Below are 55,934 nucleotides of genomic sequence, written 5' to 3'. Positions count from 1 at the left end.
CGAAGGTATGAATTGAAGCCCCAGTAAACGGCGGCCGTAACTATAACGGTCCTAAGGTAGCGAAATTCCTTGTCGGGTAAGTTCCGACCCGCACGAAAGGCGTAACGATTTGGGCACTGTCTCAACGATGGACTCGGTGAAATCATAGTACCTGTGAAGATGCAGGTTACCCGCGACAGGACGGAAAGACCCCATGGAGCTTTACTGTAGCTTGATATTGAATTTTGATGCAGTATGTACAGGATAGGTAGGAGCCAGAGAATCATGCACGCCAGTGTATGAGGAGGCGTTGTTGGGATACTACCCTTGCTGTATTGAAATTCTAACCCTCGGCTTAGAAGACCGGGAGACAGTGTCAGGTGGGCAGTTTGACTGGGGCGGTCGCCTCCCAAAGAGTAACGGAGGCGTTCAAAGGTTCCCTCAGAATGGTTGGAAATCATTTGCAGAGTGTAAAGGCACAAGGGAGCTTGACTGTGAGACTTACAAGTCGAGCAGGTGCGAAAGCAGGACTTAGTGATCCGGTGGTTCCGCATGGAAGGGCCATCGCTCAACGGATAAAAGCTACCCTGGGGATAACAGGCTTATCTCCCCCAAGAGTCCACATCGACGGGGAGGTTTGGCACCTCGATGTCGGCTCATCGCATCCTGGGGCTGTAGTCGGTCCCAAGGGTTGGGCTGTTCGCCCATTAAAGCGGTACGCGAGCTGGGTTCAGAACGTCGTGAGACAGTTCGGTCCCTATCCGTCGTGGGCGTAGGAAATTTGAGAGGAGCTGTCCTTAGTACGAGAGGACCGGGATGGACGTATCAATGGTGTACCAGTTGTCACGCCAGTGGCATAGCTGGGTAGCTAAATACGGAAGGGATAAGAGCTGAAAGCATCTAAGCATGAAGCCCCCCTCGAGATGAGATTTCCCACGGATATTAAGACCCCTTGAAGACGACAAGGAGAATAGGTTAGGAGTGTAAGCACGGTAACGTGTTCAGCTGACTAATACTAATAGGTCGAGGACTTAATCAAGTGAAAGTTCTTAGAAAGAAACTGTTGACAAAAAGAAAAAAGATGATATAATATGTATATGAAGTTTTCGTCTGGTGGCGATAGCGAAGAGGACACACCTGTACCCATACCGAACACAGAAGTTAAGCTCTTTAGCGTCGAATGTAGTTGGGCTTACGCCCTGTGAGACTAGAACGTTGCCAGACTTTTGATATGGAGGTTTAGCTCAGCTGGGAGAGCACTTGCCTTACAAGCAAGGGGTCAGCGGTTCGATCCCGTTAACCTCCACCATTTATGCCGGCCTAGCTCAGTTGGTAGAGCAACTGACTTGTAATCAGTAGGTCGGGGGTTCAAGTCCTCTGGCCGGCACCATTTAAATTTAGAGCCATTAGCTCAGTTGGTAGAGCATTTGACTTTTAATCAAAGGGTCGAAGGTTCGAGTCCTTCATGGCTCACCATTCTTTTGCGGGTGTGGCGGAATTGGCAGACGCACTAGACTTAGGATCTAGCGCCTCACGGCGTGGGGGTTCGACTCCCTTCACCCGCACCATTTCTAAGTATTCGCGAAAGTAGTTCAGGGGTAGAACATCACCTTGCCAAGGTGAGGGTCGCGGGTTCAAATCCCGTCTTTCGCTCCAATAGTTAATATAGTGCCGGGGTGGCGGAACTGGCAGACGCACAGGACTTAAAATCCTGCGGTAGCAATACCGTACCGGTTCGATTCCGGTCCTCGGCACCATTATATTAGCGCCCATAGCTCAATTGGATAGAGCGTTTGACTACGGATCAAAAGGTTAGGGGTTCGACTCCTCTTGGGCGCGCCATTTAAATACACGGGAAGTAGCTCAGCTTGGTAGAGCACTTGGTTTGGGACCAAGGGGTCGCAGGTTCGAATCCTGTCTTCCCGACCATTGAAAATATATATAAACATTATTAATTTGGGGCCTTAGCTCAGCTGGGAGAGCGCCTGCTTTGCACGCAGGAGGTCAGCGGTTCGATCCCGCTAGGCTCCACCATTTTAAATAATGAATTTAGCCTTTATTGGCGGCGTAGCTCAGCTGGCTAGAGCGTACGGTTCATACCCGTAAGGTCGGGGGTTCGATCCCCTCTGCCGCCACCAATAATAGTTAGTGAATTCTCTAGGAACACGGACTCTTAGCTCAGTTGGTTAGAGCTATCGGCTCATAACCGATCGGTCGCAGGTTCGAGTCCTGCAGAGTCCACCATTTATCAAGGAGGAATACCCAAGTCCGGCTGAAGGGATCGGTCTTGAAAACCGACAGGAGTGTAAAAGCTCGCAGGGGTTCGAATCCCCTTTCCTCCTCCATTTTTATTATCGCGGGATGGAGCAGTCTGGCAGCTCGTTGGGCTCATAACCCAAAGGTCGATGGTTCAAATCCATCTCCCGCAATTTTTAATACTAGGTCCCGTGGTGTAGCGGTTATCACGCCTGCCTGTCACGCAGGAGATCGCGGGTTCGATTCCCGTCGGGACCGCCATTTTTTTATGTTAAAATTTAAATATTGCCTCGATAGCTCAGTTGGTAGAGCAATGGATTGAAGCTCCATGTGTCGGCAGTTCGACTCTGTCTCGAGGCACCATGTTGCCGGCCTAGCTCAGTTGGTAGAGCAACTGACTTGTAATCAGTAGGTCGGGGGTTCAAGTCCTCTGGCCGGCATTTTTTTTATATTTTGGGAAGATAGCGAAGAGGCTAAACGCGGCGGACTGTAAATCCGCTCCTTCGGGTTCAGTGGTTCGAATCCACTTCTTCCCACCATTCTTAGGGACGTAGTTTAACGGTAGAACAAAGGTCTCCAAAACCTTTGGTGTGGGTTCGATTCCTGCCGTCCCTGTATAAAGTGTAATCATTTATGATTACACTTTTTTTTTCTTTAAAAAATATCTGTTTTATTTCGGAAATATTCTTTAAAAGTACTGTTTCATAAGCTTTATTAGCTAATATATATTGGGAAATATTTTTGACAATTATTTTAAAGTATGATATTGTATTATTGTATATAAAGTTATAGGAGGTAAAATATGACAGAGAGTGTAAAACCATTTAGTAAGCTATATGATTTAACCCAGAGAGCAGAAAAAGTAGGAATTTCTGATGATGATGTACTCAGAGAAATTTTAGTTGAGAAGATTGTACCTAATAAATATCAACCACGTCGTGAATTCACTGAAGAGAAAATTAAAGAGCTTGCCGAATCAATTAAGCAAAATGGTTTACTTCAATCTATTACAGTTCGTGATATAGGAAATGGTTTCTATGAACTTATTGCTGGGGAAAGACGTTTAAGAGCAATTAAATACTTACAATATGCTACTACCAAGGCTATTGTTAAGGAATTAACTGATGAACAAATGGCAACTCTTGCCTTAATTGAAAATATTCAGAGAGAAGAATTGACTCCTATTGAAGAGGCACATGCATATCAGGAATTACTTAGAATTAACAAACTTACTCAAGATGAGTTGGCAAAATCCTTAGGGAAAACACAAGCAACTGTGGCAAATAAACTTCGTTTATTAAAGCTTAGTAAGAAAGTTATAGATGCGATAAATACTAAAAAAATAACTGAACGTCATGGACGTGCTATGGTTAAATTAGAACCGTCAGCTCAGGAAAAGTTATTGGTTCAGATTTTATCTCAGAATCTGAACGTTTCTCAAACTGAAGAAAAAATAGATACATATTTAAAAATAAAAAAAGATACAAAAGTATTTAACTCTACAGTTAATTATGATGGTCAAAAGGTTATAGCTAAACTTGTAAAAGAAATAGCTAAATTGGAAGAAAAATATAATATAAATCTTAATAAAGAAGAAGAAGAAAATATGGATAGCGTGGTTATCAAAGTTACTGTCCCACGTTATGTAAACAAAGAGGTAAATGATGAAAATATTAGCGATATGTAATCAAAAAGGTGGAGTAGGAAAAACTACTACTTCAATTAATTTAGCGGCTTCTTTAGCTTATCTTAAAAAGAAAGTATTATTAATTGATACTGATCCACAAGCAAATGCAACAAGCGGAGTTGGGATAGATAAAGCAGCTATAAGTCAATCAATTTATAATATCCTTGTAGATGAAGTTAACATTAATGATGTAATAATTAAAACAGCTTATGAAAATCTGGATATTGTGCCTTCTAGTATTGCATTAGCTGGTGCAGAAGTTGAGCTTGTCTCAGCAATTAGCCGTGAACAACGTATGAAAAATGCAATTTCAGAAATCAATGAGAACTATGATTATGTAGTAATCGATTGTCCGCCATCTTTAGGACTTATTACTTTAAATTCATTAACTGCAGCTAATGGGGTAATTATCCCTGTACAGACAGAATATTATGCCTTAGAAGGGCTTAGTCAGCTTATGAATACATTCAATATAGTAAGAAAACATCTTAATTCTAAATTAGATATTTTTGGTGTATTACTTACTATGACTGATAGTAGAACAAATATATCTAATCAAGTGGCAGAGCAGGTAAGAGAGCATTTCAAAGATAAAGCATTCGAAACAGTTATAGCAAGAACTGTACGTCTAAGCGAAGCTCCGAGTTTTGGTGAACCAATTATTGAGTATGCGAAAAATTCTAATGGAGCCAAACAATACTTAGCATTAGCTAAAGAGGTGATTGAACGTGGCTAAGAAATTAGGTAAAGGTTTAGGGCGTGGACTGGATGCTATTTTTGCTACTGAAAATGTAGAGTTAGTTACAGATAATGATAAAATAGTGGAAATTGCACTTGATGAGATAAAAAAGAATCCATATCAACCGCGTATTTATTTTAATGAAGAAAAATTAAACGAATTAAAAGAATCTATCGAAAAAAATGGTTTATTACAACCTATTATTGTAAAAAAAGCTGTAAAAGGTTATTACATTATAGCAGGGGAGCGTCGTTATAGAGCATTTGAATTGCTAGGTAAGAAAGCAATCCCCACTATTATTAAAGAGATGACAGATGAAGAAATGATGGTTTTTGCGGTTCTAGAAAACTTACAACGTGAAGATTTATCAGCTTTAGAAGAATCAGAAAGTTATAAAAATCTGATGGATAAGATGTCATTAACTCAAGAGGAATTAGCTAAAAAACTTGGAAAAAGTAGACCTTATATCGCGAATAGCTTACGTTTATTAAAATTACCTTCAGAAATTAAAAATAAGCTTGAGCAAGGGATTATTAGTACTGCGCATGCTAGAACGTTACTTTCATTAAAAACAAAAAAAGCTATGGAAGATGTCTGTACTTTAGTAATTGAAAGAAAAATGTCTGTTCGTGAATTAGAAGAATATGTAGCGAAGTTATTGAAACCGAAAGAGGTTAAGAAACCTAAGGCTAAGGATATTTTTATAGAAGAGCAAGAAAACATTCTTAAAAAGCGTCTTGGAACTTCTGTAACGATTAAACAAGGTCGCAATAAAAAAGGTAAGATTGAAATTGAGTTCAAAGATAATGATGAATTTGAACGTATTATTTCATTATTCAAGGATGAATAGTTATGAACATTATTGAAAAATTTAAAACTTCATTAAGTAACACTAATTTACTTATTACAGTTTTAGAAAAGCTATTACTTATAATTGGAATTTTTATTATTGCATCAATACTAGTTCGTATCTTTAATAAAATTATTGATTATGTGATGACAACGAGTGATAATGCCAATAAGAAATTTAATATAAAGTTTAATGAGAAAAGATCAGAAACGTTACACAAACTCGTTAAAAGTGCAGTTCGTTATACAATCTACTTTATTGCATTTTTTCAAGTTTTATCAATCTTAGGAGTTAATACTACGAGTATTGTGGCCAGTGCAGGTATAGCATCGGTAGCTATTGGTTTTGGTGCACAGAGTTTAGTTAAAGATATTATATCTGGATTTTTTATCATTCTTGAAGGACAATTTGATGTAGGTGATAATGTCAAGATTTATAATCAAGCAGCCTTTATTGCTGGAGGTTATGTAATGTCACTTGGATTACGTTCTACAAAAATTCGTTCTAAAGATGGTGAAGTATATTTTATTCCTAATGGGACTATTAATCAAGTAGTAAACTATTCTTTAATGTATAACTTAGCATTAGTAGAACTACCAATTAAGATTGATGAATCTATTGAAAAAATTGAAGAGAGAGTTAATAAAGTAATAGGTAATGCTAATAACTCTAAAGAATATCATGATTTATTATATAAAAATGATAAATTACACATCGATTATATAGAAAAAATTGAAGATAATGTTGTTACGATACATGTTATCGGAAAAGCTAAAGTCGGTAAGAAAAATGAAATTGAAACAATGTTAAGACGTGATTTCTATAAAGAGTTTAAATCTTTATTAACATCAAATGAAGAAAAATAGGAGGTTGGATTATGGAATATGAATTAAATGACATAGTAGAAATGAAAAAACAACACCCTTGTGGCACAAATAGATGGCAAATAACACGTATGGGGGCAGACATTAAGATAAAATGCCTAAAGTGTGATAATAACATTATGATGCCAAGACGTGAGTTTAACAAAAAAATTAAAAAAATAGTAGAAAAACATTCATAATATGAAAAAGCTAGTGAATCTAAATTTAGAATCACTAGCTTTTTATTTATTAAATCTTTTTGAGAGTTTTGAGCTGATAAAGATAAAAGCTAAAACTATAATTATTCCATATAAAAATTCCATACTTCCAATATTGTTTAGAGTAGTACCAAAGTGTAACCAGATCATTTTTCCAGGGATTAACCCTATAATATTACCGATAAAATATTTTTTAAACGATATTCTAGTTAAACCATATGAGTAACAAATGACACTATTTGGAAGAACAGGGATTAATCTATAGATTATTAAAAATATCATAAGTTTATTTTCACTTATACCGAAAATTGTATCGTATTGTTTTTTAGATAGTTTTTTTGCTAAGTATTTTTCTACATAATCACTGGCAAAATATCTTGAAATGATAAACATCACGCTAGTATAGATTATCGATGCAATTATCGAGAGGATAAAACCATGAGTGAAACCAAATAAATAACCACCAATCGCAGAAAATATCCCTGGTGGGAATAAAAATATTGGTAATATAGATGCTAGTATTAAAAAAACTATAGGTGCAAAGCTACCAAATTGTGCTATAAAATCCTGCATAGGTCCTCCTTCTGATAAAATAATATTCTTATTATATCATAAATCTAGGGAAATAAGCGACTAAAAACTAAAAGAGGGTGACTCGAAAATCGTGATTTCAGAGAAATCGATTTTGATGAGTCACCCTTGTAAAGATTTATAGATATTATACTTCTTTTACTAAGTGTACTTCAATACCGTTTGGATCATTGATAACAATCTTATTATCATATTCAGAGATGATTTTAGTGTTGTTATTTTTTATATTTTCCACAATTTGGTTGTAAGCAATATCATCAATAAATATTATTTCAAAATAATCTAATCCGGGAGTACCTTTTTCTCTAAGACTTAGATGAGGACCTCCCCAGTGATTAACAGCTAGATGGTGGTGATAATTTCCGTAAGCAATCCAACTGGCACTAGCTACGGTAAATTTATCACTGAATCCTAGTATTTCCTGATAGAAGTTAGAAGAAATGGTAGAGTTTTGAACACTTAGATGAACATGACCAATAATAGTTCCTACTGGTAAAGTATAAGGCACTACAGATTTTGAAATATCAAGTAGGTGAGTAGCATCGATAGGTTCTGTTACTCCTATGATTCGACCATCTTCTTTTTTATCCCAAGTACTTTCATCTTTATCATAATATACTTCAATGCCATTACCTTCGATATCACTTAGATAAAGGGCATTGCTATAGCCGTGATCAGAGCCACCATCTAAAGGTATATTAGAATCAATAAAGTGACGTAAGATATTTGCTAGACTTTGTTCATCTGGAACTAGGTATGCTATGTGATATAGACCGTAAGAACGAACTAGGGGGCCATCAACTTTTTTCAAGTGAAGAAGCGGAGTATTATCTAAAGTACCTAAAGTAGCTTCAGTTTCATTTTTAGAAATTACAGTCATCCCCATAGCTTCTGTGTAAAATTTAAGCTGTCTTTCAAAGTTTACAACATTAAGTGTTGCTGTACCAAGTTTTATGTTTGAATTATATTTTTTCATAGTTAATTATCATCCTTTTAATTTTTTTATAGAAATTTATATCTTGTAATATATTTTATATACCAAAATAATTTTTGTAAAGTACGTACTTTTATAATAGTTAGTATCTTTTAATATACTAATATATAAAATTAGTGATTATTAGCAAAAATATTTTTAAATAGTATAATATTAAATGATAAGTTTTGTGTTTTATGATATAATAGTTAAGTTGAGTAGGCAAGGCCTAAGTAATATAAGAAATTAATGAAGAAAAGGAGTGATTAATACTATGGCATTAACAGCCGGAATAGTAGGATTACCAAACGTAGGAAAAAGTACACTTTTTAACGCAATTACAAAAGCAGGAGCATTAGCTGCGAACTATCCTTTCGCAACAATTGATCCAAACGTAGGAATTGTAGAAGTACCAGACCACAGATTAAATAAATTAACAGAATTAGTAGAACCTAAAAAAACAGTACCGACTTCATTCGAGTTTACTGATATCGCTGGTATCGTAAAAGGTGCATCTAAAGGTGAAGGACTAGGAAATAAATTCTTAAGTCATATTCGTGAAGTAGATGCAATTTGCCAAGTTGTTAGATGTTTTGAAGATGAAAACATTACTCACGTTGCAGGTGGAGTAGATCCATTATACGATATCGAAGTTATTAACTTAGAGTTAATCTTAGCTGACTTAGAAAGTGTTGAAAAACGTATCGGGCGTGTAGAAAAACAAGCTAAACAAAAAGATAAAGATGCTGTTGCGGAATTTGCAGTACTTTCTAAAGTTCGCGACATTCTTAAAGAAGAAAAACCAGCTAGACTTTTAGAATTCGATAAAGAAGAGCAAAAAATCGCAAAAGGATTACATTTATTAACAATGAAACCTATGCTTTATGTTGCTAACGTAAGTGAAGATGATTTACTAGACGTTGACTCTAACAAACACGTAGCAAGTGTACGTGAGTTTGCTGCAAGTGAAGGAAGCCAAGTAATTGTAGTTTGTGCGAAAATCGAAGAAGAAATGGCTTCGTTAGAAGATGAAGAAAAAGCAATGTTCTTAGAAGAACTAGGAATTGATGAAAGTGGATTAGATAAATTAATCAAAGCAAGTTACAGTCTTCTAGGATTAGCAACATACTTCACAGCAGGTGTACAAGAAGTACGTGCATGGACATTTAAAAAAGGTATGTTAGCACCTGAATGTGCTGGAATTATCCACTCTGATTTTGAACGTGGATTTATCCGTGCTGAAACTGTAAGTTATGATGATTTAGTTGAATATGGAAGTATGCCAAAAGCTAAAGAAGCTGGTCGTGTGCGTCTTGAAGGTAAAGAATACGAAGTAAAAGACGGCGATATCATGTTATTTAGATTTAACGTATAATAAATATAAGAATTCTATATTTTCTCATTACTAGGGAAGATATAGAATTTTTATACTCTCTATAAAATGTGTTATAATTATTTTTATATAAAAGAGGTGATTTGACTATGTTAAGATTTTTCCATAATCCACTACTCGTAGCTAAACTAACAGAGTATGAGTATTTAATTAAAGGAAATAAGAAACAGAGTACAGCAGAATATAAAATAAAAAGAATTATAAAAGATGTTACTGGAGAAGTTTTCGAGAGCGTTGAAGTATATAATAGTGGAATATCAATTCCAAAAATTACGAAAAATGGATTTCAAGCTACAGCAATCTATATTCCAGAACTTAAAGAACTTCTTGTTATATATAGAGGTAGTGAGAGTGAAGATATTAGTGACTGGTTTTACAATTATACGGGAATAGTTTCTGGTGAAAATACTAGTCAAATTGATTCTGCGTGTAAATTTAACAACTTTTTAAAAAGGAAAATTGTAGATTTTGATTCTTGTTATAAAGTTGCTGCAGGTCACTCTCTTGGGGGACATATAGCAATTACAGTAGAATTGTTAAAACAAACATATCAACGAGTTTATACATTCAATACAGCATTACCACAGTTAAAACAACTTAGAAAATATGATAAAAAATATAACAAAAAATTAGAGGAGTATTTTTTAAAAAAAGATTTAGAGGAGACTAATAAACTCCAAGAATTTACTTCTAATTATTATGCAAAAAATGCTCATCATATATATAATTTTGTAAGAAAAAATGATTTTATTCAATCATTAAATATGACTGTAGGAACATTTCATGTAGGAAAGACTATAGAATTTCCTGCGCTAATCAAGAATTTTGTTGCACCTGAAGAGTATTTGACAGAAGAAGATACGTATGAATTAGACAAAATTTTCTGTGACTTTTATAATAGATTAATAGAGAAAAATATCACGCCAGACGATGTGGTGGAAAATCAAAAACAGGTAACAGATGAATTTATAGGATTACTTGTAGAAAAAATAAAAAATCCAATTCAACAACAAATAAGTAACTTTTCTTATAAAAAAGGAATAAAAGTATCCAGTGAAGTAGGAATTATAGATTCATATAGAACATTTAAGGCTGTTTATAATTACTTACTGTACTTGGCTCATGCTGGTATTATACCTGATGATGTAATAAATTGTACTGATAGTAGAGACGCTACAACTCTCTATGAGAAGCTAATGTGCGATGTAAATAAATCAAATCTTAAGAATTTATTAAAACCATTACAGGAGTTTTATACATTAGCTAAAGTTATTTATACTGTAACTCATGCTAATGGTCTAGATGATGTAGGAAATTGGGGAGAAATAGCTAAAGCACACGATCTTCCAGCTCTATACGATGCGTTAGGCGAGTAAGAAGTATTAAAAGAATAAAAATAGAGGATTGACTATGGGCCAATCCTCTATTTATTAGTCGTCATTTTCTTTTGTAACGATAGGTTTTATGACAGGAGGAGTTTGTGTGTTAGTTGTAGTTTCTTCTTTCTTCTCTTCTTTTTTAACTGGTTTTACAGTAACTTTTGAAGGATCATTAAATGAAATACTCTTATCAATATTGTAACCAAATTTTGCTAATGTTTTTTCTTTAGATAGTTCTTTAAAGTCATTAGGTACTATATCTTTTGTGCTACCTTTTGTATTGTTATATCCATTAATGCTTGAATCAGAGACTGACTTAGGTCGACTAAATGCTGTATCTGGTGCGATTAAGTTTTTATCAAGTGCATAGATAGCGTTCATAACGGCAACCCAACTTCTCTGAGCATAGTCATAACTTGGTACTTTTGCTGGACTGTCGTATCCATTCCATAGACCAACAGTAATTTTTGTAGAACCACCGACAACCCATAAATCTTTATAGTACTCAGAAGTTCCTGTTTTTACAAATAAGTTTTTAGAATTGAATTTAAGTTTGCTTGACATATCATGAGAAGTACCGTAACTCTTATTGATTACATCTCCAAGCATATCAACAATAAGATAACTTGTAGCCTCTTCGAATACTTTAACTGGAGAGAAGTCAGCTTTATAAATTACCTCTCCATCATTATTTTCAATTTCTTCAATGATATATGCTTTCTTATGTTCACCTTTATTTGCAAAAGTAGAGAAAGCACTAGTATTTTCTGTAACAGATAGACCGTATGTCATACCACCTATGGCAGTAGCTAAGTTAGTCTTATCACTTTCTGTGAGTCCTTTAATATCCATTTTTTCTAAGTAGTTAGTAACAGGATCTTCTTTATAAAATGTAGAGTATAATCTTACAGTGGCCAAGTTAAGAGATCTAGCTAATGCTTGTCTAGCAGGTAGGTAACCGTGTTGCATCATATCATAGTTTTCAGGTTTCCAACCATAATAGTTAAATCTTTTATCTAAAACTGTAGAGTTAGGAGTAATATATCCTTTGTCTATAGCAGGTCCATAAACTAATAATGGTTTTATTGTAGAACCTGGTGAACGACGAGTTCTTGTTGCGTGATTAAGTTGTTGTTTATTGTAGTTCATACCACCGATAAATGCTAAAACTTTACCACTATCATTTTCAATAACTGAAGCTCCAATCTCTAGAGGATAAACGATCCCCCCCTGAGTAGAAGTTGGATACGAGGTAAATTGTTTTTTCGTTTCTTGAAGTGTATCGTAAAGTTTCTTATTAAGTGTAGTTTTTACTTTATAACCACCAGTTATGAATTTTATTCTACTTTTTTCGATTAGTTCATTTCTATAGTCAGAATTGTTTTTAAATTCTTCTTCTCTATGATTTTTTGAAGCAGTTTGTTCAGCTAATATTTCTGCAACTGAACTTGTTACCTCGTCACGAATATAAGGATAATCAGTATATTCTGAATATTTTTGTTTAGTATAAGCACCTTTAATATTGAATTTCTTAGCTTCTTCAAATTGCTCTTTAGTAATAAAGTTATTTGAAAGCATACGTTCAAGTACGTAGTGCTGTCTGTCAAATCCTGCTTGAAGTTCTTTATCTGGACGAATATTTCCAGTTGAGTCAAATGGTGTATATGTATATGGTGATTGTACAAAGCCAACAAGATAAGCTGCTTGAGCTATATTTAAGTCTTTAGAATGAACTCCAAAAACACCTTGAGCAGCAGTTTCTATACCACTTATATTTTGTCCTAAACTATTTTTTCCGAAAGGAGCAACATTTAGGTAATTTTCAAGAATTTCGTTTTTAGAAAAATGACTATCAACACGAAGAGCTAATAATATTTCTTTTGCTTTTCTTTCATATGATCTTGAATTATCAAGAAGTTGATTTTTTACTAATTGTTGAGTGATAGTACTACCACCAGTTGATCTAGCACCTGTTGCTTCACTATGTGTAGCTCTTAAAACAGCCCAAATATCAATTCCACTGTTAGAATAGAAATTAGAGTCTTCACTTGCGATAATAGCATTTTTAACATTATCACCGATGTTTTCATAAGTAACAGTTTTTCTAATTAATTCAGAGTTTATTGTACCTAATTTTTCACCACTTCCGAAATAAACTTCACTGTTCTTACTAATATTATTTATTTGTTCTTTCATTTCTTTTTGGGTTAAGACAGGTTGATCTTTAACTAATCCACCTACATATCCAATAGCAAGCCCCATGCCTAAACTAATTAGTAAACCAATTGAAAGAAGGATAGCTTGCGATATAGAAGTTAGTATCTTCTTAATTTTCATTGTAATCTCCTTAGATTGCATACTATTAGCTACATTATACCATAACTTGATGAGAAAAACTAAATTATATGCTAGTTTAAGGAATAATTTCTCTTGTAAAAAACATAGAAAACTATAAAACAAAAAATAAAAATGTGTTATAATTAAGGTAAGTGTATAAAAATTGATGTGGAGGAATTTTAATGAGTAAATTATTAGAAGATTTAAAATATAGAGATTTAGTTTATCAACAAACAGATGAAGAAGGAATAAAAGAATTATTAGAAAAAGAAAGTGTATCGATTTATTGTGGTACAGACCCAACGGGTAATTCATTACATATTGGACACTTACTACCATTTTTAACGTTAAAAAGATTTCAACAACATGGACATAAACCTGTTATTTTAGTAGGTGGAGGAACTGGTATTATCGGAGATCCATCAGGAAGAAGCGAAGAGCGTCAATTGCAAAGCCTTGAAGTAATTGAAGATAATGCTCGTCGTCTTGAAGGACAACTTCGTAATATTTTCCGTGGGGATGATAATATTGAATTTGTAAATAACCGTGACTGGTTAGGAAAACTATCTATGATTGAATTTTTACGTGACTATGGAAAATTAGTAAATATTAATTATTTACTAGCGAAAGATTCAATTTCAAGCCGTTTAGATAATGGATTATCATTTACAGAATTCAGTTATACTATTTTACAAGGTATTGACTATGCCTACTTAAATGAACACCACAACGTTAAACTACAAATTGGTGGCTCAGACCAATGGGGTAACATTACTACTGGTTTAGAAATTATGAGAAAACTTCGTGGAGATGTTGAAGCTTACGGATTCACTATTCCATTAATGTTAAAATCTGACGGGACTAAATTTGGTAAATCTACAGGTGGAGCAGTATGGTTAGATCCAGAACAAACGACACCTTATGAATTCTATCAATTCTGGTTTAACACTGCAGATACAGAAGTAGTGCCGGCTCTTAAAAAATTCACATTCTTAGAAAAAGACCAAATTGAAGCGTTAAGAGAAAGTTCAGAAAAAGAACCACACTTACGTCTTGCACAAAAAGCTTTAGCAGAAGAAATGGTGAAGATTGTTCATGGTGAAAAAGCGTTAGAAAGTGCATTAAATATTACAAAAGCATTATTCTCAGGAAACATTAAAGAACTAACGGATACCGAATTAAAAGAAGCAGTAAAAGGGATGCCAAAATCTGAATTAGAGAAAAAAGAATACAATATCGTAGATTTCCTAGTTGAAAGTAATCTAGTTCAATCAAAACGTCAAGCTCGTGAAGATGTAAACAATGGAGCTGTTTATGTGAATGGAGATAAAGTTACAGATTTAGAGTATGTTGTAGAAGCTAAAGACAGATTAGAAGATGGATTTACAGTACTTAGACGTGGTAAGAAGAAATATCTATTAGTAGAATATAAATAATTTAAAAGTAATATATACATAAAGAGGGGAACTGAAATGAATCTAAAAGAAGTTGTTGGTAAAAAAGCTGTAGAATATGTGAAAGATGATATGATTGTTGGTTTAGGGACAGGATCAACGGTATTTTATTTTGTACACGCACTAGCTGATAAAGTAAAAGAAGGGTTGAATGTTGAAATGGTATCAACATCGATTCAAACGGTTGAACTAGCTAAAAGTCTTGGTCTTACAATAAAAGAACTAGAAGAGATTGATCATATTGATCTTGCTGTGGATGGAGTAGATGAAATCGATAAGGATTTTAATGCGATAAAAGGTGGAGGAGCAGCGTTATTTAGAGAAAAAATAGTTGCTGATATTGCTCGTGAAGTAATCTGGATTTATGATGAAAGTAAAGATGTAGAAAAACTTGGGAACTTCAACCTACCTGTAGAAATATTACCATTTGGTTATAGTCATACTATAAGAAAAATGGAAGAAGCGGGCTTAAATCCAGTGTTAAGATTAAAAGATGGCACTACTCTTATAACTGACAACAATAATTATATAGTTGATTTACACTTAGGCTATGGATTTGATATTCAATCTGTAAAAGAAAAACTTGAAAGCATAGTTGGAGTAGTAGAACATGGACTGTTTTTAAATATGTGTAAACTATGTATAAAAGGAACAGAAAATGGAGCTGTAATTATAGAAAATTCAAATCGCTAAGGATGTGAAAGATAGTCATGAAAAAGAGTTATCTTAGGGGAATGAGAGTAAAACTATTTTTTACTATAATATTAATTTTCATTAGCATTATAACTATTATAGCTGCGTATAATAATACTACAAAGTCTGCCGAAATGTTATATAATGAAGGCGATCAATTTACAGGAAAACATACTGGAATTACTTATATTAAATTAGAGGCTCTTGAGGAACTAGATATAGTAGATGAAAAACTGAAAAATAATGAACGATTTTATATGCTTCAACATGAACAAGGTTTTGCAATACTAAAAGCTACTCAAGATGATATTAAGAAATTAATTCAAAGTAGTGATTTACCAGAAGGTAAAAAGATAAATTTAAAAGATAAACAGCTTTATTCTCGTATTGATGTAATAGGAGAAAGAGGAAGAAAAGGAAGAACTAATATTTCTTCTGAATTGTTAGAGAAATTTCAGGATGCTGCAAAACATAGTTCTTTAATTAATAATAGAATTTTAGATGTATTTAAAGAATTGGGATCAAATAGAGAAACATCTAATTATAAAAGTAAATTACAAGAAAAGCCCTTTGTATCTAATGTTTATATAACAGTGCCTGGTAATTTATATTATTTAAGCACGTATGGATTGACTGTAGTTATTGTTTTGGTTACATTATTTTTAATTAAATCTATAATAAAAGGTATTAGAAAGTCTAGAGCTGAATATGAAGAGTTATTCATTGAATATCCAGAGATAGAGTATGATATAGATATTTTATTGAGGGAAGCAAAATATATAAATAAAAATTTAAAAGTTTTGATATATAAAGATGCATTAATATTCTATGGTGGAATCTTTAATTTTGAATTATTATCGAGATTTTTGGAGATTACTTTTACTGCGGTAAGAGATTCGAAAGGTAGAGTTACCGAGTATACAGCACAGTTTCATAGAAACTTTGAAACTGATGAAGTAGTAAAAATTTCTTCAAATTATAATAATATAAAAGTAGATATTATTGAATTAGGAGAAAAATTAAAACTGGAATATGGAAAAAAAGTAAGATATAATGATTAATAAGAAAAGAGGTGGAAATATGGAAACATTAAAAGATAGAGTAATAGAAGCATTAGAGAATGTAATAGACCCCGAGCTTGGTATTGATATAATGAACTTAGGGCTAGTATACGATGTTAAGATGAGTGATGATAATAAGCACGCTATCGTTGATATGACTTTAACATCTATGGGATGTCCTTTAGCACCTATTATCATCGAGCAAGTAGAAACAGCTATGCTAGGTGTCGATGAGATAGAAAAAGTAGATGTAAACATAGTTTGGGAGCCAGCATGGACAAAAGATAAAATGTCAAGATATGCTAAGATTGCTTTAGGAGTAATTGATTACGAATAAAATAATAAAAAGCAACTTCAAAATTAAGTCTAAGAAAAATTTTGAAGTTGCTTTTTATTATTATTTATAGGAGACAGATAGAGAAATTTATAAAAAAAAATGTTATTAGAGTAGAATGAAATATATTAAATATGTTATAATTAAAAAGACATTAAAAAAGAGTATGAAAGGAGGCACTATGTACAGAGGAGAAAGGCCTAAAAAGGGTGATGTAGTTAAAATAATAGCATATAAACATGATGGCTCTATTCATAGAATTTGGCATAAAAATGTTGTACTAGAAGCGGATGAACAAGTTCTGATTTTAGCTAACAACAGAACACTTGTTACTGAAAATGATGGAAGAACATGGGTTACTAAAGAAGTGGCTTTAGTATATTTTCATAATGAATGTTGGTTTAATATAATTTGTATGTTCAGAGAAGATGGAGTGCATTATTATTCAAATTTAAGTAGTCCATTTGCATATGATGTAGACGGAGTAAAATATATTGATTATGACTTAGATATAAAAAAATATCCTGATGGAAAGTATTTCTTGCTAGATGAAGATGAATATAATCAAAATAAAGTACGTTATCAATATGGAGAGAAAATTGATAAGATTCTAAAATATAATGTGAACAAATTACAAGAATGGATTGATAAAAATCATGGGGCACTTGCACCAGATTTTGCGGATGTATGGTTAGAAAACTATGAAAAAATAATGGGTGAAGATTAAAATGTTAGAAGGTAAATTTAGCGTAGAAGTAAGACAGGATGACATTTCAGAAAAGATAGGATCAAAATTAAAAGAGTTCTTATTATCTAGTGATATGATAGAAGATAAAGAAAATCCTGATTATGTTTTTGCTATTGGGGGAGATGGTACAGTACTGCGTACTTTCAATAAATACATGGATAATTTAGATAATATAAAATTTCTATCTATCCATACTGGGCATTTAGGCTTTTATACAGACTATTCTGCTCAAAACTATGAACGAATATTCTTTGACATGTTAGCTTTAACGCCTAAAGTTGAAGAATATCCATTATTAAGGGTTAAAGCATATTGTTCAAATGGGGACTTGGTATCTGATTATTATTCTCTAAATGAAGTGACGGTAAATAATCATACTGGAACAACGTATGCAGCAAAAGTTTATATTAATGGGGTTCACTTCGAAAGTTTTAGGGGTGATGGTCTGTGTATAAGTACACCAACAGGATCTACTGCGTATAATAAGAGTTTAGGGGGAGCTGTAATACATCCTCAACTACCTTTATATCAAGTGACTGAGATAGCAGCTTTAAATAATCTCGTATATAGGACACTAGGTAATCCATTAATTTTATCACAAGATGATGAGCTTATGATAAAACCAATAAAAACAGAGAATCATCGTATTACTGTGGATCATATGCATTTTAATTATGATAGTGTAGCTAAAATAAAAATAACTTTGGCAAAGGATAAGAAGGTTTCTTTTATTCGTTATAATGAAGATAGCTTTTGGCAAAGAGTAAAGAGATCGTTTATAAAAAATGACTAATATTATTTTAAAGTATTCTATAAAAGAAGAACAGATTTTAAGAGAGTTTTTATTGGAGAATAATATTTCTAGAAAAACTTTAACAAGGATAAAGTTTGATAGTGATGGAAGTATTAAGGTAAATGGAAGAGAAGAAAACGTTAGATATCTTTTAAAAGAAAATGATATTGTAGAAATTACTTTACCGAGTGAGAATTTTAGTGAGTTTGTTAGATTTATAGATAAAGAAATTGAAATTATCTATGAAGATTCTTATTTTTTAATTGTAAATAAAGGTATTAATTTACCATCGATACCTTCTAGAAATCTTGAAGATGAATCACTTCTTGAGAGAGTAAATTACTATTTTAAAAATAAGAATATTAATACAATTCCTCATATTGTAACACGACTCGATAAAAATACTTCAGGTTTGGTATTAATAGCTAAACATCGACATATTCATGCACTTTTTAGTACTCTTAATATAGATAAGTTTTATACAGCTCTGGTGAATGGAGAAGTCGAGGATAATGTAATTATTGAAGCTCCTATTCGTAGAGTTAGTTCTAGTATTATAGAGCGTGAAGTAGGAGAAGGTGGAGAATACGCTAAGACCGAGTATTGGTTAGAGAAGTATATACCAGAAAAAGATGTTAGTATTGTTAAGTTGAAACTTTATACTGGAAAAACACATCAAATAAGAGTTCATATGAAATATAAAGGTTATCCACTACTTGGTGACGAATTGTATGGTGGAAAGGTATGTTTAATAAGTCGCCAAGCACTTCATTGTAGTAATTTAATATTTAATCATCCTATTACAGGTGAGATGATTAATGTGAAAGTTGATTTACCTGATGATATGAATAATATAATTAAACATAATGAGTAATTTTTTACTCATTATGTTTTTTAGTACTAATTTTAGAGATATTATAGTAATTTATATAAATAATTATTAGTGAAAGTGTACTAAAAGTTAGAAATTTATAAATTTTGAATATTAGTATTATCATATTTTTTAAAAAGTAAATAATAAAAAGATGTGAAAACGGTAAAAGAATACAGATTAATTACTTTATTTTCATTAGTAAAGTATGCTATAATCTTATTCAAATAACAAAAGTTATTTATTATAAAGTCAGAAGAGGAGGGGTTTTATGATTTCAACATCATTAAAATTCGTAGGGAATACACCCGTATATCAACTAGATAACACAAATATTTTTGTGAAATTAGAAAAATATAATTTAGGAGGAAGTGTAAAAGACAGAGCGGTACTAGGTATGTTAGAAGAAGCTATGTCCCAAGGTGCTATTAATAAAGACACTATTATAGTAGAGCCGACTAGTGGAAATACTGGTATAGCTGTGGCTATTTTAGCTTCAGTATTAGGAATAAAAGCAGTAGTTATTATGCCTGAAAGTATGAGTATTGAAAGACGAAATATTATTAAAGCATATGGAGCACAATTAATTTTAACTCCTAAAGAACAAGGAATTAAAGGATCAATCGAAAAGGCTGCGGAAATTCGTGAAAAATACAGTAATGCAATTTCTTTAAGTCAATTTGATAATCCAGCTAACCCTGCATATCACCACAAAACAACAGGACGTGAAATTTTAGAACAAGTTCCAAATATTGATGTCTTTGTTGCAGGTGTTGGTACTGGAGGTACATTTACAGGTGTAGCAAGATACTTAAAAGAACAAAAACCAGAGGTAGTTACTGTTGCAGTAGAACCAGCAGAGTCACCAGCAATTAGTGAAGGACGCGGTGGAGTACATAAAATTCAAGGTATTGGAACAGGATTTATTCCAGAAAACTTCCGTAAAGAATATATGGATGAAATCTTAACTGTAACAAGTGAAGAAGCGATTGAAGAAACTAAAAACTTCTTACGTTCTACAGGTATTGGTATCGGGATTTCTTCAGGGGCTGCAATAGTAGGAGCTAAAAAAGCTGCCAAGAAGTATCCAGATAAAAATATTGTAACAATCTTACCGGATGGAGTGGATAAGTATTTATCAGTACTTGATTTCGAAGATGTTACACATGTTGAAGTGTAATGGGATATTTTGAAAATCTAAACTATAATCTAAATCGTGTTTTAAGAGATGATCCCGCTGCTGAGTCAAAATTTATGATTTATCTTACATATCCACATATAAAAGCTTTAAATTATCATTACTTTTCTCATAAATTTTATAAAAAGGGTTGGCATACGTTTGCTCGTCTTTTATCAAAAAGAGCCAGAAGATTGACAGGAATAGAGATACATCCCGGAGCAAAAATTGGAAAAGGATTATTTATTGATCATGGAATGGGGGTAGTAATAGGAGAGACTGCAGTAGTTGGGGATAATGTAACTATGTATCATGGAACTACATTAGGTGGAACTACTCTAGATCCTATAAAGAGGCATCCAACAATTGGGGATAATGTTATGATAGGCGCAGGAGCAAAAGTTTTAGGAAATATAACTATTGGAAAAAATTCTAAAATTGGAGCTAATGCAGTAGTAAAACATAGCGTTCCAGATGGAACGATAGTTTATGAAGCGAGACCGGTAGTAAGATATTTTGAAGAAGATAAGTAGAAGCTAGATTCCAAGTGGTTTTGCTTGGAATTTAGTTTTTTCACATGTACAATATAGAGTGTATCATAATTAAGAATAGAGGTGAAATTGATGACTAAGATAAAAAATCTAATTTTTGATTTAGATAATACTTTGTATGACTTTAGTAAAATATGGGAAAAATCAAATAAATTAATTTTTGAATATTTAAAATATGATAGTGTAGTGAGTTATGAAGAATTTTTTAGATTATATAAAAGTATAAATAATGAGTTATTAGAAGAAGTACTCCAAGGGAATATGAAATTAGTAGAGCTTAGAAATAAGAGACTAATGCTAACTTTAGAAAAACTAGGAATTTTATTAACTGATGAAGACTGTAGATTTTATTATGAGAAACAATTTGAATTTATCTTGGAATCAATAAAACCTGATGAAGAGATAAATTCATGGATAAATAGATTGAGTAAAACATATAATATGATACTCTTGACGAATGGAAAGTCATATGAACAAAGGATGAAACTAAAAAAACTGGGATTAGAAAATATATTTAAATTGTATATTTCAGGTGAAACATATATTAGTAAACCTAAAGAAAAAGCATTTATCAATGTCCTCGAGAAGGAGAACATAGTAGCTAGTGAAACTATGATGATTGGGGATTCTCTGCATCATGATATAAATCCAGCAAACAAACTAGGAATGAAAACTTGTTTGGTAGAAAAAAAATGGCATTTTGATGATGAATTAAAAATTTATACAGGTTATAAAGTTAAAAATATTAAACAGTTTTTCTTGGAATTAGAAGCTAATAAGTGCTAAAAAATATTATTATTTTTCTGAATATAATGAAAATATAAAAAAATAAGGTGCTAAATAAAGGCTGTAATTATGATAAAATTATAGTCTTTATTGCATTTTATGTAAATTTAAATGTTATATAAAAAGTAAAATAATTATTCTATATCTTAGATGGTGACGTTGATTGAAATCGTTTAATTTGTTATACTATTTATGAAAATAATTATAAAGGAGATAAAATTATGAAACGAAATAAATTTTTAGTCATCAGTATGGCAGCTGTATTATCATTGTCATTGGCAGGATGTTCATCAGCTTCGAATAGTACTTCGAGTAGCGGTAATGGAACTGTTGCAGTAAAAGAACTAAAGGGTGAAGAATTAAATAAAATTGAAAAGGATGATAAAGAAAAAGAAAAATATCTTGTAATTGATGTAAGAGATGCTAAAGAATATAAAGAAGGGCATGTAAAACACGCCATTAATATACCTCTTTCTGATATTGAAAAACATGCAGATCACCTAAGTGCATGGAAAGATAAAGAAGTAGTGACAGTTTGTAATACTGGTAAGAAAAGCAAGGAAGCAGCAGACAAACTTGTGAAGGCAGGTTTTAAAAAAGTTTCTAATGCTCAAGGTGTAAAAGATTATAAGGATTATGAAATTGTTAAATTTACTACATTATTAGCAAGTGATTTCCAAGCTGCAATTGATAAAAAAGAAGGGGTATTTATCGATGTTCGTGAAGCAAAAGACTATGAAAAAGGTCATGTAGAAGGAGCTAAAAATATTGATGTTAAGAATATTGATAAGGATTTAGCAGCATTATTACCAGCTGATAAAAATGCACCAGTTTATACGTATTGCTATAGTGGTAACCGTTCATCTAAGGCTGCTCAAAAAGCTGTAGAATTAGGATATACAAATGTATATAATGCTTGGGATGGAACAAAAGAACATGAGTACAAATTTTAAAAAATGGTAAACTTTTGAAGTAAAGTCTAGTGAAAAATCAAAGTAGAAATTACTTTAAAAAAAAGTAAAAATAATATTATTTATTAGGAAAAATTCTATTTTTAAGTTATACTAATAAAAGACGAGGTTCTACATGAATTCACTATATATTTAAGTACCACCTTGTCTTTTATTAAATAAGGAGAGGAAGAAAATAAATGAAATTTAATAAATTTTTAGCTGTAAGTATGTCGGCGGTATTATCATTAACTTTAGTAGGATGTACAACTACTTCATCTGCAAAAGAATTGAAAGGTGAGGAGTTAAATAAAATCCAAAAAGATGACAAGGAAAAAGAAAATTACCTTGTTATAGATATTAGGGATGAAGCATCATATAAAGAAGGTCATCTTAAACACGCAATTAACATTCCATTATCTAAAATAGATAAGAGTATCGAAGAAATTAGAAAATGGAGAGAGAAAAAAGTAGTTGTTTATAGTGATAAGTCTGATAAAACTAAAGATGCTGTAGATAAACTTACAAAACAAGGTTTTAAAGATGTATCTGGAGCTCAAAATGTAAAAGATTTTAGCTATGAACTTGTAAAATATACATCATTGAGTGGAAGTAAATTCCAAGATGCTTTACTAGATACTGCAGCAAATAATGTATTTTTAGATGTAAGAGATAAAGCTGATTTTGAAAAAGGACATGGTGCAGGTGCTAAAAATATCGATATAAACAAATTAGATAGTTTACAGTCTATTTTACCAGAAAATAAAGAGGTTTCTATATATGTTTATAGTAATACTGGAAATAGTTCATCTGTAGTAGCTCAAAAACTAATTGACTTAGGATATAAAAATGTCTTTAATGCAATTGATGGAACTAAGGAATTTAGTTATAAATTTGAAATTGCTGACTGCTGTAAAGATCCAAGTGATACAGTAAAAGGTTCAGAGAAGCATGAAGGACATTGTGAAAACTGTAAAGAAGGACATGATGAGCATAAAGGACATGAAGGACATAATCACTCTTCAGATAAGAAAGATGCTCATTCTGGACATAATCATTAATATATAAGGCAAAAGGGGGACTCGAAATAGCAATTTTAATTAGAGATTTTGTGGTTGAGTTTCCTTTTTTTGTATAAAAAATATTAAATATAGATAGGTTTAAACATTTTACATAAAAGGAAAAATTCAGAGATGAAAAACAAAATAATATTTTTTACAAGAGTACCTAAGGTAGGTACAACCAAAACAAGGTTGTATGATTTTGTGTCTCCGGATACAGCTGTAGAAATTCAAAAAAAATTAATGAAAAAAAACTATAGTGTTTTAAAAGCAAGTGGGGAAGAAATAGTAATCTACCACGATGGTCAAAGTATAGATGATAAAAAGATGGAGAATATTCTAGAAAATAGAGAATTTTTTTATCAAGTGGGTGAAACACTCGGTGATAAAATGTATAATGCAATTAAAGATGAGTTAAAAACCAGTGATAAGGTGATTTTACTGGGTTCAGATATCTATAATCTGCAAAAAAATATTATTACTACTGCATTTGAAAAATTAGATAAGCATGATGTTGTTATAAATCCAAGTGTTGATGGAGGATATTTTTTAATAGGAATGAAAAAAGCTATTAAAGAAGTTTTCAATCTTCCAAGTTACGGAGATAACACTGTTTTAGAAAATTTACTTGATATTTGTAATGAACAAAATTTGAGTTATTATTTAGGCGAAGCCGGCTTAGATATTGATACGAAAGAAGATCTTCTGTTAGCAGAAACAGGTTATAGTAATATTAAGTTATTAGGAGCAGGAGAGTATAATATTAATTTTACCTTTGATGAAGGAGATTTGAAAAAGGTTCTTAGAATAAATATGAAGAGTCAGATGAATCTTGAAAATCAAATAGAATATGAATATGAAACTTTGCAATTGTTGAAAGATAGTGGAGTTACTCCAAAGCCTTACGATGTAGTAACAGAAACAAACTTATTGCCGTATAAATATTTAACAATGGAATTCCTAAACGGAAGACCTCTTAATTACAAAATAGATATGGAAATTGGTGCGTATTTATTAAGTACAGTTCATAATACAAAATACGGTGAAAATAATTTGATAAATGCTTCTAATCCATTTCAGTTGATGTTTGATGAATGTAAACAGATGTCTAGAGAGTATTTAGCTTGGGAGAAGGCAGACAAAAAGGTTAGTAACTATATCAAAATCTTTTTAGAAAAATGTCAAACACTTATTCCAGAAGAATATACTATAGCTAATCCGTGTATTATTAATACAGAATTAAATTCAGGAAATTTCCTAATAGGAGAGAGAAAAGAAGATAGCTATGTTATCGATTGGGAAAAGGCATTAATTGGTGAATGTGAACAAGATTTAGCACATTTCCTAGCCCCGACAACGACATTTTGGAAAACTGATATTATTTTATCAGAAAATGAAATTAATAAGTTTTTAGAAGAATATAATAATTATAGAAATTTTGATAGAGAAAGATTCGAGAGGTATTTAATATTTAATTGTCTAAGAGGAGTTACTTGGTGTAGTATGGCATTTAGACAGTATAGTGAAAATGATAAAATGCTGATGGATGAAACTACATTTAAGAAAATCGCTTCATATATAGAATTAGAGTTTTTAGAGAAAGTATCAGCATACTTTAAATAGGAGGAGAGTAATGACTGAGTTTATTCAAAGTTTTGGTGTCTTAGCACCGATAATTTATGTATTAATGTTTATGTTCTTACCGGTATTTTTCTTTCCAGTTCCGATACTTGCTGTTGCTGGAGGAGTAGCGTTTGGTTTTGTAGAAGGAAGTTTACTAACTTTCGTTGGAGCGTCATTAAATTGTTATATTATGTTTGTAATATCACGTCGTTTCGGTCGTGAATGGGTGAAAAACTACCTTAAGAAAAAAATGACACCTAAGCAACACGATAGAATTTTTAATGTTAGTGATGAAAAACTAATGATGAGTTTAGTAATACTGAGACTAATACCTTTAGTACCATATAATATGATAAACTACGGATATGGTTTAACTAATATCAGTTTATCAAAATATATGATAGCGAGCGTACTTGGTATCATCCCTGGAACAGTAGTATTCTTAAACTTCGGAGCTACTAGTACAAATATCTTCAGTAAAGAATTTTTAATTGCTTCATTATTAGTAATTTTATTAACTGTAGGTTCTATCTATTTATCTAAGTTAGTAGAAAAAAGAGAACAGCAAAAGAAAGCAGAAAACAACTAAAAATAGAACTCTCAAGATTGCTAGAATTCTTGAGAGTTATTTTTTTATACATGTATTATTTTAATTTCTCCGAATGTTACCGAACCATTTAAGATAATCTTCACATCTTTATCGATACTATTAATATACTTTGGAACTCTAGATAAAATATTATTTGTATTATTTTCAACAGACCATTCTTTTGGTACATATAACTTTAAATCTCCAAAGGTAACTGAGACATTAAGTTCAAAGTTTTTAATAGGATAAGTATCTAATTTTTCAAAATAAATAGTAGTAGTTCCAAATGTTGTAGAAGTAGAAAAAGAATCTGATTTAGTTATGTCAATATATTGAGTATTTTCCCCAAATGTTACATCAGAGTAATCATAACCATTTTCAATCTTTTGATGTCTTTTTCTTCGATAAAATTTTCTAATTTCGCTATATTTATATCTTCTAGGAATAATCATAGAAATACCTAGACTAAGGAAAATAGCAACAAAGAATATTTTTCCACCTGATATATCCGCAAAGTGATAATTTTTATTGTATACATAGAATAATAATGCTAGAGGGAATATTGTTCCAAATGAATCAAAATCCATTAAACCTCGGATTGCGAAAAATCCTAGTACAACAGTACATATAGTTAGAAAGATTGATCCATTTGGGAAAATACTAAATCCATCAAGTAAAGTAGTTAATGCAAGGATTATAAAGAATAACCCAATAAAACTTCTTCTCATTTATTTTTACCTCATTTCTTTTAATTTATCTTTTAATATTTTGTAGTAATGTCTTGAAATATGGACTTGCTTCTTTGAATTAGAAAAAGAAGCGGTGCTCGAGCCAGAAAAAGATTTTTCTAGTGAATAAATTGCTTTTGTATTTATTATTGAACTCTTAGAAATTCGACAATAGTAAAAAGGAATAAGTCGCTCTAATTCATATAATTTGAATTTTACTTCAAAAAATTCATCGGTAGTATGAGCATAGACTTTATTATCATCTGTTTCAAAGAATAAAATAGATTCTAGAGGGATAAAATATTCAGAATCACCTTTGTAGAAAATTATTTTTTGAGAGTTTACTATAGCTTTTTCAACTAATTCTTTAATTAAGATGACATCATTATTTAAGTCTGGTGTCTTAATAACTAGTTCAATTTCTTTAAGATTCGAGTCTAGTTCGATATTAATTTTCATATTGTCTCCTCTCTATGATTTGTAATTATATTATACGCTATTTAGTCATAAAACTTAATAGTTTTTAAGTAAGTGGTAAAAAACTAAAACTAAGTGGTAGAAATTTCTTTTTTTAGTAAAAATCATAATTTAAATACTTGTATACGTTAACAAATCACCTTGATTTTTTTTGATATTTAGTATATAATATAGACATATATGGGAGTGGATGAGTTCTGGTGTGCTCTCTAGTCTTCAAAACTAGTATGAGGGGTTAAGAGCCTCTTGGGTGGGTTCGATTCCCACACATTCCCGCCAGTTTTTTATTTTTGAATACAATAAATGCCATCATGAATTTTATCCATGATGGCATTATTCTATATATTAAGTATTAATAAAGCCGTTGATATTAGTAAAAATATTACTAATATAATTACACTTTTGTTTTTATCAACAATATACTTATTATAATGAGTTCTTTGTTTGTAGTCTTCATAGGCATGAACCGTCATTGCTTCTGAAATTTGTGGTTGCCATGTTAAAGCAATAAAAATAGCTTTAGCGTAATAGTATGGTGACCAAAAAGCTAAGAAAACTCCTCTTAAACGACTGGATTTTGTAATCATCTGAGTTTCATATTGGATTCTCGGTAATGCTTGGATAACTACTAGGAGCCCATAAACTACATTTGAGGATAGACCATGCTGTTCGAAATATTTTAACAGTTCTACTAGAGAAATGTATGTTGCCATGAATAAACCTAAGGCTGCAAAGCTATATGTTCTAGAAAAAATTAATAGAGCAAATTTATAATTTGAACTATGAACGATTATGGCCCAACCAGAACCTAATGCTGGTAATAGTGGTACTAGGATGAAATACAGTAACTTTTTCCAGTATCTTGATAGAGAAAAATAGAGAATTGTTACCCCAATAATCATAAAATTTAAAATTAATAATTTACTAAATGAAATCCAAATAGTTAATAATAATACTATTAATGCTAGAGTAGGACTAATTATTTTCTTTTCCATAATCCCCCTCCTTTATATAATGTAGAGTATTATCTGAAATTTCAATATGATAATCACTTCTATTATTCAGTGGTTCTAATCTGTGACTAACAATAATAAATGATTGCCCAGCAACTTTTTTATTTTCTTCAATCCAATCCATTACAAATGAACATGCTCTTTCGTCGAGATGAGTAAAGGGTTCATCTAACAGAAGAAGTTCAGTTTTTTGGCTTAATAAACACATAAGTTGGATAAGTTTTCTTTGTCCTCCACTATAATAATATAGACTTTTATCGAGTTCTTTTTCTAAATCAAATTCTTTTAGAAGTTTTTCTTGCCATGCGGTAGCATGATCCCAAATATCTTTTTGCATAGAAATCTCTTCGCGAGGCATCAAACTTATAAACTGTTGAAAGGCATCTTGTAAACAAGTGCTTATTTTTTTATATAGTTTTCTTGATTTTTTAACCTTCAAATTATTAAAGTATATATTTCCATCATACTTTTTTAATTGAGAAATAGCATGAAGCAATGTTGTTTTTCCAGTACCATTATCTCCAGTTAAAGTAGTAATCCCTTTATAAATGTCAAAATTACTTATATTCAGTAGTTCCTTATCACCTTGGTTAATCTTAACATTTTCTAGTTTTAATATTTGATTAGATTTAATAGTATTACATAGACTAATATTATTAGAAATAATATTAGGGTTATTAATTAGCTTGAAATGTCCATTTTCTAAACAATAAAATGTATCTGCATAATTTAGATAAAGTTGATATTCATGATCACAAACAATTATTGTTACTCCATGTTTGTTTAAGTCTTTCAGAAGAGTCAATAGAGAATTACGAGTCTTCTTATCAACATTGGCAAATGGTTCATCTAAAATTAAAACTTCACTTCCCATAGCTAATGCTACAGCAAAAGCAGCTCGCTGTCGTTCCCCCCCAGATAATGTATGGATATGCTTAGTAGAAATTTCTCGAGTGTTTGTAATTGATAAAGCATAATCTAGTTTTTCGTTAATAATCTTGGGTTCTAGACATAAATTTTCTAGAGCAAAGATTATTTCTTCTTCTAAAGTAGGCATAACAAACTGATTAATTGCATGTTGCATCACATATCCAATTTTTTTAACGTGTTCTTGCATGGGAATATCAACAATATTTTTTCCTCTATAACTAATTACTCCCTCGTAATGTTCTTTATTTAATTTACAAATAGTACGAAGTAGGGTAGACTTACCACTACCAATATTCCCGGTTAGAACTAACCAACTATGTTCTTTTATTTTTAAACTAACATTATCAAACAAGACTTTATCTTTAATTTTTAGAGAAAAATTATCGATTTCTATAATATTCATTATTTATTACCACTATTTTGTACTTTATTAACAATATTTAAAATTAATTTAACGCAGATGACTCCAAAGAAGAATACAGAAATAAAACGTACAATTAGAATTGCTAGAATCATACCTACAGAAAATGCTTCATAACCAGCTTGGAAATACTTATAAGCAAAGCTAAATAGCGTAATACCTACTGCAGAAAGGAATAGTGAAAATGTATCGTAGCGTTTGTATCTTGTAGCTAAGAAACCAACTTCAGATCCTACTCCTTGTACTAATCCTGAAACAAGAACGGCAGCACCAAAGTATGAACCATATAGCATTTCAGCTAATGCTCCTAGAACTTCTCCAAGTGTAGCACTACCTGGTTTTTGAATAAGTACTGCAGCAACCGGTCCAGCCATTACCCATAATCCAAATAATATTGAGTTAGCGAATGGTGCGTATCCTACTGCTCCAAGAGCAGCTTTTAATGGAACGTAAACCAAACTTGTTGCAAGGAATATCCCCCCAAATAAGAATCCTATTAAAGCTATAATAATTATGTCCTTTGTAGACCATTTTTTCATAAGAAAAACCTCCTGTTATTTTATATTCATTAAAACAACAAGAGGTACTTTTAAAATCAAAAATACAAATAAGTATAGTTAGTTAAATTAACATTTTCCTACGGCTGTACTAACAACGTCAGGTTCTATGGGTATAATCTCAGCATAAAAGCACCCCAAATGTTTTAATGATTGCTAAAATTATATCATACGTTGATAACGGTGTCAAAAATGTAGCTTGAAAGAAAATTATTTAATTTTTTTAGCAAGCATAGTAGCAAAACGTAGCTTAAATCTATTACCATTAGCATCAGTTTTATGAAGTTGTCCAAAATCTTCATTATATTTAATAAACTCCCAGTTTTTATAATATTCTTTAAGTTCATTTTCTTTGAAAGTAAAAGGGAACGGTAGTGGACAAGGGGCATCATCAGTAGACATAGCAGCAACTATTAAATTATAGCCACCTATATTAGTTTGATCTTGCATATTTTTAATAACTTTAGGAATAGATTCTTCCTCGATAAACATTAAAACTACTGTTGAAAAGATGAAATCATAGGTATTTCTAAGAGCTGCTGTATTAATATCATAACTACCGATTTTAATATCTAAATTTTCGATTTTTGATGTTTCCATCAAAAATTCTAAAGCAGGAATATTATTATCTACTGCAGTCACTTCAAAGCCAAGTTTAGAAAGAAATAAAGCATTACGCCCCTGCCCAGATCCCAAATCTAACGTTTTACAAGGTTTAATAGTCTCCAAGGCTTCTACTATTTCAGAGTGAGCAGGATTAATATCGTATTTGTTTTTGAAATAATTTTTCGGTTCGCAGTAAAATTCTAAGAAACATTCTAAGTCATCAGATAAAGGTGCAACACGATGCCATGCTTGCGGTTCTACGAATGGAATTTCGCTCTCAGGGGTAAAGATGTGCTCAGCTATAACTTCATTATCTGCAGTTAATTCTGTAAATTGTAATTGTCCTTTTAGAATTGTTAATTTTGCCCAGACGTCTTTTCTAGTGTTGTGTTTTTGTCTAAAAGGTTTAGGAAGTGTTTCAGTTGTCCAAATTGGTAATTGTTTATAGCATACTAAATTTTTTATCATACTAATCTCCTTATTAACGGTTAAATTTAATCTTATTATAGCATGTAAAATATAAAATTCAAATAATGATTAAACTCAGTAAAAAGTACTTTGTTATGTTGTTTTAAAATCTTTATGATATAATAAAAAATATGAAAACAAGAATGAGGTAACGAAAAAATGGTAAAAGTGTTATTTGTTTGTTTAGGAAATATCTGCCGTTCACCAATGGCAGAAGCAATATTTAGAGACATGGTTGAAAAAGAAGGATTAAGTGAAAAAATCTTAATTGATTCAGCTGCAACTAGTAGTTGGGAACATGGAAATCCTGTACACAGTGGTACTAGAAATGAACTCGCTAAAGTTGGTATTGGTGTAGAAGGGATGTATTCTCGTATCCTAAATGATAATGACTTAGATTCAGATTATATCGTAGGAATGGATGATAGTAATATAGAAAATATTAAAAAATTCATTGCAGGTAGAAAAACAGGAGAGGTTAAGAAATTATTAGAGTATGCTGGAGAAGATAGAATTATCGATGATCCATGGTATACAGGAGATTTCAAAACAACATTCAATGATGTAACTAAGGGATGTAAGGCTTTATTAGATAAAATCAAAAAAGAAGATATTAAATAAATAATCGTAAATTAATTTTAAAATATAAAAAACGTCTTTGTTAGGCTATATATTTAGGAATCTTATTATAGATTTCAAAGAAATTATTGTTTAAATTAAAGAAAGTATTTAAGGAGAAAACCATGATAAATATTAGAACGGTTGACTTAAAAGATGCCAGAAAACTAGTAGATATTTATAGACCGTATGTAGAACACACTGCAATTACTTTTGATTATACTGTACCAAGTGTACATGAATTTGAGGAGAAAATTTCGAAATCTATTCAAAGTTATCCATTTTTGGTTGCTGAAGAAGCTAACGATATATTAGGTTATGCTTATGCTAGTGAATTTTATCCGAAGGATGCATACAAATGGACAGCTGAGATTACAATCTATCTAGATGAAAAAGCTCGAGGTAAAGGTGTTGGAGAAAAGTTATATACTGAACTCGAAAGACAACTTTATGATAAAGGTATGTGTAGATTAACATCATGTATAGCATATCCTGATGAAGGAAGCATTTCATTTCATGAAAAAAGAGGATTTAGAAAAGTAGCTCATTTTGAAAAAGTAGGATATAAGTTCAATCGTTGGTATGATGTAGTATGGTATCAGAAAGATATTAGAGAAAATATTGAATAGAAGAAAGCCCCACAAGAAAATAAAAAATCTTGTGGGGTTAGTTTTATTCTGATACTTTTTGAGCAAGGATTACAGCGTACGGATAAGGTGAAGCGGTGATGTTTTCACTATAAGTAATAATTTTCCAATCCTCATAGTATTCCTTAAGTTCATTTTCTATAAAGGTAAAGGGAAAAGGGGTAAGAGGCAAACCATGTTTTGTGGCATTTAAGGCACTTACAATTAAGTTATATCCTTTATCATTTGTTTGCTTTTTCATATTACTAATAATACTGTGGATTCTTGTAGGATTTAAATACATGAATACATCTGTAGAAAATATAAAATCGTAAGTATCCTTTATATTAGCAGTTGAAATATCGTGCTTGAAAACATTTAGATCTAATTTTTCTATAATTGAAATATCTGCTAAATCTTGTAAGAATTTAGCGTTAATGTCAACCGCTGTTATATTAAAATTTAGTGTAGAAAGGTATAGCGAATTTTTACCTTGTCCGGCCCCTAAATCGAGAGTTTTACATGGCTTAACATACTTCATTGCTTTAACAATCTCTTGATGAGCGGGATTAAGATCGTATTTATTAAAAAAATAATCTTTAGGTAAACAATAAAACTCTAAATGAAATTGTAAATCTGTAGAAGTTGGATTTATTCTAAAAATACTTTGAGGTTGAATAGTTTCAATATTATTTTTTTTATTGAGAGTAAGTTGTTTAATAACACTATTTTCATCATCTAGAAAGCTAAGTTTCATTTTTCCTTTAATGATTATTAGTTTAGTCCAGACACCTTCTTTCGTATAAAAACTTTCTCTATAAATTTTGGGTAAGGATAGAGCAGTGAGGTTGGATGTACGTTTAAAGCAAAGTAGGTTATTTTCCATAGTCTGCTCCTTTCGTAATAATTTACTAATATTATATCATGTGAAAAGTTTAATTAAAAATGATAACCTAAAGTAAATATATTAAAATTTATGAAAAGAAGAGAGTTATTTAATCTGATGAAATATTAATATTTACATGAGGATTTATTTGATATATTATAGAAACTATAGATAAATAAAGAAGGTGTTTTTATGAGAATATTAGTAATATCAGATATTCATGGTAGCTTTTATACTATGAAAAAATTATTAAATGAGGTAAATTTTAATAGCAAAAATGATAAACTAATTTGTTTAGGCGATATGTGTGATAGAGGAAAGAATACAAAATTAGTATGGGAGTTTTTTTATAATTTACAAAAAGAAAATTCTAATCATGTAGTGTTATTAGGTAATCATGAAGATATGTTTAATTTAGCGATTAAAGAGGCAATGTATAGTGATAATTTATCTGTAAGACAGGATCATTACTTTAGAAATGGTGGTTTAACAACGCTACAATCATTTTACCCAGAAGCTACTATAGAAAATAGGGGAATATATTTTAGAAAGTTTGCTCAAGAGTATAAGTTTATGAGAAGATGGTTAAAGAATCTTCCTACGAGATATGAAAGTTTAGAGTATTATTTTATTCATGCTGGAGTGGATTATAGTAAAAATTTTTGGAATCAAACACATAGGGATATGATTTGGATAAGGGAACCATTTTTAAGCAGTACTGATAAATATAATAAAAGAGTTTTTCATGGACATAGCCCTGTGAAAGAAGAACCATTTTATGACGAGAGAGATAATAGAATTGCTATAGATGGTGGATGTGTCTATGGCGGAAAATTAAATTTAGTAGTAATAGAAGAAAACAATTTTAAAATTAAACAAAGTAAAATCTTACAAGAAGATGTTTATGAAGAATAGAAAATAGCAGATATAGAGAATTTTCTCTATATCTGCTATTTCACATAAAAAAAAACCGAGAACATTTGTCTCGGTCTCTTATAGAAAAGGAAAGTTTATGAAGTTTATAACTATTTACTAGTTATGATATAATTATAATGTCTGAAACTTAAATATACTTTAAATTTAGTTTTAAGATATATTTGATGTAAAATTACACGAAATTCTATTATATAAGCGTTTGAAGGGGATAATATGGTATTTTGGTAAAAGTTGTTATTTTAAGTAAATAACAAAAATAAAGTAATTAAAGATGTAGAAATATTTCTATAGTGTTACAAAATGTATTTTATATTACAAAATAGAAAAACTATTGATTATGTATAAGATATTGAACTATAATATAGGAGAAGTAATTATTAAAGTTAACGAATTAAGGAGAAGATAAAGCTATGAAAAAAAAGGGATTAAAAGTAACTAGTCAAATTTTAACTGGGATGGTTCTATTAACAGGATTAACAACAGTTCCTACTAATGCAGTAGAAATGAAAACAGCTTTAGTAGATATGAATGTAGCTAATGTAAAAGCAACTGTGTATGAAAAAGAAGGGCATTTTTATGCTAAACTAGTTGCAGATAAAGATGTTTCAAATGTAGTCGCACGTATTACTACTGAAAAAAAAGCAGAATTTTTAATTAAAAGAGATACTATTAAGGCTGGAGAAGAAGTAGTAGTAGAGTTGGATATGACAGCACAAGTACCAACGAAGAAACTACCACATACAGGAGTACAAAGAGAAGGATTTACAGTAGTAAATAAGGCAGGTGGACATGAGTTTAAAATTAATGTTCGTTATGAGGTGACAACACCTGAAGTAAAAGAACAGCCTGAACAACCTTCAAAAGAGCCAGATCCAACTAAGAAAGCAGAAGAGCCTAAGCAGGCTGATGTAAAAAAAGTTGATGATTCTAAAACTAAAGAATCTGAAAAACCTGCATATACTTTCCCTAGCGATATAAAAGATGAAACAACGAAGAAACAAGATGTTGCTTATAGAGTAGTTCCTGCAAAAACTGATGAAACTCCTAAAACAGAAGAAGTAACAAAGCCTGTTGAGGAATCAAAAACTAATGAAACAGCAGTAGAAAAACCAACAACACCTACAGAAGTAAAACCTTCAGAAAAACCAGTAGAAACAGTAGATGTTCCTAAAAAAGAAGAAACAAAAGTTGTAACAGAGGAAAAAGTGGAGCAACCTAAAAAAGAAACTGCACCACAAGTAGCAACAAGTAGAGAAGAACAAATAAGACAGGCATTTATTAATAAAGTAGATCAATTAAGAAAAGTAAATGCACTAAATGCATTATCAGTGAATGTAGCATTAAATACTTCTTCACAAAGAAGAAGTGCTGATGTTCCAACACGTAGAATAGACGGTAATCTTCATGGACCTAATGGTTCTATAAAATATGAAACAGATGCAGCTAAAGCAGCAGGATATACAAAACAAATCTTACCTAATGTTGCTATAACTGGAGAAAATGGAACACCTGAAGAAATTGCTCAAAGATTATTTGATATATTATTCAAAGAAATTGGAAATGTTTCAGCTTACAAATATGGTCACAGAAATACATTATTAGATAGCACAGCAACTGAACATGGTGTTGGAGTTACTATAAGTAATGGACAAGTTTATTTAGTACAACATCAAAATACTAGTGGACATTTTAATGGGACAACACCTACTCCAGGTAAATACTTAGATGGTTCGACATCAATTTAGAAAATACAAGTACTGTAAAATAATAAATGTAAGAAGCTAATTTAGAGATTATCTAAGTTAGCTTTTTATATTACAAATTTAGCTCAACTTCTTTTAAAATTTATTGATTAGATATAATAAGTAAGTAAATAAAAATGAAAGTAGCTCTAGCTAAAAAATTTGGTATAACAAGCTTCTCATTATTTAGAGCAGGAGATGATGATGGAACAGGTCATGGACATAATTCTGGTATGGCTGTTGACTTCATGGTACCAGTAGGGTCAGTACAAGGGGACCAACTTGCAGAGTATCTAACTAAGAATATGAATGAACTTGGTGTTTACTACATTATATGGGAATAAAGATTCTATATGCCACAAAATAATATTTATGGACCAGAAAATACATGGAATTTAATGCCTAATCGTGGTGGAGTAATAGCTAATCACTATGATCACGTTCATGTAAGTTTTGTAAAATAAAATATAAAAAATAGACAACTAACAGACGAAATATATTCTACGTTAGTTGTCTATTTTACATTAAAAATCTAAATAATACTTTTAAAATATCTCCTGAAGTAGTATAATTATAGGTGAATAGATGCTAAGGAGGTAAATATGTCAGAGAAAAAAATGAACATGATAGTTTGTGGAGGTTGAAACTCGAAAATAGGGCCGGGGGCCTTATCAGATATACTAAAAGACCTTCCTAAAAAAGAAGATAAAAATTTAATAGTTGGATATGAATCTTCTGATGATGCAGCCGTTTATAAAATTTCCGAAGATAAGGCGATTATTCAAACATTAGATTTCTTTACAACAATGATAAACGATCCATATCTATATGGTCAAATCGCAGCGACTAATGCGCTTAGTGATGTTTATGCAATGGGTGGAGAAGTTATCTCAGCATTGAACATCGTTGCCTTTCCGGAAAATATGGATTTAGAAATTCTACATCAAATATTAAAAGGTGGAGCAGAAAAAGTTCATGAAGCAGGAGGAGTTCTTGCAGGAGGACATTCTATTCATGATGCAACACCGAAATATGGACTATCAGTAACAGGAATAGTTCATCCAGATAAAATATTACAAAATAACAATTGTAAAGTTGGGGATTTACTTATAGTAACAAAACCATTAGGAGTAAGTATAATTAATACTGCGCATATGGTAAAAGAATGTTCCGAAGAAGCATTTGCTCAAAGTGTTAAGCAAATGACAACACTTAATAAATATTCAGCTCAAATGATGAAAGATTTCAATGTTAATAGCTGTACAGATATTACGGGATTTGGTTTTTTAGGACATCTTGTAGAAATGCTAGATAGTAAATACTCCGCAGAAGTATATACAAAAGATATTCCGTATATTGAAGAAGCGTATAAATGTGCAAATGAATTTATTATTACTGCAGGAGGGCAACTTAATAGAACTCATGTAGAGCCAAATGTAGAATATCAAGTTAAAGACTTTGCATTAGAGGAAATAATGTATGATCCACAAACATCAGGTGGTTTATTGATAAGTTTACCAGAGACCGAAGCACATGGATTATTAGAAAAACTTAATACTCTTGAAATTAAGAGTGCTATAGTTGGAAAAGTTATAGAAAAACAAGAAAAAGCAGTTATTATTAAATAGAACTGTGATAAAAGGAGAATATAAGTATGAAAAAAGAAATACTAGATGCACAAGGTTTAGCGTGTCCGTTACCAGTTATTCAAACAAAAAAATTATTAGTTGAAAATGATGTGGTAGCTACAATCGTAGATAATGTGATTGCTACACAAAATCTAGAAAAAATGGCAACACAATTAGGGTATAATTTTTCTGTTAAAGAAGAAGCAAAAGATAAATACATCGTTACTATCTCTAAAGGAGAAGTTTTCGAAGGTGTAGTTGTTGATACATTATGTGATACATGTGTTGTGCCTGTAACTCAAGCTAAACGAGTATTAGAAGAAGAAACAAAAGTGACTTTACTAGTAAAAGCCGAAGACAGTGTAGAAAGTCTTAGAAAATTTGCTGAAAAAAATAATTTTGAATTTAATATCTCCGATATTGAAGGAGGATTCAAAGTTGAAATTACTAGAGAAGAAGCGCCACAATTAGAATCATTACCAATTGTTAAAGATGACAGTTATATCGTTGTAATTAACAAAGACCAAATGGGACATGGTAGTGAAGAACTAGGTAAGAGATTGATAAAAGCGTATCTTTACGCTTTAGGTGAACAAGAAGTTCTTCCTAAAAAAATTATTTTCTACAATAATGGAGGAATTTTAGTAGATAAAACTCGAAGTCACGTTTTAGAGGAGCTAAAAACACTAGAAGAAGGTGGAGTAGAGATAGTTTGCTGTGGAGCATGCATCGACTACCACAATATTGATTTAGCGGTTGGTAATCCAACAAACATGTATTTTATCGTAGAAGATATGAGAAAAGCTAATAAAGTAATTCAACCGTAGGAGGAAACATGGTAGAAGAAGGATTAGTAGTTTTTAATAGTACACACGATTCAATAAAGGCGGATAATATTTGTCTAGAAAGAGAAATGGGAGCGTCACTTATTCCTACACATCCATCAATAGGTGTTGGTTGTGGATTCATGCTAAAGACGGCTTGGGATAATTTCGATAATGTTGTAAGAATGTTAGAGAATGAGAAAATAGAATATCGTGGTTTGTATTATTCTAGAAAAGCTGGAATCAAAAGAATAATAACAGAATTAAAAGATTATAAATTAAAATAAAATTTTGGATAGAGGTTATTATAGAGAAAGTTAAAAATCTATTTTGCACAGTTCTCTCTCATAATCTCTATTCTTAATATAATGTGTAAAGGTGAATTGTATGAACAACAATGTAATTATAGGTACTGCAGGGCATATAGATCATGGAAAGACGACCTTGATAAAAGCTCTAAGTGGTATTGAAACAGATACTACTCAAGAAGAAAAAGACAGAGGTATGTCGATAAATCTTGGGTTTGCTTATTTTGACCTACCAAGTGGAAAAAGATGCGGAGTAGTTGATGTTCCAGGACATGAGAAATTTATTAAGAATATGTTAGCTGGAGTAAGTGGGATAAACTTAGTTTTATTATTGGTAGACTCTAGAGAAGGGATTATGCCACAGACAAAAGAGCATATTGACATATTAACATTACTAGGGATAGAAAATTATATTATTGTAATGACAAAAATAGATTTAGTTGAAGAAGAATATCGTGAATTAGTGAAAGAAGATATTCAAGAGTTCATTTCAGGAACAGTTTTAGAAAATGCTCCGATTATAGAAGTTGATTCTATAAGTAAAAAAGGATTAGATAAACTTTTAGAAACAGTCGATAAAAAAACAGAAGATATCGAAGCTAAAAATATAGAGAAAAACGCTAGACTAAATATAGATCGTTCATTCCAAGTAAAAGGATTTGGAACGGTAGTAACAGGAACGCTTACGGAAGGTGTAGTGAATGTAGGTGACGAATTAGTTATTTATCCTAAAGGAATAAAAACAAAAGTTAGAAATATTCAAGTCCATTCAAAAGATGTAGCGACTGCATATGCTGGACAAAGAACTGCGATTAACTTGGCTAATATTAAGTTCGATGATGTGAAACGTGGTGATACGTTAGCTACAGCAGACTCTTTGACAAAAACTTATATGTTAGATGCTGAGATTAAATTAATAAATGATGAAAGAGCTAATCTTGAATTATGGGATAGGGTACGTGTTTATATAGGTACTGAAGAAGTAATGGCACGTGTTGTTCCACTTGGAACAGATCTCTTAAAAGCTGGTGAGAGTAGTTTTGCTCAACTTCGACTAGAAGATGAAATAGCTGTAAAAAATTATGATAAATTCATAATTCGAACTTATTCACCGATGATAACAATAGGTGGAGGAATAATATTAGATGCTAGTCCTAAAAAACATAGTAGATTTAATGAAGAAATATTAGAAAAGCTTAAAGTACAACTTGAAGGAAATGCATCAGATTTAATAGCTAATTACATATTATCACATACCGACTATATAATATCTAAAGATAGTATTGTAAAAGATTTACAAATATCAGAAGAAGAAGTTGTAGACTCACTTGCGCACTTATTAGAAGCAGAAGTAGTTTATGAGACTAAACTAGGATATATTCATAAGAAAAAATATGAAGCTGTATTGGAGAAACTGAAGAAACTATTAGTTGATTATCATAATAGGTTCAAGTTAAAAGTAGGTATTCCTAAGATTGAGGTTCTTTCTAAGTTTAAGCTTTCCCAAAAAGAAACATTGGAAATATTAGATTTATTTATAAAAAATAATGAAATTCATCTTGAGGGAAGTCTAGTTGCGGAAAAAGATTTTGTAGTTAATTATGATAAAAAACAATTAGTAGAAAAAGAAAGAATAGAAAAAGCTTTATTAGAAGGAGGATTCACCCCACCGACTATTAAAGATTTAACTAATGGAGAAAAACCAAAGGTCGAGATATTAGAATCGTTAATCGATAATACAATAGTTAGATTAGATGCTGATTTAGTTTTACATGCTGATGTATTAAAAGAAGCTATACAAAAAGTAGAAAATCATTTTAAAGAAAATGAGCAAATGGGACTAGCAGAGTTTAGAGATATGTCTGGTTCTAGTAGAAAATATTCAATGGCTATTTTAGAGTATTTAGATAAGTTAGGTATTACTCGACGTGTGGAAAACTATAGAGTATTATCGAAGAAATAAAAATGAAGGGAGCTAAGTCATTGTACCAAAGAATGACTTAGACAAGGTAAGGGGTATGAGTTATTATTTTGACTATGGTGCTACGTCGCTAAAAAAACCAAAAGAAGTAGCGGATAAAGTCTATGAAGTGCTATCATCTGCAAAATATGCAAATGCATCAAGAGGTAGTTATTATGAAGCGAATAATGCTTTTAGAGAAGTGTTTGAAGCAAGAAATGATATTGCAAAATTCTTCGGTTTGAAAGAAGAAGATAGAGTAGTATTTACGAGTAATTCTACAGAAAGTTTAAATATTGTGATTTTAGGATTATTAGAAAAAGAAGATCACGTTATTACGACTTCTATGGAGCATAATTCAGTTTTAAGACCGATATATTTAGCACATGAAACAATAGGGTGTGAATACACTATTGTTAAAGCTGGTAAAACAGGATTAATTGATTATGATGATCTAGAAAAAGCTATTAAACCTAATACTAAAATGATTGCTATTACACATAGTTCTAACGTAACAGGAAACATAGTAGATTTAGAAAAAGTAGCGGATATTTGTAAAAGACATAATATTATTTCAGTTGTAGATGCTTCACAAACAGCAGGAGTAGTACCTATTAATATGGATAAATTGGGAATAGACGTACTATGTTTTACTGGTCACAAGAGTTTATATGGGCCACAAGGAATTGGTGGTCTGTGTGTTAGACTAAAAGATCCAGAGATTAAGAGATTTAAAGTCGGCGGAAGTGGTGTTAGAACATTTGACGAGAAACACCCTGGAGAATATCCACTACGTTTAGAAGCGGGTACTTTAAATACCTCTGGAATCTTAGGTTTACATGAGGGGATAAAATATATAAATAAGCATGGAATTGAAAATCTTTATAAAAAACAAATCGACTTTGCTGATAGATTCTATAATGAATTAAAAGACTTAGAGTGTTTAGAGTTTTATGGGGATTTTACAAAAGATCGTACTGCGGTAGTAGCATTAAACTTCAAAGGAATATCAGCCTCAGATGTTGCAGATGTTCTTGCTGAGGAATATGATATCGCAGTTAGACCTGGAGCACATTGTGCACCTTTAATGCATGAAGTATTGGGAACAAAAGAACAGGGGATAGTAAGGTTCTCATTCTCAAGTATGAATACAGATGAGGAAGTAGACTACGCTATTAACGCTATAAAAACATTAGCAAAAGAGATTTAGGAGAAATATTATGTCAAAACAATTATTATCACAAATTCCTGCAATAAATAAGATTTTATTATTAGATGAAGTGAAATCATTAATTCAAGAGTATAGTGAAGTGGCTGTAAAATCAGCGATAAAAAACTATATTGATGAAATCAAACAAGAAATATTAAATGAAGAATTACATGAAGTTCCAAGTTTAGAGAAAATTGTAGAAGAAGTTACACAAATAGTAAAAAGTGAAGACAAGAATTCTTTACGACGAGTTATTAATGCGACTGGAACAATTTTACACACAAACTTAGGACGTAGTTTATTGAGTCAAAAAATTAAAGAAAACATCGAGAGTGTAGCATTTAACTATTCTAACCTTGAGTTTGATATTGATAATAAAAAACGTGGTAGCCGTTATGTCCACCTTATTGATATTATCAAAAAATTAACAGGTGCAGAAGACGTACTTGTAGTTAATAACAACGCAGCAGCGGTATTATTAACATTAAATACATTAGTTAAAGATAAAGAGATAGTAGTTTCTCGTGGAGAATTAGTAGAAATCGGTGGAGCATTTAGAATTCCTGAGATTATTAAATTAAGTGGAGGTACCCCTGTAGAAGTAGGGACTACTAATAAAACACACTTAAAAGATTACGAGAATGCAATTACTGACAATACAGGGGCATTACTGAAAGTTCATACTAGTAACTATAAGATTGTAGGATTCACAAAAGAAGTATCTAATGAAGAAATTTCTTATCTTGCTCGTGAGAACGAACTAGTATCTATAAATGACTTAGGAAGCGGTCAGTTTGTTGATTTTTCTAAATATGGTTTACCATACGAGCCAACTGTAAAAGAAGTACTTGATAGTGGTATCGATATCGTAACATTTAGTGGTGATAAACTTCTTGGAGGGCCACAGGCAGGTATTATCGTTGGTAAAAAAGAATATATCGAACAAATGAAGAAAAACCAACTTACTCGTACATTACGTGTAGATAAGATGACTTTAGCAGCTCTAGAAGCTACATTGAAATTATATCTAGATGAAAAAGAAGCGTTAGAACATATTCCAACACTACACATGATTTCATTATCAAAAGAGCGACTATTTGCAAAAGCAGAAGTACTGAAAACAAGATTTAGTGACCTAGACTTCAAGATCACAATAGCAGAAGACAAGGCAGAAGTAGGTGGAGGAAGCTATCCAGCAAGCTACCTAGATAGTGTTGTGGTTAAATTAGAGCATCCAAGACTAAGTGCGACAGACATTGAACGCCGTCTTTTAGAAGTAGAAATTCCAATCATTACACGTATCAAAGATAATGAGCTTATCTTCGATATGAGAACACTTCGTACAAGAGAGTTTGACTTGGTTAAACAAGCATTAATAGAAGTTGCGAAATAAATATAGAATTTAAGTTGCAGTAAGTTGCACGTTAGAATAAAAATCTAGATGAATAAAGTTTAAAATCTTGATATATCAGTGTTCTTAAATGATAAATTAGAATAGTTTAAGTTGCAGTAAGTTGCACGTTAGAATAAAAATCTAGATGAATAAAGTTTAAAATCTTGATATATCAGTGTTCTTAAATGATAAATTAGAATAGTTTAAGTTGCAGTAAGTTGCACGTTAGAATAAAAATCTAGATGAATAAAGTTTAAAATCTTGATATATCAGTGTTCTTAAATGATAAATTAGAATAGTTTAAGTTGCAGTAAGTTGCACGTTGAAGTAAAAATCAAGATATGAAAAAATTAAAAACCTGATATATCAGTGTTTTTAGATGATGAAATAGAATAATTTAAGTTGCAGTAAGTTGCACGTTAAATAATATTTAATAAAATCAGAAGGTGATTATATGTTTAGGGAAATAAATATTGCAGATGCACCGGAAGTTGCAGGAATCTGCAAAGCTGCGTTAGGTTACGATGTAGATGTTGAAAACGTAAAAAAGCAAATAGAGAAGCTAACTAATAATAAAAATCAACATATTATTATCGGTTATGAAGATAAAAATACTAGAAAAATTATAGGTTTTGTTCATGCTCATGTGTATGAAAGTTTCTACAGTGATCTTGGATTAAATATCCTAGGTCTCGCTGTTAATCCTGATTTTCAGGGTAGAGGAATAGGTAAAAAACTTATGAATAAGCTAGAACAGTATTCTGTAGACAATAAAATTAGTTTTATTAGGTTAAATTCTGCCATGAAACGTGAAGAAGCTCATAAGTTTTATGAACATATTGGTTATACTTGTGATAAAGTTCAAAAAAGATTTATAAAGGTATTTGAATGAATATTAATTTATCAAATTTTGTATTTAATAAGATTATTAGACGATAGCAATATCGTCTTTTTTGTGATTTTTAAATATTGTTAATTAGAATAATGAGTAAGTGTATTGACACTAGGACAAATAGATGATAGGATCTAATATAGCAAAATTAGAGGAAGAATTATTATGGGATATTTAGAAATAGTAAAAGTTATTGAAAAAATATCGGAATCGAATTATAAAGAATATATTAAGGCTATGATTTACATAGAAAAAAATATAAAAGATGAATTAGTTTTGGATAAATTATATCAAGAATATTATGAGAATGATGATATAAATTTATTAAATGATTTTTTTGATAAAGAAAAATAGATAAATTAAATTATTATAGACATATTGCTGTAAAAATTATGGTATAATAATTATTATTTGATTAGGAGCTGTATTATTGTGAATTTACCTTATGATAAAAATAATCCATTGGCTATAGAAAAATATGCTAAAAAATTAGAAGGAAAAAAGTTTTTTGAAGTACTAAAAGACTATTATTCAAATAGTGAGATAAGAGAAAGAGGTATTGGTTATTCAGAAAAGAACGAACTTCAAGAAAAAATAGCATATTTTAATAATCCTAGAGGGAAGGGTAGTCTAGGAAATCTGTTAGAAGAATATTATTTTTATTACAAACAAAATAGTGATTCTAATCCTGATTTTTTAGAAGCGGGTACAGAATTAAAGGTAACACCAATAGAGAAAAAAAGAGATGGTAGTTTTAGGGCAGGAGAAAGATTAGTTATTACTATGATACCTAATGATAGACCTGTTGAACCAGTGTTTGAAAAATCTCATGTACTAGAAAAAATGAGATTAATGTTGTTAATTTTGTATTTAAGAGAAAAAGATATTTTAAGAACAGAGTATAGTATAGAGTATGTAAAACTGTTTTCTATTTTATCAGAGAACTGTAGAGAAGATTTAATAATTATTAAAGAGGATTATTCTACAATTATTACAAAAATTCAACAAGGTAGGGCACACGAATTATCTGAAGGTGATACAAAATATTTAGGCGCATGTACCAAAGGAGCAACAGCTAAGAAAAGTGAGCAAAAGCAATATTATAGTGAAATTCCTGCAAAAAGAAGAGCATACTCATTAAAACAATCATACATGTCATATGTGATTAATAATTATGTTGTTGGACAAATTAATACATATGATTCTATTTTGAAAAATACAGAATTGAAAGAAGAAACTTTTGATAATGTAGTATTAAACAAGATTAATGAATATAAAGGAAAAACAGAAGAAGAACTATATTTTCAATTCGAAATCAATAAAAATTCTAAACAAGCAAATAGTAGTTTGATATCAAGAATGCTTGGTGTTAAGACTGATAATGTTGAAGAATTTGAAAAAGCTAATATAGGAATAAAGACAATAAGGATAGATAAAAAAGGTAATCCTAGAGAGAGTATGTCATTTCCAAAATTTAAAATTTTAGATTTTGTTCGAGAGACCTTTGATAATTCGGAACTATATAATTATTTTTATGAAAAAAGATTTCTGTTTGTTGTATTTAAAGAAAATATGACAGGAGAATATGAGTTAATAGGTTCTAAATTTTGGAATATGCCGATATCAGATCTAGAAGGTATTGGAAAGCATGAATGGGAAAAGTATCAATCGCAATTTATAAATGGGATAGAATTTGAAATAAAAGATAATAGAATAAGTAATAACTTATTAAAATCAAAAGAAACACAAATATTTCATCTAAGACCACATGCTCAAAAATCGGCATATGTGATAGATGGAATAAAATACGGTAATGGTACAGATAGTGATATGGATGAATTGCCAAATGGAGATAAGATGACAAAACAATGCTTTTGGTTAAATAAAAAGTATGTTTTAAAGAATATTCAGGATATAATTGAAGGAGAATAACATGAATTTAGATGTTGTAGAATTATTCGCTGGAGTTGGTGGATTCAGAGTTGGATTAAATCAAATAAGCGAATTTGATAAAAAAAATGGAAAAGCTATAGAAAAAGGTGGATGGAATTTTGTTTGGGCAAACCAGTTTGAACCTTCAACAAAAACACAACATGCTTTTGAATGCTACACAACAAGATTTGGAGAAGATGATTGTTCAAATGAAGATATTAATTTAGTTGATAAGAAAGAAATTCCAAATCATACTTTATTGGTTGGAGGATTTCCTTGCCAAGACTATTCAGTTGCACGTTCATTAAGTGGAGAAAAGGGAATAGCCGGGAAAAAAGGTGTACTATTTTGGGATATTAGAGACGTATTAGTAGAAAAAAATACTCCGTTTGTACTTCTTGAGAATGTTGATAGATTATTAAAATCACCAGCATCTCAAAGGGGGCGTGACTTTGCAATTATGTTAAAGACGTTTGATGAATTGGGATATTATGTACAATGGAGAGTAATAAATGCTGGTGATTATGGAATGCCACAGAAACGTAGAAGAGTATTTATTTTTGCCTCTAAAAAAAATACAAAGTACTCTAAGAGTATAAAAAATGAACAAACCCTGGAAAACAGTATTTTTGAGAAGGTTTTTCCAACAGAAAGTGAATTAGATATTCTATTTAATACAGATATTAATACATATTCTGACACATTAGACGTAACAGAAAATTATAAAGATGGCAAGTTCTTAGATACTGGAATAATGATAGATGGAAAGATTATTCATAGAGATGTAACTCCAAGAAAATCTGAAGTCTATTCGCTAGAGAAGTTATTAAAAAATGCAGAGAAATATAACGATGAAGACTTGAGTAAATACTTTGCAGAAGAAGATAAATTAGATAAGTGGAAATATCTAAAAGGATCAAAGAGAATAGAACGAGAATCAAAAACGGGGCATAAGTATATTTATAGTGAAGGCGCAATGAGTTTTCCTGAAAATATTAAAGAACCTGCTAGAACAATGTTAACAAGTGAGGGAACTGTTAATCGTTCGTCACATATAATATTTGATGAGATTAATAAAAAATATCGAATTTTAACAGAAGTAGAATGTGAAATGATACAAATGTTTCCACCTAATTGGACTAATACTATGCCTATGCGCCGAAGATATTTTATGATGGGAAATGCGTTAGTAACAGGAATAATTTCAAAATTAGAACCAGTATTAAAAAATATTATTGAAAATGAATAAGGAGGAACCATGTCAGATTTAGAAAAATTATTTTTTAAGATAGATAAACAGGTAGAAGAGAACAAAGGTGAAGGGCTATATTTTGATTCCCTAGTGGATTATTTAACTTTAGAGAATGATGATGAGTATTTTGATATTGTCGACAATTTCTCTAAAGAGGACATTAAAAAAGCTTATCAGTTTTTATTATTAAAAGCTCTTAAAGAGTTGAATAATCCTAGTTATGACATTACACCAGAAGTTATAACTATGTATGTATCTCATATTTTAGAGTGTTTATATAATAATGAGAAGATTTCTGTAGCTGATTTTGCTAGTGGAAGTGGAAACTTCTTGATTAATTTATCAGCTTTATCAAAAGGAGAGTATGAGCTAACTTCTGTTGATGTTGACAATAACTATGCTAGATTACAACAAAATATTTTTAATTTATTAGAAACTAATGTTGAAATTATTAATCAAGATGCTCTTAAGCCTTTAAATATTAAGAAGCAAGATGTTATTATCAGTGATGTGCCTTTTGGCTATTATGCAGATGAGGATAACAGCTTAAACTATAAACTTTGTAGTGCTGAAGGATATAGCTTAAATGCTCTACTATTTATCGAGCAAGCGGCTAATTATTTAAATGATAATGGCGTAGGGGTATTAGTAGTACCTAAGAAAGTTCTTGAACTTGAAGATAATTTTAAGAAATTCTTAGAAGAAGATATTAATTTAAATGCGGTAATTACTTTACCAGATGAGATGTTCAAAAATGCTTCTCAACAAAAAGCTATTATTTTAATAACTAAAAAAGAACAAACTAAATTACCGAATCAAGTATTCTTAGCACAAGTACCTAGTCACAAAAATAAAGAAGGTTATGCTAATTTTATTGAAGAATTTAAAAACTGGTTATCTGAAAAATAGTTTAATTAATATATAAATGAAAAGATTGTTTTCTTTGAAAATATGTTAATAAATTGCTATTAAAGGTTGACAAGAACGTAAGAATATAATACAATATGTAAGTAGATTGCTTAAAGAGCAGTCTTATTGATTGAATGTTTGTATTTATTTTATATCTTAAACATTTAATTAAGTATTAAATTAAGATTTTGTAGTATCGGAGGGAGGGAAATCCAATGTCAAAAACTGTAGTTCGTAAAAATGAATCACTAGAAGATGCACTACGTCGTTTCAAACGTGCTGTTTCTAAAAACGGAACTATCCAAGAAGTTCGTAAACGTGAGTTTTATGAAAAACCAAGCGTTCGTCGTAAGAAAAAATCTGAAGCGGCTAGAAAACGTAAATATTAATAATTGGTAATTAACACGCAATTTATTAATAAAATCTAAAAATTTTCCCTCTTTTAGATTTATTTAGAAATAATGACCTCATCGTAAGATGAGGTTTTTTTATATAGTATTAAAGAATAGAGCATCTCTTGTTAAAAAAGAGAAATTGTGTTATTCTAATTTTAATTATAAACATTAGGAGAATAGTATGTTTGCAATAATTTGTTTAAATGTTATGTTACTAATTTCATGTTGGTATTTAATTGCTGAAAATCAAAAGAACAAATCTAAAATTAATGGTTTAGAAGATGATTTAAATAAAGCGATTAAAAGATTAGCAGCATTAGAAGAAGAGGGAGTGACTCAAAAATCGTGATTTCGTAGAAATCGATTTTGTCGAGTCACCCCCGCAAAGTTTATTAGATATCTAAAAAGCTTTTATAAAGCGAATTTAGATATCAATAAACCACTGCGTCTATGAGTTATCATACACACTTTGTTAAAATTTAGGTCTTCTGGATCAGCCCCAAAGAAATATAGTATAAATTAAAATAAGATTCCATCCATGACGGGCGGAATCTTATTTATTATAATTCTATTTTTCTTATTTTTTTATCTAATTCAGCGATTGTTTTAGCATTCATTAGAATCATTAAGAATTTAACTTCTTTTTTCCATTTTTCAATCTCTTGAATTAGTGCATCTTTTCCTTCGTTCACAAGAATTTCTAAGAATATTTTAGAAACACCAACTGCTTTAGCACCTAAAGCTAGACATTTTACAACATCTAGAGGATTACGAATACCACCACTTGCGATAATATCAATTTTATCTTTATAAGGGTAGGCGATTTCTAGGCTTTCTGCGGTAGTGTAGCCAATTGCTTCTAGGTAAGTTGATTTATCAGTTCTTCGTCCATTTTCGATTCTTGCGAAGTTTGTTCCACCCATTCCACTAATGTCAATGGCTGGTATATTTAAATCTATTGCTAGTTTAATAGTAGCTTCGTTCATACCAAAACCTGTTTCCTTTAAGATTACAGGAATAGGCGACTTAGAGCTAACTTCTTTTAGGTTAGCGTACCAACTTTCGAAGTTGTGGTCTCCTTCTGGCATAACGATTTCTTGAAGAGGATTAGTATGAAGTTGAATGTATTTTGCTTGTGATTTTTCGATTGCTTCTAAAACAAGTTTTGGATCTTTATCTAATCCTAAATTTACTGAATAACCTTTTGGATAAGCTTCTTCATCCTCTTTACTCTTAAGAGCAGGAGAGTATGATCCTGGGAAAAATTTAATTCCACATTTTTCACTAACTTCCATAAAGTCTTGATTAATCTTATTGCAATCTTCCCCACCAGCAGTAATGGCATTGATGAAGAATGGAAATTCCCAAGGGTCACCACAAACTGATGTAGAAGTATCAACATCGTCTAATCCGAAAAGGGGGATACTGTTGTAATCAATTGCGTATGAGTCTAAGCTAGTTACTTTTGTTTTATCAGCAAGTGCTAGTCTAATATGATCTTTTTTTCTCATAATTAATCCTTTCTTAATATATTATAATTTTTCTAAGTTCAGTTGTAGCTGATACATATCGTTATTTTTCTCGAATCCTAATACAATGTCACCACTACCTGAACCACTTTGCTTACCAGCTGAATGACTTTCAATATAGTTTTTCATTGCTTTTGTTTCCATTGGTATCTTAGAGAAACTTTCTAAATAAAGTAGGTTTTCTCTAAGTTTTCGTATAGTGCTTAAAGCAGACGTAGCATCTGTTTCTTCTAAATTCTCTTTTAAAGTTTTTACTAAAGTATTAGAAGTTTCAACAAAAACTCTAAATTCTTCTTGGTAATTATCTTTATGTTCTTTCCAAAGTTTTACGTGTTCTTTCGTATCTACAGCTTCACCTGTCCAACGTGCTAGAATACTTAAGTCAGCCTTTGGATAAACTTTTTCAATACGAAGACCATCCCAATCTGTGTTTATTATCTCTTTGACAGACTTGTCTTGATGAATCATATTATTAACGAATTGAGCATTGAATTTCTCATAATATGTGATTCCATCATTAATGCTTGCAGCAACGTCGCCCATTGATCCACTTAGATTGTGTTTGATGTTAAATAGGGCAACTAATTTGAAGATAGTTAAATCGTTATAATCTACATTTTCAAATGATAATATAGCGCGAGCTATAGCTACAAGTACGGCACCAGAAGAACCTAGACCGTATTTTTTATCGTCATTGTGAAGTTCATTGAAAATAGTAAGAGAAAAAGTCTCATCACTATTTGTATATTCTGTTAAAAATAGAATAAATTGTTGAACAAGTGTAAAGTTACTATTTTCTTCTAAAAGTCCAACTTTAGTTTTATTAATCGTATCGAAGATAGTAGTTTCATCATTTTTTTCTACAAAAACTGTAATTTTTTTAGGAACACTTGTTATTAGTGCAGAAGCGTAATCCTCTAAAATCGCATATTCTCCAGCGAGATAGAGTTTACCGTAGGCTACTCCATGCACAAAATGATTTTTTTCTTCCATAATTTTGAAATTTCCTCATATAATTTGTCTTGGTCTTCCCTTAAGTATAGTACTTTCACATTCGGACCAGCATCCATTGTGAAGTAGCATCTATAACCTTTAGAACGTAGTTCTTTTACAATATCCATCGCCATATGACTTTCATCTGTTAAGAATGAAAAGCTAGGAGTAGATGTAGATGTAGTACCATGCATAGCTAAAGCATTACTTTCTGTAATTTTTCCGATTTTTTCGAAATCAGCTTCTTTTAAAGCTTCTTTCATTAATACGAAATCGCCTTTAGCTTTTTCAACCCAAGCATTAAAAGTTGTTGATGTTTGGACACAGCGCTCCATAGCAACACGGCTAGAAATTTTCTTTCTATCCTCGTTAACTACAAGAACCATCATTCCAAAGTCTAGAGAACACTCTAATTCTTCAACACTTCCATCTTCAAGCCATGCAGCAAGTTTATAGAAGCTTCGGCATGAAGAACCAGAGCCTTCTTTAGCTATTTCAACTAATTCTTTAGTAGTTTTGTTTAATTTAAAATATTCATTACAAGCAAGAACTAAAGCCATAGTACCACTAGAACTTGAAGAAAGACCTGCAGCAGTAGGCACAGTATTATAACTTCTAATAGTTATGGCTTCACGATTTGCTGGTGTGAATTTAGAGATGAATTTAATCATTTTATCTACTTCTTCTTGACTTTGTTTTTCGTCATTTATATAAAATTCATCAATATTATTTTCATTTTTTTCGATTTTTGTTTTTGATAAAAGATTGTCTAATCTTAAAGAAATATTAGGATTATAAGGTAAGACAGGATCTTTAGATTTTTTCCCCCAGTACTTTACTAGGGCAATATTCGCATAACCTAAACTGTAACTATCCATGATGAATATCCTTTCTCTTTTAATGCATTTTGAATTTCTAATGCATTTTCTTTTGTTTTACTAAGACTAATGCAACATCCACCAGCGCCACCACCAGTTAGTTTAGCGCCGACTGCATTATTATTTTTACAAATTTCCACAACCTCATCGTTGCTAACGTGACTTACTCCAAGTTTTTGTAATAAGTCGTGAGCTTTGTACATGTATTGTCCGACAAGATCGATGTCTTTATTTTTTAACGGTTCAATTACTAAATCAGTGATTCCTCCTAATTCAGCAATATAATTTTCATATTTATCATAATTATTTGCTATATGTTTTAGAGTTTCTTTAGTAATTCCAACGACTCCTGTATCGATAATTAGTAAATAACTATTTAAGTCAAAATTTAATTCACTAGCCCCTTCTTTTTTAGAAAATAAAAGGGGAGTATCGCTAAGTACTTGATTAACGTCGATACCGCTAGGATTACCGTGAATAAATTTTTCGCATTTATTTGCAATTTCTCTTATATTTGGGAGTTTTTTAGCACGTGCAATAGCGATACTTAGCGCAGCAGAAGACCCTAGCCCACGTCCAACTGGAATAGTGCTAGTTATATTAATTTTTGTTTTTTTATCAATTCCGCAAGTATCAGCGATAAAACTTAAAATTTCATCACGTTGTTGAATTGTCTCTGTATCTTCTAATGTAACTTCGACGTTCATCTGTGGAAGGGGAATAGTTATTCCTTTATATCCATAAACGACGGCATGTTCACCGAAAAATATTGCTTTTGCGTGTGTCATAAATTTAAAAACTCCAATTTTTAGTTAATTAGTATTTTAAGATAATAAATTAAAAGATAATTAATACTGAAAAATACTTTTATACGTACAATAATTATACTTTTAGTATTTGTTTTTGTCAAACGTAGGAACAATAAAAAAGATGAAATTATACTTGAAATAACAGGAGTTATAGGAAGAATAATTTCATCAAAAATATATTTAATGTGTATGGCATGGAATACCATGAGGTTCTAAGTGTACTAAAGTTTCACAATAATAGAATTCTTTAGATAATTCTTTTTCGATTTTAACTGTAATATCATGACTCTGCTTAACATTTAAAGAAGGATCAACAGTAACTGTAATATCGATAAAGTATAGCAAGCCATGAGTTCTACCTTTTGTATCGACAATTGAGATAACACCATCTACTTCTTGGGCAATCTTATTAACGGTATCTATAACATCAGTATCAACCCCATCTGTGAGAACGTGTGTAGATTCTTTAAAGATGTTAACGGATGTGTAAATAATAAGTAATCCGACTATAATTGCTACTATTGAATCAGCGATAGGAATACCGATATATGTAGCAATAATCCCTATAAGTGTACCGATAGAAACAAGGGCATCACTCAGATTGTCTAGAGCAGCAGCTTTAAGCGATTTACTACCAATTTTTTTAGCAAGGCGAATATTGTAGAAATATACACCAAGCATAATAATACTAGCTATAAATGCTACAACTGCTGATAGTATGCTAGGTTGTTCAATCGTTCCTGAGATAATTTTTTTTATCGCGTACATTACTACTTCAATTCCAGCGTAAAGCATAATAAATGAAGCTATTAATGTAGATATAAGCTCGGCTCTAAAGTGACCATAAAGGTGATCTTCATCTGCCGGTTTTCTGGAAATCTTCAAACCGATAAGAACACAAACTGATGAAATTACATCGGTAGCATTGTTAATACCATCGGCAACAAGGGCTGAAGATTTAAAAAATAGACCAGCGCAAAGTTTTAAAATGGTCAGTAATAAATATGACAAAATACTAAGTTTAGCGCCCTGTTCAGCATGTTTTAATTTATCAAAAATTGAGTTATTCATGGCTTCTCTCCTAAAATAATGTTTTACCATTATAACAGGTTTAAAAAAATTATTCAATAGAAAAAATGTTACTTTTAAATTAAAATTATTTCTCTATGGTGAACTTTAATAAAGAGACACTCGACTAAAGATTTAGCCGAGTGAGTAAATTATATTTTTTTAGAATAGTATTTTTTAAAAGTTAAAAAAATGTATATATAAGAAAGTGCACTAAAAATTCCAAATAAGTATAAGATATTACTTGATACTGTTACTTCTAGAGAAAGATACTCTGGAAGTAGCTTTAATTTATTTAGAATAGGTATTAGAATAAAAGAAATCTCAAATATAATTAACGAAGAAATATATATAAACCACTTATTTTTATCTGTTTTTTTATAAATTAATAGATATAAGCAAACTGATGATCCTAAAGATAATAATAATATAGAGAACATTGTTATAATTGGTTGTATAGTTCTAGTGAATACAGAAGGTACTAGAGAACTAATAATTAATATTAAAAGATAAACTAGAGAAAATCTTAATAGTTTTCCTTTATTTTCCTTTGGAAGTTCTACAAGTATTGATGAAGATAATTTGTTTATATCATTTCCAAAAACATCGGTAAAGTTTTTTCCTTGTTTTTGATATAGGATTAAATCTTGTAATATTTCCAGTAATTGAATTTCTAGTTCTGATTCTTTTTTTGTAGTATTTTTCATCCGACAAGCAACTAAAAGTTCTTCATAGTATTTTTTATTATCTTCATTAAGTTGTGATCTAAGTTCGTTATTTTGTTTTATTAAGTCAGCGATGTTCATAATTTATCCTCCTCTAAACTTTATTCATTTTCTAAAATTTTTGTTATTGTAGTACTTATATTTCCCCATACATCTTTAAATGAGTTTATATAATCTTTACCATTTTTGGTAATTGAATAATATTTTCTAGGAGGTCCAGAGGTACTCTCCTTTAAGTGACTAGTGACCATATGTTCCTTTTCTAATTTTAAAAGTAGAGGATAGATAGTTCCTTGGGCAACCATATCGAGTCCATAATTGGAAAGTTGCTCAGTTATTTCGTAGCCGTACATTTCTTTATTTTTAATTAGTTGTAATATGCATGCCTCTAATGTGCCTTTTAGTATCTGAGAAGTGTTTATCTCCATTCTGTATTTCCTTTCTTAAGTCTCTATTTATTAATATAAAAGTTATTGATTCATACTATCTTGTTATACATAATAGTATCATAGTAAAAGTATCTTGTAAAGCAAAATAGTTAAATGAAATGACTGCTGAGTATATAGTTGTATAGAGGTTTTATAACAAAGAATTGTTTGATAATTCATGTTAGTAATGTTTGACTAACAAAATAGGTAAGTATATAATAAAAATATGAAACAATCTCAAAGTGAAAAAGCCTATGAAATAGCTAAAAGAGCCCATCTAGGACAAGTCGATAAAGCTGGAGAAGATTATATAAAACATCCTGAAAAGGTGGCTAGTTTTGTAGAAACTGACGAAGAAAAAGCAGTAGCATATCTTCATGATGTTATTGAAGATACAGAGCTAACATTAGAAGATTTGTATGAGTATGGGTTTTCTAAAGAAGTTATAGAAGCTGTTGATATTATAACCAAAAAGAAGGGAGAAAACTATCAAAGTTACTTAAATTCAGTAAAGAAAAATGAACTAGCAAGAGTTGTAAAATTAGCAGACTTACGTCATAATTCAGACTTAACAAGATTAACAAAAGTTACTGAAAAGGATATAGAGAGAAAAGAAAAATATCAAAAAGCTATCGATTTTTTAAATTCTTAGAGGGTAATAGTTATTAATAATTCAGGTATTTATATAATAAAAAAGACAAGGCTTAAAATGATCTGACCCCAAAAAGTTAGACTTAGAATAGCGTAGTAGTTATAATGACTGCTACGCTATCTTTTTTATATTTATACAGTCATATGTTTTATTCTATATTGCTTAGGACTTAAGCATCCTAGTTT

Annotated in this window: 57 protein-coding genes, 19 tRNA genes, 2 rRNA genes and 1 riboswitch; of the genes, 61 read left to right on the top strand and 17 right to left on the bottom strand. The window is 30.8% G+C overall.

Annotated features, from left to right (window positions below; translation table 11 throughout):
* The 25 genes from ACWOBP_RS06530 to ACWOBP_RS06410 form a co-directional block, all read left to right on the top strand.
* Positions 1–1,018, top strand: a 23S ribosomal RNA gene (locus ACWOBP_RS06530); the annotation flags it as partial.
* Positions 1,019–1,088: 70 nt separating this feature from the next.
* Positions 1,089–1,203, top strand: a 5S ribosomal RNA gene (gene rrf, locus ACWOBP_RS06525).
* 9 nt (positions 1,204–1,212) lie between these two features.
* A tRNA-Val gene (locus tag ACWOBP_RS06520) sits at positions 1,213–1,288 on the top strand.
* A gap of 5 nt (positions 1,289–1,293) precedes the next feature.
* Positions 1,294–1,369: transfer RNA gene (locus tag ACWOBP_RS06515), tRNA-Thr, on the top strand.
* Between the two features lie 10 nt (positions 1,370–1,379).
* Positions 1,380–1,455 (top strand) — tRNA-Lys (locus ACWOBP_RS06510).
* Positions 1,456–1,462: 7 nt separating this feature from the next.
* Positions 1,463–1,547: transfer RNA gene (locus ACWOBP_RS06505), tRNA-Leu, on the top strand.
* 13 nt (positions 1,548–1,560) lie between these two features.
* Positions 1,561–1,635: transfer RNA gene (locus ACWOBP_RS06500), tRNA-Gly, on the top strand.
* Positions 1,636–1,649: 14 nt separating this feature from the next.
* Positions 1,650–1,736, top strand: a tRNA-Leu gene (locus ACWOBP_RS06495).
* 8 nt (positions 1,737–1,744) lie between these two features.
* Positions 1,745–1,821, top strand: a tRNA-Arg gene (locus ACWOBP_RS06490).
* A gap of 10 nt (positions 1,822–1,831) precedes the next feature.
* Positions 1,832–1,908, top strand: a tRNA-Pro gene (locus ACWOBP_RS06485).
* A gap of 29 nt (positions 1,909–1,937) precedes the next feature.
* Positions 1,938–2,013: transfer RNA gene (locus ACWOBP_RS06480), tRNA-Ala, on the top strand.
* Between the two features lie 27 nt (positions 2,014–2,040).
* Positions 2,041–2,117, top strand: a tRNA-Met gene (locus tag ACWOBP_RS06475).
* A gap of 29 nt (positions 2,118–2,146) precedes the next feature.
* Positions 2,147–2,223: transfer RNA gene (locus ACWOBP_RS06470), tRNA-Ile, on the top strand.
* A gap of 8 nt (positions 2,224–2,231) precedes the next feature.
* Positions 2,232–2,324: transfer RNA gene (locus ACWOBP_RS06465), tRNA-Ser, on the top strand.
* A 10-nt stretch (positions 2,325–2,334) separates the two neighbouring features.
* A tRNA-Met gene (locus ACWOBP_RS06460) sits at positions 2,335–2,408 on the top strand.
* 12 nt (positions 2,409–2,420) lie between these two features.
* Positions 2,421–2,496 (top strand) — tRNA-Asp (locus ACWOBP_RS06455).
* A 26-nt stretch (positions 2,497–2,522) separates the two neighbouring features.
* Positions 2,523–2,598, top strand: a tRNA-Phe gene (locus ACWOBP_RS06450).
* A 4-nt stretch (positions 2,599–2,602) separates the two neighbouring features.
* A tRNA-Thr gene (locus tag ACWOBP_RS06445) sits at positions 2,603–2,675 on the top strand.
* A gap of 15 nt (positions 2,676–2,690) precedes the next feature.
* Positions 2,691–2,774: transfer RNA gene (locus tag ACWOBP_RS06440), tRNA-Tyr, on the top strand.
* Between the two features lie 5 nt (positions 2,775–2,779).
* Positions 2,780–2,850 (top strand) — tRNA-Trp (locus ACWOBP_RS06435).
* Between the two features lie 187 nt (positions 2,851–3,037).
* Entirely contained in the window at positions 3,038–3,922 is an 885-nt protein-coding gene (locus ACWOBP_RS06430) for a ParB/RepB/Spo0J family partition protein (RefSeq protein WP_455337995.1), read from the top strand.
* Positions 3,897–4,658 carry a ParA family protein gene (locus tag ACWOBP_RS06425; RefSeq protein WP_455337994.1) on the top strand — a complete coding sequence of 254 codons (762 nt, stop codon included), beginning with the start codon at positions 3,897–3,899 and terminating at the stop codon, positions 4,656–4,658. Before ACWOBP_RS06430 ends, ACWOBP_RS06425 begins: the two co-directional genes overlap by 26 nt.
* Positions 4,651–5,511, top strand: a complete 861-nt coding sequence (locus ACWOBP_RS06420) for a ParB/RepB/Spo0J family partition protein (RefSeq protein WP_455337993.1) — start codon at positions 4,651–4,653, stop codon at positions 5,509–5,511. The genes ACWOBP_RS06425 and ACWOBP_RS06420 overlap by 8 nt, the downstream gene beginning before the upstream one ends.
* Before the next feature lie 2 nt (positions 5,512–5,513).
* Positions 5,514–6,377 (top strand): mechanosensitive ion channel family protein, encoded by an 864-nt coding sequence (locus tag ACWOBP_RS06415; RefSeq protein ID WP_455337992.1) that lies wholly within the window; start codon positions 5,514–5,516, stop codon positions 6,375–6,377.
* Positions 6,378–6,388: 11 nt separating this feature from the next.
* The gene (locus ACWOBP_RS06410; RefSeq protein WP_003147408.1) at positions 6,389–6,574 is read left to right on the top strand and encodes a DUF951 domain-containing protein; all 186 of its coding nucleotides are present in this window, start codon (positions 6,389–6,391) and stop codon (positions 6,572–6,574) included.
* A 42-nt stretch (positions 6,575–6,616) separates the two neighbouring features.
* On the opposite strand, the gene ACWOBP_RS06405 is transcribed toward ACWOBP_RS06410, so the two are convergent.
* Both ACWOBP_RS06405 and ACWOBP_RS06400 read right to left on the bottom strand, forming a co-directional pair.
* A complete protein-coding gene (locus ACWOBP_RS06405; RefSeq protein WP_455337991.1) occupies positions 6,617–7,165 on the bottom strand; it encodes a TVP38/TMEM64 family protein in 549 nt (182 codons plus the stop codon).
* 145 nt (positions 7,166–7,310) lie between these two features.
* The gene (locus tag ACWOBP_RS06400) at positions 7,311–8,159 is read right to left on the bottom strand and encodes a VOC family protein (RefSeq protein ID WP_455337990.1); all 849 of its coding nucleotides are present in this window, start codon (positions 8,157–8,159) and stop codon (positions 7,311–7,313) included.
* 271 nt (positions 8,160–8,430) lie between these two features.
* On the opposite strand from ACWOBP_RS06400, the gene ychF reads away from it, so the two are divergent.
* Positions 8,431–9,531, top strand: coding sequence for a redox-regulated ATPase YchF (ychF, locus tag ACWOBP_RS06395; protein ID WP_371451837.1), 1,101 nt, complete (start codon positions 8,431–8,433; stop codon positions 9,529–9,531).
* 107 nt (positions 9,532–9,638) lie between these two features.
* Positions 9,639–10,925, top strand: a complete 1,287-nt coding sequence (locus ACWOBP_RS06390) for a DUF6792 domain-containing protein (protein ID WP_455337989.1) — start codon at positions 9,639–9,641, stop codon at positions 10,923–10,925.
* A gap of 54 nt (positions 10,926–10,979) precedes the next feature.
* Here ACWOBP_RS06390 and ACWOBP_RS06385 read toward each other — a convergent pair whose 3' ends face one another.
* Positions 10,980–13,265, bottom strand: a complete 2,286-nt coding sequence (locus ACWOBP_RS06385) for a transglycosylase domain-containing protein (protein ID WP_455337988.1) — start codon at positions 13,263–13,265, stop codon at positions 10,980–10,982.
* Between the two features lie 182 nt (positions 13,266–13,447).
* Between ACWOBP_RS06385 and tyrS the strand changes: the two genes are divergently transcribed.
* From tyrS to ACWOBP_RS06315, 14 genes are all read left to right on the top strand, one after another.
* The gene (gene tyrS / locus ACWOBP_RS06380) at positions 13,448–14,701 is read left to right on the top strand and encodes a tyrosine--tRNA ligase (protein WP_455337987.1); all 1,254 of its coding nucleotides are present in this window, start codon (positions 13,448–13,450) and stop codon (positions 14,699–14,701) included.
* Positions 14,702–14,737: 36 nt separating this feature from the next.
* Complete coding sequence (gene rpiA, locus ACWOBP_RS06375) at positions 14,738–15,412, top strand: ribose-5-phosphate isomerase RpiA (protein WP_455337986.1); 675 nt, start codon at positions 14,738–14,740, stop codon at positions 15,410–15,412.
* Positions 15,413–15,429: 17 nt separating this feature from the next.
* On the top strand, positions 15,430–16,473 hold the full coding sequence (locus ACWOBP_RS06370; protein WP_455337985.1) for a hypothetical protein: 1,044 nt from the start codon (positions 15,430–15,432) through the stop codon (positions 16,471–16,473).
* Positions 16,474–16,492: 19 nt separating this feature from the next.
* Positions 16,493–16,810, top strand: coding sequence for a metal-sulfur cluster assembly factor (locus ACWOBP_RS06365; protein WP_003147395.1), 318 nt, complete (start codon positions 16,493–16,495; stop codon positions 16,808–16,810).
* A gap of 178 nt (positions 16,811–16,988) precedes the next feature.
* Positions 16,989–17,534, top strand: a complete 546-nt coding sequence (locus ACWOBP_RS06360; RefSeq protein WP_455337984.1) for a DUF402 domain-containing protein — start codon at positions 16,989–16,991, stop codon at positions 17,532–17,534.
* A gap of 1 nt (position 17,535) precedes the next feature.
* Positions 17,536–18,348, top strand: coding sequence for an NAD kinase (locus ACWOBP_RS06355; protein ID WP_455337983.1), 813 nt, complete (start codon positions 17,536–17,538; stop codon positions 18,346–18,348).
* Positions 18,341–19,222 (top strand): RluA family pseudouridine synthase, encoded by an 882-nt coding sequence (locus ACWOBP_RS06350; protein WP_455337982.1) that lies wholly within the window; start codon positions 18,341–18,343, stop codon positions 19,220–19,222. Before ACWOBP_RS06355 ends, ACWOBP_RS06350 begins: the two co-directional genes overlap by 8 nt.
* A 268-nt stretch (positions 19,223–19,490) precedes the next feature.
* Complete coding sequence (gene cysK / locus ACWOBP_RS06345) at positions 19,491–20,399, top strand: cysteine synthase A (RefSeq protein WP_455337981.1); 909 nt, start codon at positions 19,491–19,493, stop codon at positions 20,397–20,399.
* Positions 20,399–20,929 (top strand): serine O-acetyltransferase, encoded by a 531-nt coding sequence (gene cysE, locus ACWOBP_RS06340; RefSeq protein WP_455337980.1) that lies wholly within the window; start codon positions 20,399–20,401, stop codon positions 20,927–20,929. The genes cysK and cysE overlap by 1 nt, the downstream gene beginning before the upstream one ends.
* Before the next feature lie 90 nt (positions 20,930–21,019).
* Complete coding sequence (locus ACWOBP_RS06335; RefSeq protein ID WP_455337979.1) at positions 21,020–21,733, top strand: HAD family hydrolase; 714 nt, start codon at positions 21,020–21,022, stop codon at positions 21,731–21,733.
* Positions 21,734–21,954: 221 nt separating this feature from the next.
* Complete coding sequence (locus tag ACWOBP_RS06330) at positions 21,955–22,686, top strand: rhodanese-like domain-containing protein (protein ID WP_455337978.1); 732 nt, start codon at positions 21,955–21,957, stop codon at positions 22,684–22,686.
* Positions 22,687–22,883: 197 nt separating this feature from the next.
* Positions 22,884–23,744, top strand: a complete 861-nt coding sequence (locus ACWOBP_RS06325; protein WP_455337977.1) for a rhodanese-like domain-containing protein — start codon at positions 22,884–22,886, stop codon at positions 23,742–23,744.
* Positions 23,745–23,876: 132 nt separating this feature from the next.
* Positions 23,877–25,367: a TIGR04282 family arsenosugar biosynthesis glycosyltransferase gene (locus tag ACWOBP_RS06320; protein WP_455337976.1), complete on the top strand. Its 1,491-nt coding sequence runs from the start codon at positions 23,877–23,879 to the stop codon at positions 25,365–25,367.
* A 10-nt stretch (positions 25,368–25,377) separates the two neighbouring features.
* Positions 25,378–25,956, top strand: a complete 579-nt coding sequence (locus ACWOBP_RS06315; RefSeq protein WP_314090507.1) for a TVP38/TMEM64 family protein — start codon at positions 25,378–25,380, stop codon at positions 25,954–25,956.
* A gap of 44 nt (positions 25,957–26,000) precedes the next feature.
* Here the strand turns inward: ACWOBP_RS06315 and ACWOBP_RS06310 are convergent, their stop codons facing one another.
* Entirely contained in the window at positions 26,001–26,684 is a 684-nt protein-coding gene (locus ACWOBP_RS06310) for a LiaF transmembrane domain-containing protein (protein WP_455337975.1), read from the bottom strand.
* A 6-nt stretch (positions 26,685–26,690) separates the two neighbouring features.
* Entirely contained in the window at positions 26,691–27,143 is a 453-nt protein-coding gene (locus ACWOBP_RS06305; protein WP_455337974.1) for a LytTR family DNA-binding domain-containing protein, read from the bottom strand.
* A gap of 200 nt (positions 27,144–27,343) precedes the next feature.
* On the opposite strand from ACWOBP_RS06305, the gene ACWOBP_RS06300 reads away from it, so the two are divergent.
* Positions 27,344–27,440, top strand: a tRNA-Sec gene (locus tag ACWOBP_RS06300).
* A gap of 59 nt (positions 27,441–27,499) precedes the next feature.
* Here the strand turns inward: ACWOBP_RS06300 and ACWOBP_RS06295 are convergent.
* The 4 genes from ACWOBP_RS06295 to tehB (ACWOBP_RS06280) all read right to left on the bottom strand — a co-directional run bounded on the left by ACWOBP_RS06295 (position 27,500) and on the right by tehB (ACWOBP_RS06280) (position 31,156).
* Positions 27,500–28,156, bottom strand: coding sequence for an energy-coupling factor transporter transmembrane component T (locus ACWOBP_RS06295; protein WP_455337973.1), 657 nt, complete (start codon positions 28,154–28,156; stop codon positions 27,500–27,502).
* Positions 28,137–29,507: an ATP-binding cassette domain-containing protein gene (locus ACWOBP_RS06290; RefSeq protein WP_455337972.1), complete on the bottom strand. Its 1,371-nt coding sequence runs from the start codon at positions 29,505–29,507 to the stop codon at positions 28,137–28,139. Before ACWOBP_RS06290 ends, ACWOBP_RS06295 begins: the two co-directional genes overlap by 20 nt.
* Positions 29,507–30,064, bottom strand: coding sequence for an ECF transporter S component (locus ACWOBP_RS06285; protein WP_455337971.1), 558 nt, complete (start codon positions 30,062–30,064; stop codon positions 29,507–29,509). Before ACWOBP_RS06285 ends, ACWOBP_RS06290 begins: the two co-directional genes overlap by 1 nt.
* 78 nt (positions 30,065–30,142) lie before the next feature.
* Positions 30,143–30,232: riboswitch (TPP riboswitch) on the bottom strand.
* 60 nt (positions 30,233–30,292) lie between these two features.
* Positions 30,293–31,156 carry an SAM-dependent methyltransferase TehB gene (gene tehB, locus ACWOBP_RS06280; RefSeq protein ID WP_455337970.1) on the bottom strand — a complete coding sequence of 288 codons (864 nt, stop codon included), beginning with the start codon at positions 31,154–31,156 and terminating at the stop codon, positions 30,293–30,295.
* A gap of 159 nt (positions 31,157–31,315) precedes the next feature.
* On the opposite strand from tehB (ACWOBP_RS06280), the gene ACWOBP_RS06275 reads away from it, so the two are divergent.
* Together ACWOBP_RS06275 and ACWOBP_RS06270 are read left to right on the top strand one after the other, a co-directional pair.
* Positions 31,316–31,777 carry a low molecular weight protein-tyrosine-phosphatase gene (locus tag ACWOBP_RS06275; protein WP_455337969.1) on the top strand — a complete coding sequence of 154 codons (462 nt, stop codon included), beginning with the start codon at positions 31,316–31,318 and terminating at the stop codon, positions 31,775–31,777.
* 122 nt (positions 31,778–31,899) lie between these two features.
* Positions 31,900–32,403 carry an N-acetyltransferase family protein gene (locus ACWOBP_RS06270; protein WP_455337968.1) on the top strand — a complete coding sequence of 168 codons (504 nt, stop codon included), beginning with the start codon at positions 31,900–31,902 and terminating at the stop codon, positions 32,401–32,403.
* A 43-nt stretch (positions 32,404–32,446) separates the two neighbouring features.
* Here the strand turns inward: ACWOBP_RS06270 and tehB (ACWOBP_RS06265) are convergent, their stop codons facing one another.
* Positions 32,447–33,286, bottom strand: a complete 840-nt coding sequence (tehB, locus tag ACWOBP_RS06265; RefSeq protein ID WP_455337967.1) for an SAM-dependent methyltransferase TehB — start codon at positions 33,284–33,286, stop codon at positions 32,447–32,449.
* Positions 33,287–33,478: 192 nt separating this feature from the next.
* Here tehB (ACWOBP_RS06265) and ACWOBP_RS06260 point away from each other — a divergent pair, with 192 nt between their 5' ends.
* The 16 genes from ACWOBP_RS06260 to ACWOBP_RS06185 all read left to right on the top strand — a co-directional run bounded on the left by ACWOBP_RS06260 (position 33,479) and on the right by ACWOBP_RS06185 (position 49,016).
* Positions 33,479–34,201: a metallophosphoesterase gene (locus ACWOBP_RS06260; protein WP_455337966.1), complete on the top strand. Its 723-nt coding sequence runs from the start codon at positions 33,479–33,481 to the stop codon at positions 34,199–34,201.
* 431 nt (positions 34,202–34,632) lie between these two features.
* A complete protein-coding gene (locus ACWOBP_RS06255) occupies positions 34,633–35,967 on the top strand; it encodes a CAP domain-containing protein (protein WP_455337965.1) in 1,335 nt (444 codons plus the stop codon).
* 134 nt (positions 35,968–36,101) lie between these two features.
* Positions 36,102–36,308 (top strand): hypothetical protein, encoded by a 207-nt coding sequence (locus tag ACWOBP_RS06250; protein ID WP_455337964.1) that lies wholly within the window; start codon positions 36,102–36,104, stop codon positions 36,306–36,308.
* 309 nt (positions 36,309–36,617) lie between these two features.
* Positions 36,618–37,592, top strand: coding sequence for a selenide, water dikinase SelD (selD, locus tag ACWOBP_RS06245; RefSeq protein WP_455337996.1), 975 nt, complete (start codon positions 36,618–36,620; stop codon positions 37,590–37,592).
* Positions 37,593–37,618: 26 nt separating this feature from the next.
* Positions 37,619–38,419 (top strand): sulfurtransferase-like selenium metabolism protein YedF, encoded by an 801-nt coding sequence (gene yedF, locus ACWOBP_RS06240; protein ID WP_455337963.1) that lies wholly within the window; start codon positions 37,619–37,621, stop codon positions 38,417–38,419.
* Positions 38,420–38,427: 8 nt separating this feature from the next.
* Positions 38,428–38,703, top strand: coding sequence for a DUF3343 domain-containing protein (locus tag ACWOBP_RS06235; protein ID WP_314548947.1), 276 nt, complete (start codon positions 38,428–38,430; stop codon positions 38,701–38,703).
* Between the two features lie 100 nt (positions 38,704–38,803).
* Positions 38,804–40,687: a selenocysteine-specific translation elongation factor gene (gene selB / locus ACWOBP_RS06230; RefSeq protein ID WP_455337962.1), complete on the top strand. Its 1,884-nt coding sequence runs from the start codon at positions 38,804–38,806 to the stop codon at positions 40,685–40,687.
* 55 nt (positions 40,688–40,742) lie between these two features.
* Positions 40,743–41,894: an aminotransferase class V-fold PLP-dependent enzyme gene (locus ACWOBP_RS06225; protein WP_455337961.1), complete on the top strand. Its 1,152-nt coding sequence runs from the start codon at positions 40,743–40,745 to the stop codon at positions 41,892–41,894.
* Positions 41,895–41,904: 10 nt separating this feature from the next.
* On the top strand, positions 41,905–43,287 hold the full coding sequence (gene selA, locus ACWOBP_RS06220) for an L-seryl-tRNA(Sec) selenium transferase (protein ID WP_455337960.1): 1,383 nt from the start codon (positions 41,905–41,907) through the stop codon (positions 43,285–43,287).
* Between the two features lie 454 nt (positions 43,288–43,741).
* Complete coding sequence (locus ACWOBP_RS06215; protein WP_455337959.1) at positions 43,742–44,179, top strand: GNAT family N-acetyltransferase; 438 nt, start codon at positions 43,742–43,744, stop codon at positions 44,177–44,179.
* A 165-nt stretch (positions 44,180–44,344) separates the two neighbouring features.
* Positions 44,345–44,533 carry a hypothetical protein gene (locus ACWOBP_RS06210; RefSeq protein WP_455337958.1) on the top strand — a complete coding sequence of 63 codons (189 nt, stop codon included), beginning with the start codon at positions 44,345–44,347 and terminating at the stop codon, positions 44,531–44,533.
* A gap of 78 nt (positions 44,534–44,611) precedes the next feature.
* Positions 44,612–46,111: a Sau3AI family type II restriction endonuclease gene (locus ACWOBP_RS06205; RefSeq protein WP_455337957.1), complete on the top strand. Its 1,500-nt coding sequence runs from the start codon at positions 44,612–44,614 to the stop codon at positions 46,109–46,111.
* 1 nt (position 46,112) lies between these two features.
* Positions 46,113–47,360, top strand: coding sequence for a DNA (cytosine-5-)-methyltransferase (gene dcm, locus ACWOBP_RS06200; RefSeq protein ID WP_455337956.1), 1,248 nt, complete (start codon positions 46,113–46,115; stop codon positions 47,358–47,360).
* Positions 47,361–47,369: 9 nt separating this feature from the next.
* Positions 47,370–48,272 carry a class I SAM-dependent methyltransferase gene (locus ACWOBP_RS06195; RefSeq protein ID WP_455337955.1) on the top strand — a complete coding sequence of 301 codons (903 nt, stop codon included), beginning with the start codon at positions 47,370–47,372 and terminating at the stop codon, positions 48,270–48,272.
* Between the two features lie 215 nt (positions 48,273–48,487).
* A complete protein-coding gene (gene rpsU, locus ACWOBP_RS06190) occupies positions 48,488–48,661 on the top strand; it encodes a 30S ribosomal protein S21 (protein WP_003147339.1) in 174 nt (57 codons plus the stop codon).
* Between the two features lie 187 nt (positions 48,662–48,848).
* Entirely contained in the window at positions 48,849–49,016 is a 168-nt protein-coding gene (locus ACWOBP_RS06185) for a cytochrome C biogenesis protein (protein WP_294682268.1), read from the top strand.
* Between the two features lie 211 nt (positions 49,017–49,227).
* On the opposite strand, the gene fni is transcribed toward ACWOBP_RS06185, so the two are convergent.
* The 7 genes from fni to ACWOBP_RS06150 all read right to left on the bottom strand — a co-directional run bounded on the left by fni (position 49,228) and on the right by ACWOBP_RS06150 (position 55,097).
* Positions 49,228–50,178, bottom strand: coding sequence for a type 2 isopentenyl-diphosphate Delta-isomerase (gene fni, locus ACWOBP_RS06180; RefSeq protein WP_455337954.1), 951 nt, complete (start codon positions 50,176–50,178; stop codon positions 49,228–49,230).
* Between the two features lie 21 nt (positions 50,179–50,199).
* Complete coding sequence (locus ACWOBP_RS06175; RefSeq protein WP_455337953.1) at positions 50,200–51,189, bottom strand: mevalonate kinase family protein; 990 nt, start codon at positions 51,187–51,189, stop codon at positions 50,200–50,202.
* Positions 51,156–52,067, bottom strand: coding sequence for a diphosphomevalonate decarboxylase (gene mvaD / locus ACWOBP_RS06170; protein ID WP_455337952.1), 912 nt, complete (start codon positions 52,065–52,067; stop codon positions 51,156–51,158). Before mvaD ends, ACWOBP_RS06175 begins: the two co-directional genes overlap by 34 nt.
* Complete coding sequence (locus ACWOBP_RS06165; RefSeq protein WP_455337951.1) at positions 52,049–52,855, bottom strand: mevalonate kinase family protein; 807 nt, start codon at positions 52,853–52,855, stop codon at positions 52,049–52,051. Before ACWOBP_RS06165 ends, mvaD begins: the two co-directional genes overlap by 19 nt.
* A 201-nt stretch (positions 52,856–53,056) precedes the next feature.
* Positions 53,057–53,947 (bottom strand): cation diffusion facilitator family transporter, encoded by an 891-nt coding sequence (locus tag ACWOBP_RS06160; RefSeq protein ID WP_455337950.1) that lies wholly within the window; start codon positions 53,945–53,947, stop codon positions 53,057–53,059.
* A gap of 149 nt (positions 53,948–54,096) precedes the next feature.
* Entirely contained in the window at positions 54,097–54,750 is a 654-nt protein-coding gene (locus ACWOBP_RS06155) for a hypothetical protein (RefSeq protein ID WP_455337949.1), read from the bottom strand.
* A 20-nt stretch (positions 54,751–54,770) separates the two neighbouring features.
* Complete coding sequence (locus ACWOBP_RS06150) at positions 54,771–55,097, bottom strand: PadR family transcriptional regulator (RefSeq protein ID WP_455337948.1); 327 nt, start codon at positions 55,095–55,097, stop codon at positions 54,771–54,773.
* Between the two features lie 226 nt (positions 55,098–55,323).
* Here ACWOBP_RS06150 and ACWOBP_RS06145 point away from each other — a divergent pair, with 226 nt between their 5' ends.
* Positions 55,324–55,749 carry an HD domain-containing protein gene (locus ACWOBP_RS06145; RefSeq protein ID WP_455337947.1) on the top strand — a complete coding sequence of 142 codons (426 nt, stop codon included), beginning with the start codon at positions 55,324–55,326 and terminating at the stop codon, positions 55,747–55,749.
* Positions 55,750–55,934: the final 185 nt, after the last annotated feature.

Source organism: Gemella parahaemolysans (assembly GCF_053758945.1).
This window is presented reverse-complemented; position numbering and strand designations above follow the sequence as displayed.

Bases quoted from the DNA above. Each gene is read 5' to 3' on its own strand.
- ACWOBP_RS06430 (WP_455337995.1), top strand. From the start codon at position 3,038: ATGACAGAGAGTGTAAAACCATTTAGTAAGCTATATGATTTAACCCAG.
- ACWOBP_RS06425 (WP_455337994.1), top strand. From the start codon at position 3,897: ATGATGAAAATATTAGCGATATGTAATCAAAAAGGTGGAGTAGGAAAA.
- ACWOBP_RS06415 (WP_455337992.1), top strand. From the start codon at position 5,514: ATGAACATTATTGAAAAATTTAAAACTTCATTAAGTAACACTAATTTA.
- ACWOBP_RS06410 (WP_003147408.1), top strand. From the start codon at position 6,389: ATGGAATATGAATTAAATGACATAGTAGAAATGAAAAAACAACACCCT.
- ACWOBP_RS06405 (WP_455337991.1), bottom strand. From the start codon at position 7,165: ATGCAGGATTTTATAGCACAATTTGGTAGCTTTGCACCTATAGTTTTT.
- ACWOBP_RS06400 (WP_455337990.1), bottom strand. From the start codon at position 8,159: ATGAAAAAATATAATTCAAACATAAAACTTGGTACAGCAACACTTAAT.
- ychF (WP_371451837.1), top strand. From the start codon at position 8,431: ATGGCATTAACAGCCGGAATAGTAGGATTACCAAACGTAGGAAAAAGT.
- ACWOBP_RS06390 (WP_455337989.1), top strand. From the start codon at position 9,639: ATGTTAAGATTTTTCCATAATCCACTACTCGTAGCTAAACTAACAGAG.
- ACWOBP_RS06385 (WP_455337988.1), bottom strand. From the start codon at position 13,265: ATGAAAATTAAGAAGATACTAACTTCTATATCGCAAGCTATCCTTCTT.
- tyrS (WP_455337987.1), top strand. From the start codon at position 13,448: ATGAGTAAATTATTAGAAGATTTAAAATATAGAGATTTAGTTTATCAA.
- rpiA (WP_455337986.1), top strand. From the start codon at position 14,738: ATGAATCTAAAAGAAGTTGTTGGTAAAAAAGCTGTAGAATATGTGAAA.
- ACWOBP_RS06370 (WP_455337985.1), top strand. From the start codon at position 15,430: ATGAAAAAGAGTTATCTTAGGGGAATGAGAGTAAAACTATTTTTTACT.
- ACWOBP_RS06365 (WP_003147395.1), top strand. From the start codon at position 16,493: ATGGAAACATTAAAAGATAGAGTAATAGAAGCATTAGAGAATGTAATA.
- ACWOBP_RS06360 (WP_455337984.1), top strand. From the start codon at position 16,989: ATGTACAGAGGAGAAAGGCCTAAAAAGGGTGATGTAGTTAAAATAATA.
- ACWOBP_RS06355 (WP_455337983.1), top strand. From the start codon at position 17,536: ATGTTAGAAGGTAAATTTAGCGTAGAAGTAAGACAGGATGACATTTCA.
- ACWOBP_RS06350 (WP_455337982.1), top strand. From the start codon at position 18,341: ATGACTAATATTATTTTAAAGTATTCTATAAAAGAAGAACAGATTTTA.
- cysK (WP_455337981.1), top strand. From the start codon at position 19,491: ATGATTTCAACATCATTAAAATTCGTAGGGAATACACCCGTATATCAA.
- cysE (WP_455337980.1), top strand. From the start codon at position 20,399: ATGGGATATTTTGAAAATCTAAACTATAATCTAAATCGTGTTTTAAGA.
- ACWOBP_RS06335 (WP_455337979.1), top strand. From the start codon at position 21,020: ATGACTAAGATAAAAAATCTAATTTTTGATTTAGATAATACTTTGTAT.
- ACWOBP_RS06330 (WP_455337978.1), top strand. From the start codon at position 21,955: ATGAAACGAAATAAATTTTTAGTCATCAGTATGGCAGCTGTATTATCA.
- ACWOBP_RS06325 (WP_455337977.1), top strand. From the start codon at position 22,884: ATGAAATTTAATAAATTTTTAGCTGTAAGTATGTCGGCGGTATTATCA.
- ACWOBP_RS06320 (WP_455337976.1), top strand. From the start codon at position 23,877: ATGAAAAACAAAATAATATTTTTTACAAGAGTACCTAAGGTAGGTACA.
- ACWOBP_RS06315 (WP_314090507.1), top strand. From the start codon at position 25,378: ATGACTGAGTTTATTCAAAGTTTTGGTGTCTTAGCACCGATAATTTAT.
- ACWOBP_RS06310 (WP_455337975.1), bottom strand. From the start codon at position 26,684: ATGAGAAGAAGTTTTATTGGGTTATTCTTTATAATCCTTGCATTAACT.
- ACWOBP_RS06305 (WP_455337974.1), bottom strand. From the start codon at position 27,143: ATGAAAATTAATATCGAACTAGACTCGAATCTTAAAGAAATTGAACTA.
- ACWOBP_RS06295 (WP_455337973.1), bottom strand. From the start codon at position 28,156: ATGGAAAAGAAAATAATTAGTCCTACTCTAGCATTAATAGTATTATTA.
- ACWOBP_RS06290 (WP_455337972.1), bottom strand. From the start codon at position 29,507: ATGAATATTATAGAAATCGATAATTTTTCTCTAAAAATTAAAGATAAA.
- ACWOBP_RS06285 (WP_455337971.1), bottom strand. From the start codon at position 30,064: ATGAAAAAATGGTCTACAAAGGACATAATTATTATAGCTTTAATAGGA.
- tehB (WP_455337970.1), bottom strand. From the start codon at position 31,156: ATGATAAAAAATTTAGTATGCTATAAACAATTACCAATTTGGACAACT.
- ACWOBP_RS06275 (WP_455337969.1), top strand. From the start codon at position 31,316: ATGGTAAAAGTGTTATTTGTTTGTTTAGGAAATATCTGCCGTTCACCA.
- ACWOBP_RS06270 (WP_455337968.1), top strand. From the start codon at position 31,900: ATGATAAATATTAGAACGGTTGACTTAAAAGATGCCAGAAAACTAGTA.
- tehB (WP_455337967.1), bottom strand. From the start codon at position 33,286: ATGGAAAATAACCTACTTTGCTTTAAACGTACATCCAACCTCACTGCT.
- ACWOBP_RS06260 (WP_455337966.1), top strand. From the start codon at position 33,479: ATGAGAATATTAGTAATATCAGATATTCATGGTAGCTTTTATACTATG.
- ACWOBP_RS06255 (WP_455337965.1), top strand. From the start codon at position 34,633: ATGAAAAAAAAGGGATTAAAAGTAACTAGTCAAATTTTAACTGGGATG.
- ACWOBP_RS06250 (WP_455337964.1), top strand. From the start codon at position 36,102: ATGAAAGTAGCTCTAGCTAAAAAATTTGGTATAACAAGCTTCTCATTA.
- yedF (WP_455337963.1), top strand. From the start codon at position 37,619: ATGAAAAAAGAAATACTAGATGCACAAGGTTTAGCGTGTCCGTTACCA.
- ACWOBP_RS06235 (WP_314548947.1), top strand. From the start codon at position 38,428: ATGGTAGAAGAAGGATTAGTAGTTTTTAATAGTACACACGATTCAATA.
- selB (WP_455337962.1), top strand. From the start codon at position 38,804: ATGAACAACAATGTAATTATAGGTACTGCAGGGCATATAGATCATGGA.
- ACWOBP_RS06225 (WP_455337961.1), top strand. From the start codon at position 40,743: ATGAGTTATTATTTTGACTATGGTGCTACGTCGCTAAAAAAACCAAAA.
- selA (WP_455337960.1), top strand. From the start codon at position 41,905: ATGTCAAAACAATTATTATCACAAATTCCTGCAATAAATAAGATTTTA.
- ACWOBP_RS06215 (WP_455337959.1), top strand. From the start codon at position 43,742: ATGTTTAGGGAAATAAATATTGCAGATGCACCGGAAGTTGCAGGAATC.
- ACWOBP_RS06210 (WP_455337958.1), top strand. From the start codon at position 44,345: ATGGGATATTTAGAAATAGTAAAAGTTATTGAAAAAATATCGGAATCG.
- dcm (WP_455337956.1), top strand. From the start codon at position 46,113: ATGAATTTAGATGTTGTAGAATTATTCGCTGGAGTTGGTGGATTCAGA.
- ACWOBP_RS06195 (WP_455337955.1), top strand. From the start codon at position 47,370: ATGTCAGATTTAGAAAAATTATTTTTTAAGATAGATAAACAGGTAGAA.
- rpsU (WP_003147339.1), top strand. From the start codon at position 48,488: ATGTCAAAAACTGTAGTTCGTAAAAATGAATCACTAGAAGATGCACTA.
- ACWOBP_RS06185 (WP_294682268.1), top strand. From the start codon at position 48,849: ATGTTTGCAATAATTTGTTTAAATGTTATGTTACTAATTTCATGTTGG.
- fni (WP_455337954.1), bottom strand. From the start codon at position 50,178: ATGAGAAAAAAAGATCATATTAGACTAGCACTTGCTGATAAAACAAAA.
- ACWOBP_RS06175 (WP_455337953.1), bottom strand. From the start codon at position 51,189: ATGGAAGAAAAAAATCATTTTGTGCATGGAGTAGCCTACGGTAAACTC.
- mvaD (WP_455337952.1), bottom strand. From the start codon at position 52,067: ATGGATAGTTACAGTTTAGGTTATGCGAATATTGCCCTAGTAAAGTAC.
- ACWOBP_RS06165 (WP_455337951.1), bottom strand. From the start codon at position 52,855: ATGACACACGCAAAAGCAATATTTTTCGGTGAACATGCCGTCGTTTAT.
- ACWOBP_RS06160 (WP_455337950.1), bottom strand. From the start codon at position 53,947: ATGAATAACTCAATTTTTGATAAATTAAAACATGCTGAACAGGGCGCT.
- ACWOBP_RS06155 (WP_455337949.1), bottom strand. From the start codon at position 54,750: ATGAACATCGCTGACTTAATAAAACAAAATAACGAACTTAGATCACAA.
- ACWOBP_RS06150 (WP_455337948.1), bottom strand. From the start codon at position 55,097: ATGGAGATAAACACTTCTCAGATACTAAAAGGCACATTAGAGGCATGC.
- ACWOBP_RS06145 (WP_455337947.1), top strand. From the start codon at position 55,324: ATGAAACAATCTCAAAGTGAAAAAGCCTATGAAATAGCTAAAAGAGCC.